Source organism: Intestinimonas butyriciproducens (assembly GCF_016901775.1).
In the GTDB taxonomy this organism is placed as follows: domain Bacteria; phylum Bacillota; class Clostridia; order Oscillospirales; family Butyricicoccaceae; genus Pseudobutyricicoccus.
Map to the genome: position 1 here is coordinate 1 of NZ_JACJKW010000021.1, position 46213 is coordinate 46213.

Here is a 46213-nt window from a genome sequence, read left to right on the forward strand (position 1 = left end):
GGTTTCTGATTTTAATCTTAATCAATCTGCAAAAAGCTGCGACCTGTGCGTGGCTTTTTGCACCTCTCAAGGGGCCAGTGTGCGCCAAAGGCGTGCACGCAGCCCCTTGAGAAAACTCGCAAAAGTGGACTTGTCACTTTTGCGAAGAGAGCGCGGGCTTTTTTGTTGTCTGTACGAAAAAATGCTTGCTCGTGACCCAGCGTCATAATTTATAATGCATGCAGGAGGTGGAAGAATGGAAATGGAAAAAGCCATTCCCACAGGGTATATGACAGTGGGACAGGTGGCAAGAAAAATGGATGTGACCGTGCGCACCTTGCAGCATTATGACCGGGAGGGGCTTTTGTCGCCTACCGCCATCAGCGCTGGAGGCCGCCGGCTTTATACAGACAAAGACATTGTGCTGCTGCATCAGATCCTGGCCATGCGGCATTTGGGGTTTTCCTTAAAAGATATCAAAGATCGATTGCCGAAATTGGAAACACCGGAGCAGGTGGCCTGTGCGTTGGAGGAGCAAGCGGGAGAGATTGAGCAAAAGATCCGCAGCCTCAGCCAGGCGCTTCAGGAAATCCAGGCCCTGCGCCAGGAAGTGCTGCAAATGGGCAAAGTGGATTTTGAAAAATACGCCGATATTGTAGTCAACCTTCAAATGGGAAATGAGTTTTACTGGCTCATCAAGCATTTTGATCAGGATACATTGGGACATATCCGCAATCGTTTTGATCAAAAAAGCGGTCTGGAATTTATCCAAACCTTCCTTACCCTCCAGGAACGGGCGGTGAAGCTGGGAAAACAAGGGGTCGCGCCTCAAAGCCCGGAAGGTCAGGCTTTTGCCAGAGAATATTGGGACATGATCACCCGTTTTACCGGTGGGGACTGGAGCCTTTTGCCCAAGCTGGAACAGATGGGGCACCTGGAAGGGGCCGACCCGGCCTGGAAGGAACGGCAGGAACAGGCCAATAAATTTGTGGAGCCGGCACTGGAGGCCTATTTTTCTGCCTTGGGTGTGGACCCCTTTGCACACACAGGAGAAAAAGCATGAAGGCCATCCAAGTGGAAAAGTTGCGGAAAAGCTATGGGGCCCATGAAGTGCTTCGAGGGCTGGATCTGGCGGTGGAGCAGGGGGAAGTTTTTGCTCTGCTGGGGGTGAACGGAGCCGGAAAAACCACGGCTTTGGAGTGCATCCAAGGTCTGCGTTCCTATGAGAAAGGGCAGGTTTCAGTGAATGGGCGGATGGGTGTTCAGCTGCAATCGGCCAGCCTGCCGTTTTCCATCCGGGCCATGGAGGCACTTTCATTGTTTGCCCGGTGGAATGGAACAAGAGCGGAGCCGGGACTGCTGGAAACGCTGGGCATCCATGAGCTGGGAAAGCAGCTCTATGGCAAACTGTCTCCAGGACAAAAACAACGACTGCATCTGGCCTTGGCGCTGGTGGGAGACCCGGACATCCTTTTTCTGGATGAACCCACAGCAGGGCTGGATGTGCAGGGACGCATGGCACTGCGCAACCTGCTGGCACAGCTCAAACGGCAGGGCAAAACGGTGGTGCTGACCAGCCACGACATGGGAGAAGTGGAAAATTTGTGTGATACTTTGGCCATCTTGGCAAAGGGGAAGGTGGTGTTTGCCGGTACGCCTCAGCAGCTCCGGCAGCAGGAGGGAAGGGCGAACAAGGTTATCTTGCACACCGAGGGGGAGACGATTTGTTTTTCGGCGGAAGATCTGGGGAGAGATCTGCTTTCTCAGCTGGAACTATGCCGGGCCGCAGGGCAAAAAGTCCTGGACATCCAGGTGGAACGGGACTCTTTGGAACAGTGCTTTCTCCGGCTGACTAAGGAGGAAAACAGATGAAGGGATTGTTTTATGGCGTCCTATTACAGTGGAAGATGGATCTTCGCAGCAAAACCATGCTGATTGCCTGCTATCTGGTGCCGCTGGCCTTTTTCGTTTTGATGGGAGGCATTTTTGTCTCCATTATGCCGGAGAGCCGGCAGACTCTGACCCAGACCATGACAGTGTTCGCCATTTCCATGGGAGCGTTGATTGGTTTGCCACCTACATTGGTGGAGTTTTATGGAAGCGATATCCGCAAAGTGTATCAGGTTAGCGGCATTCCAGGATGGGTGGGGTTCGTTTTGGCCATGCTGTCGGCCTTCTGTCATCTTTTGCTCATGAGTGTGTTGCTATTTGGCCTTTCGTTTGTTTGTTTTGGTGGGGAAATCCCCTCAAATTTGCAGGAGTATGTGCTGGCTCTGATCTTGCTGCTCCTAACCTCCTTATTCATGGCCGGCGTGGTAGGGCTGGGTGTCAAAGATCAGGCCAAAACCTCGTTGTTTTCCATTTTGCTTTTTCTGCCTTCGATTTTGCTGTCGGGGGTCTTTTTCCCGGCTGAGCTGCTGTCTCCTGTTTTGGAAGGCGTGGGAAAATGCTTCCCCGCCTTCTGGGGCAGTCGTTTGCTGATGGGTGGATTTCATTGGACGGATATCTTGCCTCTTGTAGGGCTTCTGTTTTTATATGGCGGAATTTGTATTCTGCTGCTGAAAAAGAACTGAGGTATTGTTCTTTGGGATTTTTTTCAGAGAATTTCATAGAAAAGCAGAAAAACTTCCCATTGTTCAGCCAATCGTCACATTTGCTGCTGGCGTTGGTGTTTGTGCTCCGGTACCGGCGGAAAAAGTGAGTTAAGCCGATTTTGGATGGTCAAATCCACGAAAAAGGCAAAAGGCCCAGTGCAAACTGGGCCTTTTGGGCTGTTTTAAAGGAAAACTTTTTTGGTGGCGATGTTTTCCCGGAACGCCTGGTCATGCTCCACAAAAAGCATGGTGGGAGCAAACTGTTGGATCAGTTCCTCAATCTGAAGGCGGGAATAGATGTCCATGTAATTGAGAGGTTCATCCCACACATACACATGGGCCCGCTGGCAAAGGCTGCGGGCCAGCAGTACCTTTTTCTTTTGTCCCTGGGACAGATCTTCCAGGTTCTTTTCAAACTGGACCCGGGCAAAATCCATTTTACGCAAAATGGCCTTGAACAGGCTTTCGTCCAGGTCTTCCTCCACGATGAGTCGGGAAAGGCTTCCCCGAAGAAAGGAGATGTCCTGGGGCACAAGGGAGATCACAAGGCCGGAAGCCTTGTGCATTTCTCCCACATAAGGGACGGTCCCACCGGTCAGCAGCCGAAGCAGGCTGGTTTTTCCGCTGCCGTTTTTGCCGATGAGGGCCACCCGGTCTCCCTGCTCCAGGGTGAAGGACACAGGCGGGCACACCGGTGTGTGTCCATATTGCACCTGCACTTGAGAAAAGGCAGCCAGCCGCCGGGAATGAAAGGGGAGAGGAGAGAGTTTCAGGCTGGAGACCGTTTCCTGGTTTTTGAGTAGGGCCGATTTGTCCTGGATAGCCTGCTGTTGCCGTTGTTTGATCACCTGGGATCGCTTCATCATCTTGGCCGCTTTATGGCCGATGTATCCCCGGTCCACCGGGCCGTTTTGATATTTGGCTTTTTCCGCCTGCTGGGACCAGGCCGCTGAGCGCTGAGCGGCTTTTTCCAGGCGGCGGATGTCTTTTTTCAGGTTTTCCTGCTGTTTTTCCTCCATCATTTGCTGCCGCTGGAAATTTTCCATCCAGGAAGAAAAGTTCCCTTTCTGCACCTGGATATCAGCCCGATTGAAAGAGAGGAGGTGATCCACGCAGCCGTCTAGGAAGCGGCGGTCATGGGATACCAGAAGAAATCCCTGTTTTCCCCGAAGGTAGGCGGCCACTTTTCGTCGCCCTTCTTCGTCTAAGTGATTGGTGGGTTCGTCGATGAGAAGAAAGTGTCCTTCTTTCAAAAAGAGGGCAGAAAGGAGCAATTTGGCCTGTTCTCCTTGGGAAAGGGAGGAAAAAGGACGCTCCAAAGCCGCTTCCTCCACTTCCAGCAGAGAGATCTCCCGGGCGATCTGCCAGGGCTGGGCCTGGGGGCACAGTGCGGCCAGAACTTCTCCGGCCCGATGCTGCGGATGGGGGACAGGATAGGGGAAATAATCAAACTCCACCGAAGAATGGATGGAGCCGCCATAGGGATATTCCCCCATCAACAGGCGGAGAAGGGTGGTTTTGCCTCGGCCGTTGCGGCCAATGAGCCCCAGCTTCCACCGGGTGTCGATTTGAAAGCTGGCATGAGAGAAGACCTCGTCATAGCTGGAAGGGTAGGAAAAGGTCAGATCGGTGACTTGGATGAGAGACATGGAAAAACCTCCTTGGCTGCGTTTGAAACAGTAAAAAATGCAGGCCGAGGGAAGTCCTTTCCCCCGGCCTGCACAGCCAAAAGAGCCGTCTGCACCAGACGGCAAAAGGAAGGAAAGGGCGCACTTCTCCTGCGGCAGCGCGGCACAAGGCCGCCAAAAGACACGTTACCGGCAGGAAGAGTTGCGCATCTTTCCACTCCTTTCTCATCCATATTTCTTTTCACATGATACACCGGAAAGAGGTCAAATGCAAGGGCTAGGGCAGATTCACATGCTTCACATGGAGAAAGCGCATCCGGGGGGCAGCGTATGTATGGAGCGGGCGGAGATAGGCGTCATAGGTATGGGTGGCGATGAGGATGCTGTCCCGGGTGGGAATGGGGCCGGTGCGGATGACCAGCAGGGAATGATAGAACTGGCCCTCCTGGGTGCCCAGCTGGATCACATCTCCGGGAAGCAGGCGGAAAATGGGCACTTCCTCCATCACCGGGCCGGGGCCTTTGTTTCCGGTCATGAAGTTGTAGAAAAAATCCACTCCGGTCCAGGCGGGGGCCCGGGAAGAGGGAGAGCGGTAGTACCAGCCGAAAGTGGGGGTGAAGTTCATCACGCCGGACCCGGCATAAACGCATTGGGAGATAAAGTTGGTGCAGTCGCCCCCCAGATTTTCAAAATCCAGAAAGGCAGGATTGCGACCCAGGGCCCATTTGCGGGCATAGGCCAGGGCGGCCCGGCGGTCATAGCTTTTTTGCGGCATAGTGAAGAAGCCTCCTTTGGACTTGCGATCTTTTATTATTCTATGCTGCGCTTCATCCATGGGAGAAAGTCCACAAATTAAAGGGAGAAACTTTGGCAGGGGCCTTCGTTGACTTTGCTTTTTTCCACCGATATAATAAAACCAGTGCTGTAAAGCTGTAAAATTAAATGAAAAGGGAGTTGTGATCGTTATGTCCGGCAAGATCGCCTATGAGGCCATCGACAAAAACCGTTCTCAACTGGAAAAGCTGAGCCTGGATATCTGGGCTTGCCCGGAGGGCGGATACCATGAATATAACGCCCAGAAATGGACGGCAGAGCTTTTGGAGAAAAACGGCTTCACCGTGGAGCTGGGGGCCGGGGAAGTGCCCACCGCCATCAAAGCCACCTGGGGAAGCGGCAAGCCGGTCATCGGCTTTTTGGGAGAATATGACGCTCTGCCCGGTCTGAGCCAGGAAGTGGGCACAGAGCAGAAGGCTGTGGAAGGCCAGGCTTATGGCCAGGGCTGCGGCCACAACCTGTTGGGCGTTGGCCATGTGGGCGCTGTTTTGGGCCTCAAGGCCGAAATGGAGGAAAAGGGCCTGAATGGCACTATCATTTATTTCGGATGCCCGGCGGAAGAGCTGCTTACCGGCAAATCCTTTATGGCCCGGGGCCATGCCTTTGATGGGCTGGACTGCGCCATCGCTTTCCATCCCGGCACCGCCAATGAGGTGACCATGGGCAATTCCCTGGCTCTCAACAGTGTGAAATTCCATTTCCATGGCGTCACCGCCCATGCCGGCGGCGATCCTCACAACGGCCGTTCGGCCCTGGATGCCGTGGAGCTGACCAATGTGGGCGCCAACTATCTGCGGGAGCATGTGACCACCGATGTGCGTATCCATTACACCATCACCGAAGGCGGCACGGCACCCAATATCGTTCCCGACAATGCCACTGTCTGGTACTATGTGCGGGCTCCCAAACGGGAGACTGTGGATGAGGTCTATGCCCGCCTGGTGAAGGTGGCCGAAGGCGCAGCCCATATGACCGAGACCAAGCTGGAAATCGAGTTTATGGGCGGCTGCTATCAGACCCTGAATAACGGCGTGCTGGTGGATCTGATCCATGACTGCATGGTGGAAACTCCCCAGGAGGCCTGGACAGCCGAAGAGCTGGAGTTTGCCCGGAAGCTGGACGAGGCCCGGCCCGATCAGTATGCCGCTGCCATCGCCGGTTACGGCCTGCCGGAAGGCACCCATCTCCACACCGGTGTCCTGCCTGTGGGTGTGGAAGGCAATTTCGGTTCCACCGATGTGGGCGATGTGTGCTACATCTGCCCCACTGTCACCTTCAATACCGCCTGCGAGAATGTGGGTGCTCCTGGTCATAGCTGGCAGATCACTTCCTGCTCCGGCAGCAGCGTGGGACAGAAGGGCATGATCTATGCCGCCAAGGCCATGGCTCTGTGGGGCCTGAAGATCCTGGAGGATCCTCAGATCCTGGAGAAGGCCCAGGAGGAATTTAAAGAGAAGACCGGCGGAAAGCCCTATCATTGCCCCATTCCCGCCGATGTGAAAGTGCCCCAGTAAAAAATAAATATCCCCCGGCGAAGCCGGGGGATATTTATTTGCAAGGAGGGACTATGGAAAAAACACAAGAAGGGCTTTTGCTTCACCGGGCTTACTCCTTTGCCGCCTTATACCACGAAGGGCAAAAGCGGAAGGGGAGTCAGGTGCCCTACATCGCCCATCCGGCGGAGGTGGCCCAGATCCTGGCTGGGGAGGGGGCGGCGGCGGAAGTGATCTGCGCCGGCCTGCTCCACGACACCTTGGAGGATACCTCTGCCACACCACAGCAGTTGGAGGAGATCTTTGGGCCTGTGGTGCGGCAGCTGGTAGAAGGGTGCAGCGAGGACAAGAATTTGTCCTGGGAAGAGAGAAAAGAACATACTGTCCAGATGTTGAAATCTGAAATTTCAATGGATGTAAAGCTGATTACCTGTGCAGATAAACTTTCCAATCTCCGTAGCATTTGCCTGGATTATCGGGAGTTGGGAGATGCTCTTTGGAGCCGGTTTCGCCGGGGAAAAGAAAAGCAGCGCTGGTACTACCGGGCGTTGGGGGAGGCTATGGCACCTTTGGAGAGCCGCTGGAAACTGGTTGGGGAATACCGGCAGCTTGTCAGGGAAGTCTTTCCGGAGGAAAAATGAAAAAGCAGGGCAACCGGAAGGGTTTGAACCGCCCCAGATTGTGCGGACAGCACAAAAAGGCACCGATGTAGGAAAACATGAAGTTTTAAGCGGAGAGGCGTCGCGCCAGCGGCGCCTCTCCCGTTTTGAGCTGGATGCGCTCATGGTTGTAGAAGTGGATATAGCGGTCAATCATCTCCTTCTCAATTAGTCAAGACGATCACCTGTGACCGCGGAGCAGAGTTTGCCAACTGGCGCAAAATCGAAGAGCGGCTGCATTGTGATGTCTATTTTGCCGATCCCTATTGTGCCTGGCAGAAGGGTACAAATGAAAATCTCAATGGTCTGCTCAGAGAGTTCTATCCCAAGGGAAGAAATCTTTCTCGTGTGGCTCCTGCCACACTAAAACGAAACCTGGCGTTGATTAACGCCAGGCCTCGCAAGGTTCTTAACTTTCATTCTGCTCAGAAACTATGGCAACTCAAGCTTAACTCCTGTTGCACTTAGTTTGACAATTCACTGTCCGATTGCCATCTCTGGCTTTTTTTGCGGTGAAGTTCCCCAGGCCGATGCTGGCGATGAGGGCGATCCCATAGGCGATGATCACAAAGATATCGGACACCGGGCCGATAGGGGCGAAGCGGAACACAAGGCCCAGCACAGCGGAAAACAGCAGAAACCAGGCCAGAATGAACAAGGCGGCAAACAGGGAAGGGGCCTTGCCCGCCCGGGCCTTTTTTGCGGTGAAATCACCCAGGCCTACGCTGATAATGAAGGCCGCCACCCAGGCGATGATCGTGAAGGTGTTGGATACCGGGCCGATGGGGGCCCCCCGAAAAGCCCGGTCGATGATGGAGAGAAAAAGGATAAAATATCCTGCGGTAAACAATGCCATAAACATAATACACCATCCTTTCGTCCCGTGTCGGGACAGGTCCGGTGGCCGGACGGCCGTTCCTGTCTCCGGTGGGGATGCGCTGTTTGCCTGATTGCTCCGGGGCTGGCGAGCCAACCCCGGGAAGGACTATTGTGCAATCTTCGCAGCGTGCCGGTGGCGAGCCGCCACGGCCAGGCGGTGCTACCGCACCCGATCACAGCTCCCAGCTGAATCATTTGCCTAGCTTCGCAATCCCCCTTGCATGGCGTTGCCATGCTGTCCCCCCTTTGCACAAGGGGGGCTTTTCTTTGCCTTTCTGCATCGGGCTAGCCCAGCGCGGGAGCGCAATATGGCTGCCCAGGCACTGGGCCGGCGGCTCGCCGCTAGAGATTTTCCGTCATCATGCGGTAAACCACATTGAAGGCCTGCTGGAAGATATCCAGATGCAGCGTTTCATTGACGCCGTGGACATCCAGCATACCGGTGGAGATGCCGCCGCACTCAAAGCCCTTGCCGGAGAAGATGTTGGAATCTCCGCCGCCGCCGGAAATCACATAGTGAGGCTCGATGCCCTCGGCCTTCAGAGCCTTCAGGTTCAGCTGATAGAGGAAGCTTTCCGGGTTGGGCTTGGCCGCAGGATAATCGTGGCTCAGCTCCACCTCGGCCTTGCCGCCAAACTCCTCTGCCGCCTGCTGGCAGGCCTTCTTTATCAGATCCAGCTGGTGCTGCAGCTTCTCTTCGCTGTGGGAGCGCACTTCGGCTGTGAAGAAGGCAGAATCGGACACCACATTGGTCATGCCGCCGCCTTCGATCCGGCCCACATTGGAGGTGGTCTCCTCATCGATGCGGCCGAACTTCACCAGGGAAATGGCCCGGGCCGCCATGCACACGGCGTTGATGCCGTTCTGGGGCTCGATGCCCGCATGGGCCGCTTTGCCATGGAACACGGCACGGATGCCGTACTTGGAGGGGGAGGAGGTGGAAACGCCGCCCACCTGGCCGGCCCCGTCCAGTGCGTACAGATTGCGGCAGGGCAATTTGGAAATGTCAAAGTTCTTGGCGCCGTGCATTCCCTGTTCCTCGCAGATGGTGAAGAGATAGTACATCTCACGATGGGGAACATTGTTCTCCTTGATCACATCCAGAAGCTCCATGAGCATGGCAATGCCCGACTTGTCGTCGGCGCCCAGCACGGTGTCACCGGCGCTCCGGACCTTGCCGTCCTTATAGACAGGCTCGATGCCCCGGCCCGGCTCTACGGTGTCCTGGTGGGCGTTGAAGCAGATGGCCTCGCCCTCCATGGTGCCGGGGATGTGCACCAGCACATTGCCGCCGTCGGAGCCGAATTTGCTCCCCGCTTCGTCCCGGTATACTTCATAGCCCCGGTCCTTGAAATACTTCTCCAGGTAATCGGTCATGGGTTTTTCATGGAAGGACGGACTGTCGATGCGGATCATCTCCATCAGCCGGTCCAGCATACGCTTTTCGTTGAACTGCATGAATGATACCTTCTCTCATATTTATAATGGGTTTCCCTGGCCCCAGTATAGCAGTTTTCCCCTCCCTTTTCAAGGCGGAGTGCCGGTCCGGTGTCCGGACGGCCAAAACTCGCTGAAGGCTGTATGCGTTGCTATGCTCCTGTGCTCCGGGTGTGATAAACCATCACCCGGTAGGGGCCGGGGTGTAATCCTGGCTCAGTGGCACAGAGGAGGCTGGTTCGGTGCAATCCGGCAAAAACAGTATGGCCGTCCGGCCACCGGACCTCCCTTGTGCAAAGGGAGCTGTCGGCGAACGCCGACTGAGGGATTGAGGGCACCTGGCTGACCATGCCCACACCCGGAACCCGGTATCGTCCAGGCAGCTGAGTGCTGTCAATCCCCCCTGCATGGCTTTGCCATGCTGTCCCCCCTTTGCACAAGGGGGGCTTTTTCTTTGCCGGAGCGGAGACAACCAACCTTCGTTCTGTTGCCCAGCGCGGCAGCGCAGTCTGGCCGTCCCGACACGGGACCCAGTGCCTGGGCAGTCATATTGCGCTTCCGCACCCGATCATACAGCCTGGCTAACCGGTGCGCCCGGCTTCACAATCCCCCCTGCATGGCTTTGCCATGCTGTCCCCCCTTTGCACAAGGGGGGCTTTTTCTTTGCCCTGCGGCATACAACCAACCCTTTCTATGGCAATCGGCCAGGATTGCACCGTGGCCCCTACCGGGTGATGGTTTATCACACCCGGAGCAGGAAGCTGGGCAACGCATGATGCCGGAGACAGGAACGGCAGCGGAGGCACTCCGCCTTGACATGGAGTGGGGTACAGGGTGTATCCTGGGGGAAACAAAGGGGAACACCCCCTGAAAACAGAGGAGGAACTGCCATGAGCAAGAAGATCCTGATCGTCACCGGAAGCCCCCGGACACAGGGCAACACCGACCTTTTGGCCCAGGCCCTTTTGAAGGGCGTGGAGGAAGCGGGCAACACCGGCGTCATCTTTGACGCAGGGAAGAAGAACATCCTGCCTTGCAAGGATTGCGGCGGCTGCTACAAAAAAGGCGTACCCTGCGCCTTTGCAGACGATTTCAATGAGGTGGAGCAGGAGCTTCTGTCCTGCGATGCCATCGTGCTGGCAACGCCTTTGTATTGGTACACCTTCTCCGGGCAGATGAAGATGTTCATCGACAAGCTGAAGGCCTTCGGCGCCGGTGGCAAGAGCATCTCCGGCAAGGACTCCGCCCTCATCAGCTGCGGGGCCGTGAGCGATCCGGGCCGGTTCTCCGGGTTGGTGGAGACCTACCGCCAGATGTGCGCCGGAAGCCTGCAATGGAAGGATAAGGGCGTGCTGATCTGCACCAGCTGCGGCGAGAAAGGTACCGTCAGCCAGGAGTTCCTGGAAAAAGCATACCAGCTGGGCAAATCCCTCTAGGCAGCGTGACGCTGCACCCAAAACTCGCTGAAGGCTGTATGCGTTGCTATGCTCCTGTGCTCCGGGTGTGATAAACCATCACCCGGTAGGGGCCAAGGTGCAGTCCTGGCCGATTGCAGAACTTAGGCCCGCTCTATGCAGTAGGGCAAAGACGCCCCCCTTGTGCAAAGGGGGGTGGCGGCTTGCGCCGCCGGGGGGATTGGCGACACTTGGCTGACGATAACCACACCCGGGCCCAGTGCCTGGGCAGTCATATTGCGCTCCCGCACTCGATCATACAGCCTGGCTAACCGGTGCGCTCGGCTTCACAATCCCCCCTGCATGGCTTTGCCATGCTGTCCCCCCTTTACACAAGGGGGGCTTTTTCTTTGGCCCAGTGCCTGGGCGGTCATACTCTCTTTGCCGGAGCGGAGACAACCAACCTTCGTTCTGTTGCTTAGCGCGGGAGCGCAGTCTGGCCGTCCCGACACGGGACCCAGTGCCTGGGCAGTCATATTGCGCTCCCGCACCCGATCATATAGCCTGGCTAACCGGTGCGCCCGGCTTCACAATCCCCCCTGCATGGCGTTGCCATGCTGTCCCCCCTTTGCACAAGGGGGGCTTTTTCTTTGGCCCAGTGCCTGGGCTCCCGTTCCTCTCTTTGCCGGAGCGGAGACAACCAACCTTCGTTCTGTTGCTTAGCGCGGGAGCGCAGTATGCCGGCGGAGGCACTCCGCGACAAAATATGCGGCGGACAGGGAGTATACTGGGAAGGAAAGGAGGCTGGGGGATATGGTGGTCTATCTGGACATTCTGTTTTTCCTCAATTTCGGCATCAACTATCTTCTGCTGCGATGCGTGGGCCGGCTGGGGGGAAAGGCCTGCTTTGTGCCCCGGCTGCTGCTCAGTGCCGCTTTGGGAGGGCTCCTTGCGGCTGTGATGTTTTTCGCTCCGGCCCAGGGCCTGTGGGGCCTTTTCATCAAGGCCCTTTGCTGTCTTTTGCTCTGCCTTGCCGCCTTCCATATCTCTACCCCCGGGGAAGCCCTGCGGCTGAGCCTGCTGCTTTTGTCCGTCACCATGGCCATGGGCGGCGGCGTCATGGCCCTGACCGCCCTCTCCGGCAGCCAGCGGGTGCGGGTGCAGGGGGGCGTTCCCTATGTGCATCTGCCCATGAGCACCCTGCTGCTTTCCTTCGGGGCGGCCTATGGGCTGCTGTCCCTGGCCTTTTCCGCCAAAAGGGGAGAGGGGAAGGCCGCGCCGGCCCGGGTAAAGATCCGGGTGGGGGACCGGTGGGCCGAGGTGCACGCCCTGCGGGATACCGGCAATCTTCTCCGGGACCCCATGAGCCAGAAACGGGTGATGGTGGTGGAAAAAAGCTGCCTTGTACCGCTGCTTTCCCGGGAAGAGCGGCAGGCGCTGGAAAGCCTGCGGGGGGATAACGGGCCGGAGGTCTTTGAGCGCATCCATTCCCGCCGCTTTCTGCTGCTGCCATACCAGGCGGTGGGCCAGAGCGGCGCACTGCTTCTGGCCATGAAACCGGACAAAATCCTGGTGGACGGCAGAGTGGAAAAAGAAGTGCTCATCGGCATCGCTCCGGGGAGGATTTCCACCCCCCAGGGATGCCAGGCGATTTTGGGATGAAAAGGAGGAAACAAGGGTGAAATATGTTTTGCTGCGGGCCGTGCTTTCCCTGAAGGTGCGGAAGTTTTTGGAAAAGATAGGGCTTTGCCAGCTGCCGTCCATCTATTACATCGCCTCTTCCCAGAGCCTGCCCCCGCCCCTGACCCCGGAAGAGGAGAAGGAATACCTGGCCCGCTACACCGGCAAGGAGCCGGAGATCCGCCAGGCCCTCATCGAGCACAACCTGCGTCTGGTGGTGTATATCGCCCGGAAGTTTGAAAACACCGGCATCGGCATCGAGGACCTGATCTCCATCGGCACCATCGGGCTGATCAAGGGGGTGAACACCTACCGGGGGGACAAGAACACCAAACTGGCCACCTATGCCTCCCGGTGCATCGAAAACGAGATCCTGATGGTGCTGCGCAAGCACTCCGGGGCCCGGTCGGAGGTGTCCATCGACGAGCCGCTGAGCACCGATTGGGACGGAAACGAACTGCTGCTGTCCGACATTCTGGGCACAGAGCCCGATTGCGTCATGCGGCCGGTGGAGGACGACGCCGACCGGGAAATGCTGCGCCACTCCATCGACCGGCTGAATGAGCGGGAAAAGACCATTATTTCCATGCGCTTCGGCCTGGGCGGCCGGGACGAGCTGACCCAGAAGGAGGTGGCCGATCTCCTGGGCATCTCCCAGTCCTATATCTCCCGGCTGGAAAAGAAGATCATCTCCCGACTAAAAAAGGAAATGACAATTTGACGGCTGCGGCGAGCCTCCGGTGGCGAGCCGCTACGGCCATACTGCGCTGCCGCGCTGAATCATACAGCCAAGCAAAATGATGCAATCGGCTTCGCAATCCCCCCCTGCATGGCTTTGCCATGCTGTCCCCCCTTTGCACAAGGGGGGCTTTTCTTTGGCCCAGTGCCTGGGCGGCCAGACTGCGCTCCCGCGCTGGGAAACAGAACTTAGCTGGTTGGATGCTGGGCAGCAAAGACGGCTCCCTTGTGCAAAGGGAGCTGTCGGCGAATGCCGACTGAGGGATTGAGGGCACCTGGCTGACCATGCCCACACCCGGAACCTGGTATCGTCCAGGCAGCTGAGTGCTGACAATCCCCCCTTGCATGGCGTTGCCATGCTGTCCCCCCTTTGCACAAGGGGGGCTTTTCTTTGGCCCAGTGCCTGGGCTGTCAAAACTCTCCCAGGCTGTATGCGCTGCCAGGCTCGGTGCTCCGGGTGTGATAAACCATCACCCGGTGGCGAGCCGCCACGGCCATACTGCGCTGCCGCGCTGGGAAACAGAACTTAGCTGGTTGTATCCGCTTGGCTTCGGCGGGGACCCCGCCGGGAGGCTGGAAAAAGGTCGGGGAAGTCCGGTGTCCGGACAGCCATACTTTCTCTGCCCTGGCAAACACAACCGGCAAAGGCAAAGAAAGTTATGGGTCCAGCGTCACGCTGGCCCGGCGGCTTTCGCCGCTGGGAAGAAACCTGGGGCAACACCCGCCGCAGCGGGTGTTCTGGCCCTTGTATTAGTTATCCCTTTTCAGGCAATACTGTCTGTAACAAAAAAAGGGAGGAACAGGAATGCAGGGAAAAGTGGAGATCTGCGGCGTCAACACATCCAAACTGCCCACTCTGACGGGAAAAGAGACCAGGGAGCTTCTGGAAAAAGCCCGGGAGGGAGACAAGCAGGCCCGGGAAAAACTCATCGCCGGGAATCTGCGGCTGGTGCTTTCGGTGGTGCAGCGTTTCGGCAGCAGAGGGGAAGCGGCAGACGATCTGTTCCAGGTGGGATGCGTGGGGCTGATCAAGTCCATCGACCATTTTGATCTCAGCCTGAACGTGCGCTTTTCCACCTATGCCGTGCCCATGATCATCGGCGAGATCCGCCGGTATCTCCGGGACAACAGCCCGGTGCGGGTGAGCCGTTCCCTGCGGGACAACGCCTATAAGGCCCTCACCGCCCGGGAAGCCTTCACCAAGGAGCATCAGCGGGAGCCTACCGTGGAGGAGATCGCTCGCGCCATCGGCATGAAGCGGGAAGAGGTGGTTTTTGCCCTGGATGCCATCTCCGATCCCATTTCCCTGTATGAGCCGGTGTACCAGGACGGGGGCGACGCCATCTGCGTGATGGATCAGGTGCGGGATACGAAAAACACCGACGACAGCTGGATCGAGCAGATCGCCATGAAGCAGGCCATGAGCGGCCTGAGCGATCGGGAAAAGCGGATATTGGCGCTGCGGTTTTACGACGGCCGTACCCAGATGGAAGTGGCCAGGGAGATCGGCATCTCCCAGGCCCAGGTCTCCCGCCTGGAAAAAGGCGTCATCGAAAAAATCAAAAAACAACTCTAGTCCCGTGGCGGGACGGGTCCGGTGGCCGGACGGCCATACTTTCTTTGCCCTTCTGCGTACAACCGGCCCAGCGCGGGAGCGCAGGAACGGCTGTCCGGCCACCGGACCTTTCGGGGAAAAACTAAGTTTTTCCCCGACCTTTTTCGCGCCCCAGGCGGAGTCCCTGCCGGGGCCAAGCGGATACAACCAGCTAAGTTCTGTGATCTAGCGCGGCAGCGCAGTATGGGTGCAGCGTCACGCTGCAGCCCCCCTTGTGCAAAGGGGGGACAGCATGGCAACGCCATGCAAGGGGGGATTGACAGCACTCAGCTGCCTGGACGATACCAGGTTCCGGGTGTGGGCATGGTCAGCCAGGTGCCCTCAATCCCTCAGTCGGCGTTCGCCGACAGCTCCCTTTGCACAAGGGAGCCGTCTTTGCTGCCCAGGAAACAACCAGCTAAGTTCTGTTTCCCAGCGCGGCAGCGCAGTATGACCGCCCAGGCACTGGACCTGTCCGGCCACCGGGCCTGGCTCAGAAGGGCCATAGGTCCCCGCCGCTCTCATAAAGATCCCGTTTCTCATGGGTCTCCCAGGCCCCCTGCTGCCGTTCCTGCCGCTGCCACCGCTCCCAGCTTTCTGCATTCCGCAGGGCCGCTTTCCAGTCCTGCATAGGGGTGCTGCCCACCATCCAGCCCTTGGCCTGGTAGAAATCCAGAAAACCCTGGGGGTCTACCGGGGAATTTCTCTCATAAACATAATCCCGCACCTGAGAGAGGGTGGGTGGGTGAAAGCGCCGGGGCGCAAACCCTTCTGCTCCGGCTCCTTCCTCTGTTTCTTCTGCTTTTTCTGCTTCTGCTTTTTCTGCTTCTGTTTCTGTTTCTTTTTCTTCTTCTGTATTGGCATACCCTTCCCCGGACCCTTTATGGATGCGTGCAGAGACCGCCTTTTGCAGCAGGGAATAGGGCTTTTCCATCTGACGCAGAAGATCGACCAGAAGGGAAAACAGCGGGCTTTGGGGCAGGTCCTGGAAAATGGTGCAGGCTTTTTTCTGCACATTCACATTGTCCAGCGGGTTTGTCCGGAGAAAATCGGTGAGCAGTACCATTTCTTCCTCCTGGTCATAGGCCAGCAACCCGGCTTCCTCTAGCTCCCGGAACCCTTCCTCTACCCGCTGGGGCTCCATTCCCAGATCGGCGCAGCAGTATGCCTGGGGCAGGGAATACAGGCCCAGCATATTCCGGTGGGGACAGCTGAACAGGTACAGGTACAAAAGACGGCCCGTCTCGCTCAGCCCTTTCTGCTTCATCTGCCGCCATAGACCTTGGTCGATCTTGGTATACATATTCTTTTCCGTCCTTTCCCTCTTTTTTCTGTCCCCATCGTACCACACCTTTCCCGGTCTTTTTCGTGCAGCGTGACGCTGCACCCAAAACTCGCTGAAGGCTTTATGCTTTGCTTGCCTGATTGCTCCGGCGCTGGCGAGCCAACACCGGTAGGGGCCGGGGTGCAGTCCCGGCCAAATATATTCAACCGGCCTTGGTGTGATTGCTTAGCGCGGCAGCGCAGTATGCCTGCAGCGTCACGCTGCCTTGACAAATGGGGGAGGGAGGAGTATACTTCCTATGACAAGTGGGCAGGGGTGCTGGTTCTGATACCGGCTGAGAGACGGGAGCACCGTCAACCCTCAAACCTGATCTGGGTAATGCCAGCGTAGGAAGAGATCATCATGGGCTTTGTTCCGCTGCCGGGTATGGCAGCGGCTGCACGCCGCCTTTCATCGCGGGCATTGTTCCCGCGATTTTTTTTATGCCTTCGGGGAAAGAAAGGATGGGTACGATGCAGAAAAACAACACAAGAAGACTGACCGAAAGCGCCATTATGGTGGCCCTGGCCGCCGTTCTGGCCATGGTGAAGGTGTGGGAGATGCCCCTGGGCGGTTCGGTGACCGCCGCTTGTATGGCTCCCATCATCTTCATCGCCTTGCGCTATGGGGCCAAATGGGGCCTGCTCACCGGATTGGTCTTTGCCGTCATTCAGATGATTGAGGGCTTCTGGGCTCCGCCGGTGCGCACGCTGCTGTGGTTCTTTTTGGTAGTGATGCTGGATTATGTGCTGCCCTTCGGCCTGCTGGGCCTGGCCCCCATTGTGGCCCGCCGGTTCAAAAACGCCGTGGTGGGTGCAGGCGTGGCTACGGTGGCCGTGTGCGTCATCCGGTTTCTGTGCCACTTCCTCTCGGGCATCATCATCTGGCATACCGGCGATCCCGCTGTGCCCGACTGGGTCTGGTCTCTCACCTATAACGGCACCTTTATGATCCCCGAAACCATCATCAACGCCCTGGCCGTGGCCGCGTTGGTGAAGTTTGTGAAACTGCCAAAAGCCAACGGATAAACAGACAAAAAAACCTCCCTGATGGGAGGTTTTTTTGTTATGCACCGGGCTTTACAATCCCCCCTTATGGCAGCGGCGGCTCGCCGCCACAAGGGAGGCTTTTTTGCACTTTGCCAGGATTTCACGGGGCCCCTGCCGGGGGATGGTTTATCACACCCGGAGCAGAAAGGCAAACAACGCATAAAGCCTTCAGCGAGTTTTGGCCGTCCCGACACGGGACCGGCAGCGCAGTATGGGTGCAGCGTCACGCTGGTCCGGTGGCCGGACGGGTCCGGTAGCCGGACGGCCAGGCGGTGCTGCCGCACCCGATCATGCAACGGGCCTTGGTTCTGTTGCTTAGCGCGGGAGCGCAGTATGCCAGCGGAGGCACTCCGTTAGTCGCCGCTTTTGACAGTGAGGGTGGGTTCATCGGAAGCGGGGAGGGGAGAGCGGCCCATGACCAGCTTGAGCAGCACGGGGGTAATCAGGGTGGTGACGATGACCATGGCCACCACCGCCGGGAAGAGGGAGGCGTCCACCAGCCCGGCCTGCTCGCCCTTCTGTGCCACGATCAGGGCCACCTCGCCACGGGAGATCATGCCCACGCCCACCGCCAGAGAATCATGGGCGGAAAACTTGCACAGCTTGGCTCCCAGGCCGCAGCCCACCACCTTGGTGGCAATGGCCGTGAGGGTCAGGGCCACAGCAAAGGCGAAAAGGGAAAAAGTGAAGCCATGGAGATCGGTTTCGATGCCCACGCTGGCGAAAAACACCGGGGAAAAGAGCATATAGGAAGCAATATTGATCTTCCGGGCGATGTAGGGCTGGGCCTCGGCGATGTTGCACAGGATCAGTCCGGCAAAATAAGCGCCGGTGATGTCGGCGATGCCGAAGAAGTGCTCGGCCGCATAGGACAGAAGCAGGCAGAACACCAGGCCGTAAATGGCGATGCGCCGGTGGTTGTAATAGGCCTTGCCCAGCTTCTGGAACAGCCGGTAGACCACAAAGCCCACCAGAGCCAGCAGCACGAAAAAGCCCACGATCCGGCCCACCACCATCAGGGGCTTTACCGAGGGGTCGGTGAAGCTGGTGAGAATGGTGAGCACCACAATGCCCAGAATGTCGTCGATGACGGCAGCGCCCAGGATGGCGGTGCCCACTTTGCCCCGGAGACGGCCCAGCTCCCGCAGGGTCTCCACGGTGATGGACACCGAAGTGGCCGCCAGCACAACGCCCACGAACACCGCCCGGAGCATGGCGTCAACCGTGGCCTGGGGGAAGAACAGCTTATAGCACAGCGAGCCGCCGATGAGGGGCACGATGACGCCGCAGGCGGCGATGAACAGGGAGGTAAGCCCGGTTTTTTTCAGCTCCTTCAGGTCGGTATCCAGACCGGCCAGGAACATGAGGAAGATGACGCCCAGCTCGGAGGTCTTGAGCAAAAAGTCGGTTTCCACCACCATGTTCAGGCAGGTGGGCCCCAGCAGAAGCCCGGCCAAGAGTGCGCCCACCACCGAGGGCAGCTGCACCCGCTGGGAGATCAGGCCGAACACCTTGGTGGACAGCAGAATGATGGCCAGTGAAAGCAAAAAACGATAATCCATGGGAACCATCCCTTCATCAATGTATGAAAAAAGCATGCAAAAGTATCGCATATTTTTTCTTCCGGCGCAAGCGCAGATTGCACAAAATTCCGGCGATGAGGGGAAAAATATTAGGATGGAGGGCAAAAAGGGGTCGATGCAGGGCAAAACCGGGCCGAGGACTGTCAAAAAGATAACAAATCGGCAGGATTTTTCTCATCATCGCCCAAAAACAAAGCAAAGGGGCGAGGAAAGAGCACAAGGGATGCAAAAGGCCGAACAAAGGGTGCATCCCCATGGACGAAAGGCCCCTTTGACAAGGAAAGGAGGAGGGATTACAATTAAATCGTAGCGGCGGCCCAGTGCCTGGGCAGTCATACTGCGCTCCCGCGCTGGGCAGGCGGCGTGTCGCCGCTGCCGTACTCTCCCCGGCCGTATGGTTTACGGCCCTCGGTGCTCCGGCTCCGCCGGCAGGGGCCAGCGTGACGCTGGACCCGTTCCTGTCTCCGGCATCATGCGTTGCCCGGCTTTCTGCTCCGGGTGTGATAAACCATCACCCGGTAGGGGCTTTGATCCAGTCCTGGCCCAGTGCAGAACCAAGGCCGGCCCAGTGCCTGGGCAGTCATACTGCGCTCCCGCGCTGGGCAGGTTGGTTGAAGAAAGGCAAAGAGGGCGCCCTTGTGTAAAGGGAGCTGTCGGCGAACGCCGACTGAGGGATTGTGAAGCCGACTGCGCCAGTTAGTCCGGGGTGCGTTGCTTGGTGCGGCAGCACCGTTTGGGTGCCCAGGAACTGGGCTTGTCCGGCCACCAGACCTCTCAATCCCCCCTGACCACCTGCGGCGGTCTGTCCCCCCTTTACACAAAGGGGGCTTCTTTGCCCAGGCAAATACAACCGGCAAAGAAAGTATGCGAGGGAGGTATTTTGCCTGCAAATTACGATTTAATCGTTATCTTCCTGCAAAAACAGAGCCGCAGGAAAACCTGCGGCTCTGGGGGTTCTATGATCGGGTGCGGGAGCGCCGTTTGGCCGTCCGGCCACCGGACTCAGGATTGCACCCTGGCCCCTTCCAAGGCTGGCGGGCCAGCCTTGGAGCACCGAGGCACAGCAGCCCATACAGCCTTCAGCGAGTTTTGGCCGTCCCGACACGGGACCGTTAGCCGGGGGGTTGATCCACTGCCGACTGGGTCACCACCTGATGAATGGAGGGGGACAGCCGGGTGAGGATGCCGGGTGCAAAATAGCCCGGATGATGGTCTGAGCTGAAAACATCGGGGAAATCCCGATGGATGGCGCTGTTCATACTTCTTCACCTCACAGCTATTCTGTGCCGAAAGAAGGGGAAAAACCCTGGAAAACCAGCCCAACACACCGTCTGCATACGAAGGAATGGAGGGGAAAGGAAAAATATGAAAAACATCACAATGAATCAAAAACAAATGGATCATCTCCGGCACATCAACCGGGAGATTTTGCAGCAGAAAAACCGGCTGCAAAAGCTGCGGGCCCTCCAGCAGGGGAGGGTGCGGCAGGCGCCGGGGCTGCCGTCCCTGTCGCCCCAGGATGCCCAGGAACGCTATGCCGCCCAGCTCCGGGAGCTGGAGGAAAGCACCGCCCGGCATCTGGAAAAATGCCTGGAGGAAGCCCGGGCCTTGCAGGATTTCATCCAGGGGGTGGAGGACAGCCAGACCCGGCAGCTGCTCTCCCTGCGCTATCTGGAATGCCTGACCTGGCAGCAGGTGGCCTTCCGCATGGGCTATTGCGACGAGCAGACCCCCCGCAAGCAGAGCCAAGCCTTTTTCAAAAGGCAGCAGAAGGAGGTGAAGGCCGGTGTCGCCCAGAAGTAAGCAGCCGCCGGAGGAGCAGGCCCGGAAAATTCTGGTGGAGGCCAGCCCTCTGGCGGCAAAGCTCCTGCTGGAGGCTTTGCAGGAGGAGGACACCCCTCGCTCGGCCCGGCTGGACTGCGCCAAGGAGGTGCTCAACCGGGTCTATGGCCGCTCCCAGCAGCTGCTCCCGCCCCGGGAGGAACACCGGCTGGAAGTGGTGCTGGAAGAAGAAGCGGAAAAAGATGCAAAATGAGCGGCGGCGGAGTGCCTCCGCTCCCATACTGCGCTGCCGCGCCCGGCAACAGAACCAGGGCTGGCGGCTCGCCGCAGCCGTTCCTGTCTTTGCCTTGGTTCGTTGTATGCCGCAGGGCAAAGAAAAGCCCCCCTTGTGCAAAGGGGGGACAGCATGGCAGGGCCATGCAGGGGGGATTGACGGCACGCAGCCGCCTGGATAATACCAGGTGCCGGGTGTAGGCATGGTCAGCCAGGTACCCTCAATCCCTCAGTCGGCGTTCGCCGACAGCTCCCTTTGCACAAGGGAGCCGTCTTTGCGGCCCAGCATCCAACCAGCCATAGTGTTATTGCCGGGTGCGGCAGCACCGCCTGGGTCCAGCGGCACGCTGGTCCCGACACCGGACCGCAAAAGGAGAGTGAGAAATGAAATTGATTTTAAAACAGCCATCCCCCAGGCAGAGGGAATTTTTGCGGGCCGATACCCGCTTCATCGCCTATGGCGGCGCACGGGGCGGCGGGAAAAGCTGGGCCGTGCGGCAGAAAGCCCTGCTCATGGCCCTCCGCTATGACGGCATCCGTCTGCTGCTGCTCCGCCGCAGCTATCCCGAACTGCGGGAAAACCACATCCTGCCCCTGCGCCATATGGCCGAGCCGGTGGCCGACTACAAGGAGCTGGAAAAAACCCTGGTGTTCCATAACGGCAGCCGTCTCAAATTCGGCTACTGCGCCAGCGAAGGGGACACCCTTCAGTACCAGGGCCAGGAATACGATGTGATCTTCCTGGACGAGGCCACCCAGTTCACCGAGTACCAGTTTTCCACCCTCACCGCCTGCCTGCGAGGGGCCAACCCCTTTCCCAAGCGGATGTATTTTACCTGCAACCCCGGCGGCGTGGGCCATAGCTGGGTCAAGCGCCTGTTCGTGGACAAGGAATACCGGGGCGTCGAAAACCCTGCCGACTACACCTTCATCCCCGCCCGGGTCTATGACAACAAAGTGCTGATGGAAAGCGACCCCGGCTATGTGAAGATGCTCCAGAGCCTGCCCAAAGGACTGCGGGAAGCCTGGCTGGAAGGGAAATGGGATCAGTTCGCCGGACAGTTCTTCCCGGAATTTCAGGAGGACACCCATGTGTGTCAGCCTTTTTCCATCCCGGTGTCCTGGCGGCGGTATTTTGCCATGGACTACGGCCTGGATATGCTGGCCGGGTATTTTATCGCCCTCAGCCCGGAGGGGAAGGCCGTGGTCTACCGGGAGATCTACGAAAGCGGTCTCATCGTCTCCCAGGCCGCCCAGCGCATCCTGGACTGCCATGAGCCGGTGGAGTGCTTTCTGGCCCCGCCCGATCTGTGGAACCGGCGGCAGGACACCGGCCGCAGCGTGGCCGAGATCTTTGCCCAGAAGGGCATCTGGCTTGAGAGGGCGGAAAACGCCCGGGAAAGCGGCTGGATGGATCTGAAAGAATGGCTGCGCCCAGGGGAAAACGGCCCGGCCCTCAGGGTGTTTCCCTGCTGCCATAACCTGATCCGCTCTTTGCAGGCCCTCCGTTTTGACCCAAACGGCGGGGGAGACGCCGCCAAAGAGCCCCATGAAGTGACCCATGCCCCCGATGCCCTGCGGTATTTTGCCGCCGGACGGCCCCGGCCCCCCAAGCCCGAGGAACTGCGCCCTCTCCGGGAGGATTTCCACTTCAAGGGGGAGAAGAAGCACGACCGGGTGTGGGCGATTTGACGAAAAAGACGATTTCCAAAGGCTATCATACCCTTAGCGGCAAGGCCGCCAATCGGAAAGGAGGAAAAAAGGGTGAACCAAGAGAACAAAACCAAAAGCCTTCCGCAGAGGGAGGACAAAGCGCCGAAAGAAGCCCAGGGTTCCATGAAAATGGAACAGGAGATTCCCCAGCTGCTGGCTGAGCTTCAGGCCCTGCGCCAGAGGGAGCGGGACTGGGTGTTCCGGGAGGATCTGGAAAAGCTGCGCAAGGCATTCCCGGACATGGCTCTGGAGAGCATCCCCCAGCTGGGAGACGATTTCCTGAAACTGCGCAGCATGGGCATCGACCCCATCATTGCCTTGCTGGCCATCCGCCAGGCGGAAGAGGTCATGCGTCCGCAGACGCCCCCCATGATGGGCCCGGCCGACGGCCAGAGCGAAGGGGAGGAAGGGTTTTTCGCCCCGGAAGAGGTGCGCCGCATGACCCCTGAGCAAGTGGAACAGAACCTGAAAAAAATCGAAAAAAGCCAGCGCCGCTGGTAAACTGCGAGAGGAGGAATGAACTCTTATGAGTTTCCGTAACTTTATCCCCACCGTCTGGAGCGCCCAGATGCTCAAGTCCCTGAAAAATGACAATGTGGCCGTGCGCCTGTCCGACGCCCGCTACCGCTCCGATGCCAAGTACGGCGAGGAGATCAAGATCAATGGTGTGGGCAAGGTGAACATCCGGGATTATGTGAAGGGCGAGCCTTTGAGCCGGGACGGCTGGGAAGACCAGAGCACCCTGATCAAGATCGACCAGCAGAAGTATTTCAACTTCGGCGTGGACGATATCGACAAGCGCCAGGCCCAGGGGGATCTGATGGCAGCCCTCCGGGAGGAAGCCAACCTGGCCCTCAGTGAGGCCGCCGACCGCTATGTGTACAGCTTCTATCCCGAAGCCGGCCAGGTGGTGGAGCAGCAGAGCCTGACTTCCGGCAATGTGCTCAGCACCATCACCGCCGCCATCAAAGCCCTCTATAAGAACAATGTGCCCAAAAACGCCGCCTTCAGTCTGGAAGTTTCCCCCGATTTCCTGGAGAAAATGCTGCTGGCCGATGTGATCTACGGCAATCCCAACGGCGATACCTTCAAGAATGGTTTCGTGGGCAGAGTGGGCAAGTGGCTCAATGTGAGCGTGTACATGACCAACAATCTCTGCAAAGAAGAGGACAAGGACTGCTGCATCCTGCGCACCAAGCGGGCCATCGCCTTTGTGGAGAACATGAGCCAGGTGGAGGCCTACCGCCCCGAGGACAGCTTTGAGGATGCACTCAAGGGCCTGCATGTCTACGGCGCCAAGGTGGTGCGCCCCGATGAGATGTGCGTCATCAAGTGCGGCTACGGCGCAGAGGACAAGATCTGAAACAATACCTTATAAAATAAAGGAGGAATTTCCATGACAAAGATCACAGCCACCGATTGCGTGCGGGACGGTTTTTCTCCCGCCATCCAGTATACCCCCGGGGAAAATGAGCTGTGGGCCCCGGCGGGGAAGGACGAGCGCACGGTGATTCTGGTGCGCAACGACAGCGGCACAGACTGCGGCGTTACGGTGGAAGCCGGAGACGGCCTGCGCAAAAGCATCGGCCCCTTCCACGGCAAGGTGGCAAACGGCCAGGAAGTGGCCATGGTGCTGGACAGCATGCGCTTTAAGAAGCTGGAAGGGGAACAGAAAGGCGGCTTTGTGCTCAGGCTCTGCGATGGAGAGAATCCGGAGTCTCCCTTCTCCGGCACCGCCGCCGGCGTCAAGTTCGCTGTGGTACGCACATAAAAAAACGGCCTTCGGGCCGTTTTTTTATGTTATTTTTCCGGGCAATGCTCCGCCTTCATTTGCTCAATAAATGCATACTGGCCGGATTCAAACAATTTATCCCCGTATTTTGATTTTACTTCCTCAACAAAATTCCCGATTGCATCCGGATGATGGTGTAAAAACCATTTGATATGATTTTGAATGTACTCCAACCGTATAGCGGAGTCATTCAGATCATTGGGTACCCGTTTCATTCGTTCATCAATACTGTCGAACCCAGTAAATGGCGCTGCCAATCGTTCATGGACCATTTGGATGTATTCCGGGTTGATGTCGATGCCGATGCCGCTGCGGTTGGTCTGCTGGCATACCCGAAGCATGGTGCCGCTTCCCACAAATGGATCGAGGACGGTGTCGCCCTCGTTGGAGGAAGAGAGAATCATGCGTTCATACAGCCCTTCCGGCTTCTGGGTGGGGTGCTTCTGCCTGTTTTTGTTGCAGTAGTGCATATGGGAAAATTCCCAAACATTCCCGGGATTGGCCCCTCGCATATTGTTTACCGAGCGATAGAATTTCTGTGGGATGCGAACATCATCCAGATTAAAAACAAATTTTTTGGGATGCTTTGTAAACATCAGGATATCATCGTGCCGGGGGGAAAAACCTTTTGTTTTTCCAATACCCTGGGTGTAATACCAGGTGATCCATGAGTTGAAATACATCCCCAGCTCCTGCTCCAGAATCGTATAAATATAGGAAATGTATTTCACGCCCATAAAAACATAAATGGTTCCGTCATCGGTCAGAACACGATATGCTTCTCTCAGCCATTTTCTTGAAAAATCCAGATATTCGGTAAATTCCAGACGATCCAGGTTGTTGCCATAATCCTTATTCAAATTATAGGGAGGATCGGTGACCACCAGACGAACGCTTTTGTCAGGGATCTTTGGCAGCTCTTCAAGGGCATCACCGCAGAGGGCGACTAATTTTTGATCCATTGGTTCTTTCGTGCCTCTCTATAAAAATCATCCATACTTCGACGGGAACTGTGCAGGTATTTTTGGTCGAGAAGCTGGCACATTTCCCAGGTGGTTCGGTATTGGTAGGTCACATAGTGAATATCCTTGATCTGGATTTGACCAGTGCCCAGGGCAGGGTTATAGTGGATATCCTCATCGCTGATGAATTTCAAATCGTAGGCGTTATAATCGGCCACTTCCATGATGCCGTCCATCAAGCCGGTTTCCTTGTTGCGCTGGGAGTAAACTTTATGCTTGATAGACAAGATGATAAACATATAATCCGGATCCACAACATATGCCGTCCTGATTCTGGAAAAAGAGGTAATGTTGGGACCTTTTCCGCTGTTGGGAATGTCCTTGGCGGTTGCTTTCACATCAATGTTTCCTGTGAGCACACGCCCGGACTTCCGAAATTGAAGAATGATATCGGCCATGCCTAAACGCTCCTGCGTTTCCACATTGATAAGCTGATATTCATGATCGCTGTTGTCGCGGATACCGGCAAATACTTCTCCTGCCCATGCCTCGATCATGGGACCTGCAATTTTGTTGATGTTTTCCAGCGGCAAGCCCATTCTGAGATTGGTGTTGAGAATGATTTTGTTATCGCCTGCCGTTTTGCGAGCGTCCAGAATGGCAACGATCTGCCGGATGATAAATGCAGAGTCCTCTTGATATGTGGGAGATTCCTGGGGAATCTTAAAAATCAAATCTTCATATTTCATACAGCAGCCCCTTTCATTTTGCATTTGTAAGCAAAATAACCCAAATAAAGCATAGCACAAATTCATGGATAAGACAAGCAATGGCGGAAGCAGCGTGATGCTGGCGGAGTGCCTCCGCAGGCATACTTTCTTTGCCCATTGCATTCAACCAGCCTTCGTTCTATTGCTTAGCGCGGCAGCGCAGTATGGCTGTCCGGACACCGGACCCCTGCCGGGTGATGGTTTATCACACCCGGGCAGCGTGACGCTGCACCCGTTCTTTTCTTTGCCCCATTGCATTCAACCAGCCTTCGTTCTATTGCTTAGCGCGGCAGCGCAGTTTGGCCGTCCCGACACGGGACCTTGACTTTTGGGGAGCGGGGATATTATAATAACCCACGGAAAAAAACAGGGGAGGGGAGCAAAATGCTGTTAGTCATCGCCATCGGCAGCAGCAACATCCGCATCGGCCTTTACGAGGGAGACAAGCTGCGGATGCAGACCAGTATGCGGGTGGACACCCAGATCCTCCCCGACGAATACGCCGTCAAAATCCAATCGGCCCTGGGTCTCTTCGGCTGCCGGGCGGATGAAGTGGAGGGGGCCATCCTCTCTTCGGTGATGCCGCCTTTGACCTTCGGCATCCGCCAGGCGGTGGAGCGGCTTTGCCATGTGCGCCCGCTGGTGGTGGGGCCAGGGCTCCGAACCGGCCTTCCCATCCGCATCAACGACCCCGCCCAGCTGGGCAGCGACCTGGTCACCCAGGCCGTGGCCGCCCGGGAAATGAAGCTGGGCCCCACTGTGGTGTGCTGCCTGGGCACCGCCACCACCTTCGTGCTCATGGACGGGCAGGGGGCCGTGCGGGGGGCTTCCATCGCCCCGGGGATGAAAATCTCCCTGGAGGCTCTGGCCCGGCATACCGCTCAGCTGCCCTGGATCGACCTGGAAACACCGCCCCCTGGCGCCGTGGGAAAAACCACGGTGGACAGCATGAAAAGCGGCCTGCTTCTGGGCACGGCCTGCCTGGTGGAGGGCATGACAAAGCGTATGGAAGAAGAATTGGGGGAAAAAGTGTCCCTGATCCTCACCGGCACCTTTGCCCCCCTCATCGCCCCCCTTTGCCGCCGGGAGTGCCGCGCAGAACCGGATCTGGCCCTCTGGGGCCTGCGCCTGATCTATGAGCGCCATCGGGAAAAACGAGGGGAAAGGGGCGCAAAATAACTGGCAAGCCATCCAGCTTTTCACCCGTTGATATCAGGGGCTTTTCACAGAACGCTGCGCCTTTTAGGGCGTTGCGAATACATGACTGCGCCGCATCCGGCAAAAGGACGGAGCGGCAGCAAGGAGGAAAAATTTATGAGAAACACAAGCAAACAGACCCTGCGGCTGGCCCAGCTGGCCATCCTGATCGCCCTGGAAGCGGTGATGACCTTCACCCCCCTGGGCTTCATCATGGTGCCGCCCATCTCCATCACATTGCTGCATATCCCGGTGATCGTGGGCGCTGTGCTCATGGGCCCGGTGGACGGAGGGATCCTGGGGCTGGGCTTCGGCCTTCTCAGCATGACAAGGGCTTCTTTCATGGCGTCCAGCCCTGCGGATATGGCTTTTTCCCCCTTTCTCAGCGGTGAGCCCCTCAGCTCCATCGTGATGTGCATCATCCCCCGTATTCTGCTGGGTGTCATCGCCGGCGGGCTCTATCTGCTGCTTTCCAAAAAGATCAAAAGCGGCGTTCTGGCCATGGGCATCAGCGCCGTGGCGGCTACTTTCTGCCACTCCATGATGGTGCTGGGGCTTCTGTCCCTGCTCTTCCAGTCCCTGCCCCTGAGGGAGGTGCTGGCCGCTCTGGTGGGGGTCAACTGCCTGCTGGAAATGCTGGCCGCCGCCGTGGTGGCCGTGGCCGTGTGCAAGCCCTTGCAGCGTGTGGCGAGCCGGGCGAAGTGATCCAGGGGGCTTACATTGCTATCATCGGGTCCAGCGTCACGCTGGACCCATATTTTTCTTTATTGCATTGGTTCAGGCCGAGAGAGGAGAGATGTGAACCATGGAGCTGCCGGTAGGATTCAAAGAACGGATGGAAGGTTTTCTGGGAAAAGAAGAGGCAAAACAGCTGTTTGCCCAATATGAGCAGGAGGGGCGGCATCTGGCCCTGCGGGCCAACACCCTGAAAATCACGCCCCAGGAGCTGGGGGAGGTTTTGCCCTTTCCCCTGACGCCGGTGGAATGGTGCCCGGAAGGGTTTTATTATGAAGAGCCTGCCCGGCCGGGGCTGCATCCCTTCCACGAAGGGGGCCTTTACTACATCCAGGAGCCTTCCGCCATGGGAGTAGGGGTGCTGGCCGGGGCCAGACCGGGAGAGCGGGTGCTGGATCTGTGCGCCGCCCCGGGGGGCAAGGCCACCTATCTGGCCGCCGCTATGGAAAACCAGGGGCTTCTGGTGGCAAATGAGATCCATCCTGCCCGGGCCAGGGTGCTCAGCCAGAACATGGAGCGCATGGGGGTGACAAACGCCCTGGTGTGCAATATGTCCCCTCGGGATCTCCGGCGGCGCCTGCCCGGCTTTTTCCACCGGGTGGTGGTGGACGCCCCTTGCAGCGGCGAGGGGATGTTCCGCAAAAGCCCTGCCGCTCTGGAGCAGTGGAGCATGGACAACATCCGTCTGTGCCACAGCCGGCAGATGGAGATTCTGGAGCAGGCCGATGCCCTTCTGGCCCCCGGCGGGGTGCTGGTCTATTCCACCTGCACCTTCGCCCCGGAGGAAAACGAGGGCACGGTGGCGGCATTCCTGGAAAGCCATGATTACATTCTGGAAGACGCCTGCTTTTTCCCCGGTTTTGACCGGGGCAGGCCGGATTTTCTGGGGGGCGGGGAAGAACTTCGGAAAACCGCCCGGCTCTGGCCCCACAAAATCCGGGGCGAAGGGCATTTCATGGCAAAGCTGCGGAAAGCGGGGGAAGGAGAACCGGCCCTTCTGCCGGAAGAGCCGGGGGTGAAAGCACCCCGGGAATGGCTGGAGTTCTGCCAGAGCGCCCTGCCGGACTTCCCCCGGAAGGAAGAGCGGCTTTGCCTGTTTGGCAGCGAGCTTTACCAGATGCCCGAGGGCACGCCCCAGCTCCCAGGGCTGCGGGTGCTGCGGCCCGGGCTGCATCTGGGCACTTTGCGGAAGGGACGGCTGGAGCCGGCCCACGCCCTGGCACTAGCTCTGCCCCGGAGGGAAAACGGGGTGGCCCTCTCTTTGGAGGACAGCCGTGCAGAGGCATTTCTCCGGGGCGAGGCCATTGCCTGGCAGGGAGAAACCGGCTGGCAGCCGGTGCGCCTTTTGGGCTTCCCCCTGGGCTGGAGCAAGGTCTCCGGCGGCCAGGCCAAAAACCATTATCCAAAGGCATTAAGACGGTAGGCGCGGCGAGCCGGTCCCGTGTCGGGACGGCCGTTCCTGTCTCCGGTGGGGATGCGCTGGGGGCCCCCGTGCTCCGGGTGTGATAAACCATCACCCGGAAGGGGCTATTGTGCAATCCTGGCAGCGTGCAAAGAAAAAAAGCTCTCCTTCTCAGGAGGGCTTTTTCTTTGTCTCTGTCCGAGATAAGTATTGGTATGCATAACTGACCTTTTTATTCATTTTTTATGAATGCCCAATGAAAAGGAGCAAGGTGTATCGACCTTGCTCCTCCTATGGGATATACTATTCAGTTCAACTAATTGGAATTGGCTTACTTCTTCTTTCCAAAGAACAAGGGAATTGCACCAAATATAATTGCAACGACAAGAGATATCATCGTTTTGAAAAACACCATATGGGTGATACTCTTAAAGAATATTTCTATCGGTTCTGCTTCTAACTTAATTCTCATGCCAGGGATTGCAAAGCAAATAATCAAATAAGTTGCAATAAAGGCAATCAAAAACAACACTATGGATACAGTTTTCTTTTTCATACAAACACATTCCTTTGTCAAATACAAGTTTGTCTAACTGTTCCTTGTCTATATAGACGAAAAGAACAGCAAAAAGTTCCGAACTATGGCTATATTATAGCATACTCGGTCTATTTTTGCTTTTGAATATCATTATAAGTTGAATTAAAATCAGACATAAAGTACCCCCACAAAATTGTTTTTGTAAGGGAATATAGTTTTTTATGTCAGCAACAATTCTGTTTATGCATAATTATCTGTGAAAATGTATATTTTTGTTCACCAATACTTATCTCGGACAGAGACTTTTCTTTTGGGCCGGTCCCGTGTCGGGACAGCCAAACTGCGCTTCCGCGCTGGGCAATAGAACCAAGTGAAAAGCAAAAAAACTCCCCCATCGGGGGAGTTTTTTTGTTATCCACCGGGGGTGGCCGGTTGTATGCCGAGCAGCAAAGACGGCTCCCTTGTGCAAAGGGAGCTGTCGGCGAACGCCGGTCCGGTGGGCCGGACGGCCAAACTGCGCTGCCGCGCTGGATTATAGAACCAAGTTGAGTGGGTCTGCCCAGCTTTACAATCCCCCCTGACCGTCTGCGACGGTCCCGTGTCGGGACAGCCAAACTGCGCTCCCGCGCTGGATGATAGAACCAAGTTGAGTGGGTTTGTCCAGCTTTACAATCCCCCCTGACCGTCTGCGACGGTCCCGTGTCGGGACGGCCAAACTGCGCTGCCGCGCTGGATGATAGAACCAAGTTGAGTGGGTCTGCCCAGCTTTACAATCCCCCCCTGACCGTCTGCGACGGTCTGTCCCCCCTTTGCACAAGGGGGGCTTTTTTTGCACTCTGCCAGGAATTCACCGCAGCCCCTTCCGGGTGATGGCTCGCCAGCACCGGAGCACCGAGCCTGACAACGCATAGAGCCTTCAGCGAGTTTTGGCCGTCCCGACACGGGACACGCTGCACGAAAAATACCGTTTGGAAGTGATAAGGTGAAGGGGAAAGGAGATGAGAAAAATGAACTGGGGAGAAATCAAACAGGCCGTGCTCCACAAGCTGGACGGGCCTGACCAGGACCTGGCGGAGGAATACCGCAGCCGGATGATCCCCGCGGCCAACGAGGGCCTTTACCTGCTGGCCACCGGAGGAAAACCCATCTACCGCCAGGAGGAAGTGGAGGTGACCGGGGAAAAGCCGCTGCTGCATCTTTCCTCCCTGCCTTGCTACTGGGAGCTGGACCGGCTCTGGCAGTACCAGGGAGAGGAACTCCGGCCCATCGGCTCCTATGTGCGCCAGGGCGATACCCTGATGCTGGCCCCCGGCCGCTACCAGGCGGCTTATTGGGCCCTGGAAGAGCCGGTGACCGGGGACACCCCCGACGACCACACCTTCACCCTTTGTCCGGAAGCCCTGTCCCTTTTGCCCCTGTACATCGCCTCCCAGCTGTATAAACACGACAACGCCCAGCTGGCGGTGATCTGGCGCAATGAGTTCGAAAGCGGCCGGGATCTTTTGCAGCTGAACCATCGGGAGCGGCGGCGTCAGCCGGGAACGGCGGAATTTGAAAGCCTGCCTTGGGCAGGGTGGGGAAGGGGGCAATAACAAATGGCCCAATTCAAAGTGCCCTCCCAACCCAAAGTGTACCAGACCCGCTATGCCCGGTTCCGGGGGGTGGACTTTTCCACCGACCCGGCCCTGGTGGACCAGAGCCGCTCTCCCTTTGCCCCCAACCTGGTTTCCGACGCCGGCGGCATGCCGGAAAAACGCCCCGGCTGGCGTACCCTGTTCCAGCTGCGTCAGCCCATCAACGGCATCTTCGAATGGGAGATGGCCGGAGAGCCTTACCTTGTCATCCATGGCGGCGACACCATCTACACCTGGAAACAGGCCGAGGGGGAAACCCCGGAGATCCTGTGGCAGGGGCTGAACAGCGGCCGCTCCCAGGGCTTTGCCATGGACGGCGCCTTTTACCTGCTCACCGGCAAGGAGCTGATGCGCCTGCGGGAAAACAAGGAGGAAGGCCCCCATCCCTGGTGCGAACGGGTGAAGAATGAGGCCTATGTGCCCCTCACCTCCATCGGCCGCAGCCCCCAAGGGGCCGGTACCGATTACGAAGCCTGCAATATGCTCACTCCCCGACGCCGCAACAGCTTCTGCTGTGACGGGACGGCCCGGGACTATTACCTGGACGGGGTCATCAGCAATCTGGATACCATCGTCTGCACCCTGGACGGGGAGAAGATCACCGATTTTATGGTGGATGTGAACCGGAAATTCATCCGTTTCGACACAGCGCCCCCCAAGCCCCAGGTGGCCGGACGGGATAACCTGGAGATCGCCTTTGATGTGACCGACCAGGCCAGCATCATCGAAGAATGCACCATCTGCTCGGTGTTTGCAGGCTGCGCCTTCCTCAGCGGCAACCCCCAGAAGCGGGCCTTCGATTACCGCTCGGGCTACGGCGACCCCACCTATTTCCCCGACCTGGGCTATACCCGGGTGGGCAGCGATACCCCCATTATGGGTTATTGCTCCATCGGCTCCTTCCAGGCCATCGTCAAGGCCCCCTCCCAGCAGGAGGCCACCGTCTATCTCCGCCAGGAGAGTCTGCTGGAGGGCAAGACCATCTACCCGGTGCGCCAGGGGGTCAGCGGCGTGGGAGCGGTGTCCCCCTATGCCTTTGCCACCTTGCTGGACGAGCCGCTCTTCCTTTCCCCCCAGGGGGTCTTTGCCCTGTGCACCAGCAGCGTCAGCGAGGAAAAGGCGGTGCAGAACCGGAGCTATTTCATCGACAGCGCCCTGAAAGGGGAGCAGAACCTGGAAAATGCTTCGGCGGCGGTATGGCGGGGGCTTTATGTGCTGGCCCTGGGCAGCAAATGCTATCTGCTGGACGGCGGCCAGGAAAAATCCTGGCGCAGCCAGAGCATGGGGGACTATGTGTACGAATGCTATCACTGGGAGAACATCCCGGCCCGGTGCATCGCCGCCCGGGGGGAGGATCTGTTCTTCGGCACCGAGGACGGCCGCCTTTGCCGGTTCAGCACCGATGTGGCGGGCATGGAGCGGTACAGCGACGATGGAGCCGCCATCCCCTGCGCCTGGAGCACCAAGGCCGACGACGACGGCAGCTTCACCCAGTACAAAACCATGATGCGCCGGGGAAGCGGAATCATGATAAAGCCTTATCTGCGAAGTAGTGTAAAGGTGAATGTCCGTACAGAAAAAGACCTGGGACGGGATCTTTCTTACAGCACCATGGACATCTGGAGCTGGGAGGAGCTGGATTTCAGCCGCATGGATTTCACCGAAAACGACGCCCCCCGGGTCATTCCCTTCGGCTCCCGGGTGGGCCGGTACCTCACCTTGCAGATCACCGTGAAAAACGACGGGCTCAACGAGGGGTTCGGGGTATATGGCATCGTCAAGCGCTTTACCAAGGAAGGAAATGTGAAATGAAAGGAGCGAGAATATGTTGGAAGAACTGAAAATCCAGGAAAAGGACTACGAAGGCAAGGATGTGGCCTCGGCTCCCGACCGGCTCACCGGCGAGCCCCAGGAAAACAAGCAGGTCTTCGACCGGCTGGTGAAGGAAGTGGTGGCCCAGCGGTTCAACGCCCTGCTGGACGCCCTGATGGCCGAAACCGGCGCCGGGGAGATCGGCGCCGCCCTGGGTATGACTCTGGACAGCGCCCCACTTTCGGAAAACATCCGGGCTCTGCGTCTCAACGGAGACGGGCAGATGGAAGTGAGCAAGGACGGTTCCTACTGGGTCTCCGCCGCCTCCGGCGGACATCTGGTGCTGGATGCAGAGGGGAACGTTCTGCCCCAGCGGGGCCGGCTGCGCTTCACCCAGAGCCGGGTCGCCGACGAAAACGGGGAGACGGTGGTCTACGGCATCCAGGGCGTACAGGGGGAGCAGGGCGTTCCCGGCCCCCAAGGCCCCACAGGCGCACAAGGCCCCCATGGGCCGGTGTTTGTGCCTGCGGTGAGCAGCGGCGGCATTCTGTCCTGGAAGCTGGAAAACAGCCCCCAGACCCCGTCCTCCCAAAGCATCCGGGGCCCTCAGGGTCCCCAAGGGGAAAAGGGCGAAACCGGTCCCCGGGGTCCGGAAGGTCCTATGGGTCTCACCGGTCCCCAGGGCCCCCAGGGTCCGGAAGGGCTGCGGGGCCCTCAGGGTCCCCAGGGCGAAAGAGGGGTGCAGGGGCTCCAGGGCGAACGGGGCATCCAGGGGGAAACCGGCCCCCAAGGCCCCGCCGGTGAAAAGGGGGAGCGGGGGCTGCAAGGCCCTCAGGGCGAAAAGGGTGAGCAGGGGCCCCAGGGCCCAGCCGGAGCCGATGGCCGCAGCTTTACGGTGCTGGCCCGGTATGACACCCTGGAAAATCTGCAAAGCGCCCATCCCGCAGGCCTGCCGGGGGATGCCTATGCCGTGGGAAGTGCTCAGGAGAACACCATCTACATCTGGCAGGAAGATGGGGCACTGTGGCAGGAGATCGGCCCGCTGCAAGGTCCCCAGGGCGTCCCCGGCCCTCAGGGCCCCCAGGGGGTGCAAGGGGAGCAGGGCCCCCAGGGGGAACAGGGCCCCAGAGGTCTCCAGGGCCCGGCAGGCATCCAGGGGGAAACCGGCCCCCAAGGCCCTCAGGGGGAGAAGGGGGCCGACGGCGCAGACGGCGCCCAGGGCCCCCAGGGTCTGCAAGGCCCGGAGGGTCCCCAGGGCGAACGGGGTCCTCAGGGCGAGACCGGGCCGCAAGGCGTCCGGGGTACCTCGGCCTATGAAAGCGCCCAGGCGGGAGGATTTGAGGGCAGCGAAATAGAGTTCAACCAGAGCCTGGCTGCCGTCCAGCAAAAGGCCAACCGGGCTTCTTCCCCCACAGCAGGACATCTGGCCGCTTTGGACAGCGCCGGAAACCCCACGGACAGCGGTTACAGCCCGGCGGACTGGAAGAGCATCACCTTGAATGCGACGCTGACCACAAGCTGGCAAGGGGAAGGACCTTACACCCAGCAGGTGGCGGTGTCCGGCCTGAGCGCCAGCCACGAGCCCCTGGCCGATGTGGTGCTCACCGGCACGGCCAGCACAGACCGGGCCCGGCTGCAAGCCTGGGGACTGGTGAGCAGGCTCTGGACGGAAGAGGGGGTGCTCCAGGCGGTGTGCTATGACAAAAAGCCCACGGTGGAGCTGCCTTTGAAATTGCGGATCGTGAGGTGAGAGTATGGGAGAATGTATGATCTTGCGGCGGAATGGCGCCTATACCGGCACCATGGCCGGCCAGCCCCTGGGCTTCAAAGCGGTATCGAGCCGCATCGGCTCCATCGACTTAAGCTGGACCACCGTGCCCGAGGACACCGCCTATGCCGCTTTGCGTGTGCTGCGGCGTAGCGACCGGTTCCCCAAGGACGAACAGGACGGGGAAGTGATCTACGAAGGGCCGGGCAGCAGCTGCACTGACGAGGGCCTGACCCCGGGGGCCACCTATTATTACCGGGCCTTTGCCCGCAGCAAGGACGGGGTTTATCAGAACTCCTATTGCCAGACCACCGGCACCGTGCGGACGACCCAGCCTTTGATCCTGAAAAAGGTGGGAGATATCGTGCGCATCAAGGAGAATGACGCATGGCAGGAATATGTGGTGGCCCAGCAGGGCTATCCCCAGCAGGTGGGAGGCCATACCCTGCTGCTGCGCCGGGACATTGCCGGCCGGCGCACCATGTCCTCCGTCATGCAGAACGAATACGACGGCTCCATGGCCGATACCTGGCTGACGGGGGCCTTCCTTCCCACTCTGGACAGCGTTGTTTCCGCCAAAATCCCCACCTGTCAGATCCCCTATACCAGCGGGGGGGAACACACCCCGGGATACCTGCAGCGCCAGGTTTTCCTGCTCTCGGCCAGCGAGATCGGGGGCGGGGAAGAGGGCATGGCAGCGGAAGGCGCCCGCCTGGACCTGTTCCAGACCGATGCATGGCGCATTTCCAGTTTCCAGGACGCCCCCTATCTGTGGGCCACCCGTTCCCCCGATACCAAGGGTGCAAACCAGTTCTGGATGGTGGACGACACCGGCGCCTTTGCATCCAAAGCGGTGTATACCACCTGCGGGATGCGTCCGGCCTTCACCCTGCCGGGGGATGGGTTTGTGGTGGACATGGAGGGGAATCTGCTGGAAGCACCTCTATAAAGCAAAGACTCTTTACACCCATTGAAAACAAAGGAGGAAACCCATGGCATATCAGAAATTAGGCAGTTTTAACGACGCCTATATCAAGCAAAGCAGCCCCGGCTCCTATCAGCAGATCCAGGCGGCCAAAAGCGCCTGGGAGGCGGCCAACGCCGCCGGAGACCGGGCCGGGATGGATGCGGCCCACCAGGCGGCGGAGAGCATCCGGGCGGCCTATGGTTACAGCGGCGGCGTGGACGGCAGCCAGTACCTGCCCAACAGCTACGCCCCGGTGCGCAACCAGTACATGGACGCAGCCAATGCCGCCGCCCAGGCCTACCGCCTGGCAGCCCAGGCCGGGGCCAGCCAGCTGGAAGCCCAGCGCCCCCAGATCCAGGCCGACTATGACGCACTGGCCAAGCAGACCTATATCAACTACATGAAGGAAAAGCAGGCCCTGCCCGAGACCATGGCCAAGCTGGGAATCACCGGCCAGGGGGCCGCCGAGTCTACTGCCGCCAGCCAGAGCAACCAGTATCAGCAGAATGTGCTGGAAGGGGAGCTGGCAAGGCAAGAAGCCTTACAGGGCCTGAACAACCGGATCGATGAGCTGTATCAGCAGGGAGAAGCCCAGGCGGCCCAGGCCCAGGCGGACATTCTTCTGAGCCTGGCCCAGGGGTATCCGGACTTCCTTCAGAGCCAGCAGGAGTGGGAGTATAAACTCTCCCAGCAGCAGGCCGAAAAGAACCAGCAGGCCTGGGAACAAAGCCAGCAGGAATGGAAAAACCAGCAGCAGCTTGCGCAGCAGCAGCTGGCCGCCCAGAAGGAAGCCGCTGCCCAGCAGCAGGACACCTTCAACCGCCAGCTGGCGGTGGCCAAAATCCTGGCCCAGTACGGGGACTTTTCCGGCTACATTTCCCTGGGCTTCAATGAGGATCAGATCGCCCAGATGCGCAGGGCCTGGCAGCTCCAGCAGCTGCAAAAATAAGGAGGTGAGCCGAAATGACCATCTGTTTGCTTTTGGGCGTCCTGCTGGGCGCCCTGGGGGCCCTGTGCTGCTACCGGCTGGGGCTCAGTGAGGGAAGCCGCCTTGCAAGGGAGGGGAAGCTGGAAAAAGCTCCCTCCTCGGAGGAAAAAGAAAAAGGACGCCTGGGCCGCATTCTGCGGAATATCGACCGGTATGACGGCACCAGCCGGCGTCAGGAAAGGGTGGAATAAATGGGAAAGAGTGAAAAGATCACCGCCGCTCTTTTGTGGCGGTGGTACACCCGGGGGGATGAGCACCACCGGATGACAGATCTTTATGAAAAGACCAAAAAGGCCCACCGGTTTTTCCGGGGGGAACAGTGGTATGGTGTGGAAAGCGGCGGGGAGGCCCTGCCTTTCTATAATTTCATTCAGCCGGTGGTGGAGCACAAGGTGGCAAGCGTCTGCATGAACACCATGAGCATCCAGTATGCTCCCCTGGAGCATGCCGGGGCTCTGGGGCCCCAGGCCGGGGAAATCTGCCAGAAGCTCACCGCCTATGCCGCCCGTCAGTGGGAAAGGCTCAAAATGGACAAGCTGTGCTGGGAAGTGGTGAAAAACGCCTGTATCGCCGGGGACAGCTACATCTATTTCCACGACGGGGACTGCCAGGCCCAGGTGGTGGACACCTGCGACCTTTATCTGGGGGACGAGACCTGTCCCGATGTGCAGAAGCAGCCCTATTTGCTCATCGCCCGCCGCCAGACGGTGGGGCAGGTACGGAAGGCGGCCCGGCGGTATGGCCTGGGGGAGGAAGAGGTGCAGGGCATCGTCCCCGACGACGGCCCCCTGGACCGGCAGGAGCGGGAAGAGGAATGGGAGCACAGTGACACCCGGGAGGAAGAACAGCTGTGCACCACTCTTCTGGCCTTCTGGCGGGATGAGGACGGGGTGGTATGCTGCGCCCGGGGCACCCGGGATGTGCTCTACCAGAAGCCGGTGCGCCTCTATGGGGGCGGCCGGGGGCTGAGTCTCTATCCCATTGCCGCTTTCCGCTGGATGGGCCGCCGTGGTTCGGCCCGGGGGGACGGGGAGGTCACTCCCCTCATCCCCAACCAGATCGAAACCAACAAAATGCTGGCCCGCCGCCTGATGAACGCCAAAATGACCGCCTTTTCCCGGCTGGTCTATAACGCCGACAAGGTGCTGAACAAGGAGGCGCTGGAAGAGGTGGGAGCGGCCATCCGGGTGCGGGATATGCAGGCAAACGCCGTCACCGACATTGTCAGCTATCTGGGAGCGGCGCCCATGTCCCCCGATGCCCAGGCCCTGGCCCAGGAGCTGGTGCAGCAGACAAGAGATCTGGCCGGTGCGGGAGACGCCGCTCTGGGCCAGGTCAACCCGGAAAAGGCCAGCGGCGCCGCCATCATCGCCGCCCGGGATCAGGCGGCTCTGCCCCTCAACGAGCAGATCGCCGATTTCCGCCAGTTTGTGGAGGATGTGGCATCCATCTGGTTTGAGCTGTGGGCGGCCTATTATCCCGCAGAGCTGAGCCGGGGGGTCTATGCTCTCTCCGGGGAGCAGCTGCGGCGGCTGCGGGTGGAGATCCGCATCGATGTGTCCCCCAACAGCCCCTATTCCCGCTATGCTCAGGAGCAGGCCCTGGAGAATCTGTTCCAGCAGGGGGTCATCACCTTTGAGGAGTATGTGACCGCCCTGGATGAAAACGCCGCCGCTCCCAAGCAGAAGCTGGAGGATATTCTGAAGAACCGCCAGCGCCAGCGTGTCGGTGGCGAGCCGCCACAGCCGTTCCTGCGCTCCCGCGCTGAGTGATCAAACCAGGCTGGTTGGGTTGAACATGGCAAAGAGAGGAACGGCAGCGGGGACACCCCGCCGCTCCCGTGCTGAGTGATCCAACGAAGGTTGGGTTCTGTGATCGGGTGCGGCAGCACCGACTTGGCCGTCCCGACACGGGACCGGTAGCGCAATATGACAGCGGAGGCACTCCGCCCGTCCCGACACGGGACAAAGGCTCCCCATCGGGGAGCCTTTTTGCTGGCCCTGATTTTATTGCCTGGCGCGGCAGCGCAATATGGGTGCAGCGTCACGCTGCGTTGACAAAAAGCAGACTTTGTTATATGATAATTCAATAAAATACCCCTCCTGCTTGGGGAGGGGAAACGGTTTTCCGGTTTTGCTGGAAGGGGGGAACTCTCCATGAAAAAGAAGAGCCTTTGGATCCTGGCCGCATTGGTGTTGGTGGCGGCCGCCGGCGTGGGCTTTTATTTTCTTCGCCCCGGAGGGGGGAATCAGGTGAGCACCGGCCCCAGAAAGGTGATCCAGGCCATGATGACCTGCCCCAATGACGACCTGTTCACCGAGGATATGATGTCGGTGATCGGCGTGGGCGTGACCCCCGACCCGGAAAAGCTCCAGGAAGCCATGGAGGACTGGGACGACGCCAGAGAAGAGTGGGAAGAGGAAGTGGGGAAGTATTTTGCTCCTAACTGCCTGGATTCCTTCCTCAATGATTCGGTGGCTTCCTCCTATCTGGTGAAGGGCGTGCCGGTCAAAGTGGAAAAGATGGAACTGCTGGAACGGAAGAAGGAAGATTCCTTCGGCAGCGAAAAGGTACAGGTCACCGTCAATGTGGACGGCGTCCAGGAAACCGTCACCCTGGATTTCTCCCTGGATGGCGACGGCAAAATCACTTTTGTAAAACTGGCAGCAGCGTGAGTCCCGTGTCGGGACAGCCATACTGTGCTCCCGCGCTGGGCAGCAGAGCGAAGGCCGGGTGCAGTCCTGGTAAAATGCATAGACAAAAGCCTCCCGTCAGGGAGGCTTTTTCTTGTTTTCTTATGGGGAGTAGGGCTTTCGGCAGGAGGTAATGCCCAAAAGATAATCCACACTGGTGCCATAGAAGGCGGCCAGAGCAATGAGTACCCGGGTAGGGATATCATTTTCCCCGGTTTCATATTTGGAATAGCCTGTCTGGGACATATTCAGATATTGCGCCACCTGATTCTGGGTCAGGTCGGCATCTTCCCGCAGATCACGCAGCCGGTTTGCCATAGACTTCACCTCAAGGGAAGTATGTCATAATTTGTTAAGTTACAGTCTGCCAGCAGAGGCGCTTTGCTTCTGGGCGGTTTCCTCGATTCGGGCCACCAGCTCACTGGGGCGCATCTCCAGCGCCAGGGCAATGCGCCAGATGGTTTGAAAGTTGGCCTGTTTTGTGCCGGTTTCGATCATGGAAAGGTGGCTGCGGGCGATGCCAGCCAGGCCGCTGAGTACATCCTGGGATAGATTTTTGCTTTCCCGCAAATTGCGGATGGTCTGGCCCACAGCCTTGTTGTCAAATTCCATGGTGGCACCCCTTTTTCTCATAGTATTCTATGATTCTATGAGAAAAAGTCCCCGTCCATGTCTATCATCATAGACAAGAGAAAAAAGTTATGTTATACTCTTTGCAGAAAGAGGTGATATGGCATGCCGGATTATCAGAAGATGTATCACACCATGGTTTGGGCTGCGGAACAGTGCATTCCGTTGCTGGCCGATGCAGAGCGGGCTTGCGAAGAACCAGCGTGACGCTGGAGGCACTGGGGTTGCAATTTGAGGGGGAATGGGGTATACTACTCCTATACAGGCCATGAGGAAAGAAGCGGCGGCAGCGCCTTTTTAGAGAGCCGGCGGCTGGTGGAAGCCGGCAGGGCAAAACCGCTTTTCCGCTTTCGGAGCCTGCGGCGAAGAGCCGGGGGGCGCGCCCCGTACAGCGCACAAGAGGGGCCGGTGTATGCCGGCAACATGGGTGGCACCGCGGAAGTCTTCCGTCCCATAGGAAATGGGATCGGGGGCTTTTTCTTTTTCTCAGGAAAAGCACTCCGGCCCCCGGAACATTGTAACAGGAGGAAACCAAAATGCTGGACATGAAATTTCTGCGGATGAACCCGGAAGCAGTCAAAGAGAACATCCGCAAAAAGTTCCAGGAAAACAAACTGGAGCTGGTGGATCAGGTGCTTCAGATGGACGAGGAGTGCCGGGCGGCCAAAACCCGGTGCGACTATCTCCGCTCCCAGCGGAATACCATCAGCAAGCAGATCGGCAAGCTGATGGCCCAGGGCAAGCGGGAAGAAGCCGAAGAGACCAAGAGCCAGGTCACTGCCATGGCGCAGGAATTGCAGGAGCTGGAAGAAAAAATAAACCAGCTGAACGAAGAAATCCGCCGCCGGATGCTGGTCATTCCCAATATCATCGACCCTTCGGTGCCCATCGGCCGTGATGACAGCGAAAATGTGGAGCTGGAGCGCTTCGGCGAGCCCAAGGTTCCCGATTTCCCCGTGCCCTATCATGTGGACATTATGGAGAGCCTTTTGGGCATCGACCTGGACAGCGCCCGGAAAACCAGCGGCAACGGCTTTTATTACCTCAAGGGGGATGTGGCCCGGCTCCATTCCGCCATTTTGTCCTATGCCCGGGATTTCATGATCGACAAGGGCTTTGAATATTATGTGCCCCCCTTCATGATCCGCAGCAGCGTGGTGGACGGCGTGATGAGTTTTGCCGAGATGGAGAACATGATGTACAAGATCGAAGGGGAGGACCTGTACCTCATCGGCACCAGCGAGCACGCCATGATCGGCAAGTTCATCGACACCATCCTGGATGAGAGCGAGCTGCCCCAGGCCCTCACCAGTTATTCCCCTTGCTTCCGCAAGGAAGTGGGCGCCCACGGCATCGAAGAGCGGGGCGTCTACCGCATCCACCAGTTCGAAAAGCAGGAAATGGTGGTGGTCTGCAAGCCGGAAGAGAGCATGGAATGGTTCCAGAAGCTGTGGCAGTATTCGGTGGAGTTTTTCCGCTCCCTGGACATTCCTGTGCGCACCATTGAATGCTGCTCCGGCGACCTGGCCGACCTGAAGGTGAAGAGCGTGGATGTGGAGGCCTGGTCTCCCCGTCAGCAGAAATACTTCGAGGTGGGCAGCTGCACCAACATGGGCGATGCCCAGGCCCGCCGCCTGAGCCTGCGGGTGCGGCGGAAGGAGGGGGCCAACTACATCCCCCATACCCTGAACAACACCGTGGTGGCGCCGCCCCGGATGCTCATCGCCTTCCTGGAGAACAATCTGCAGGAAGATGGCTCGGTGCGTGTGCCCGAGGCCCTGCGCCCCTATATGGGCGGCAAGGAAGTGCTTTGCCCCAAAACTGGGAAATAAACAAGAAAAAAGCCGCCCTTCGGGGCGGCTTTTTTCTTTCGCCTGAGATATATTTCTGGGTGTGATGAGAAAATAACTGCGGGATCAAGCTCAACGAGGCTTACAGATTCATACCGGTTTCAAAGGAAGAAATGAATCGGTTCATGGATTTTCGGGCGATTTTCATAGCTTCTACAGTTTCTTCCGCTTTTTTGATCTGGGCTTTCAGTTTCTGTTTTTCCTTGCCCTTTGCCACATCTTCCCGTAGTTTCAATTCCACCAGGCCTTTTTCGATTTCAGCGATATTTTCCACATATTTCTCGTAAATGGTATTGGAGTAGGCTAAATCATGCTGATCGTTAAGGAAAACCTCCCGGACCGCTACAAGGAGCTTTGCAGATTGGAGAATGGTATTCTTTTTGCCGGACAATCCAGCTACGCCTGCAGCACCGCCTACACCGGCTCCTACACCCAGGCCGAGCACGGCGCCGCCGCCCACAATGGCAATGGTGCCGCCAGCCATTCCTGCACCGCCAACAGCCACAGCGCCGCCGCCCAGATAGGCCAGGCAGGTGCTGGTCAGAGCGGCGCCACTTAATCCGGTGAAGTTGGAGCCTACCAATAGGACAGCGATAGAAGGCGCAAAGGCACCGGAGAGGGCAATGGCCACAATGGCGATCACTGCTGTGATGGAGAGGGAGGTGATGGCTGTTTTTAGCACTTCCTTCAATTCCCACAGCACCTTTTTATAGCAGGTACGGAGTCGGTTGATATATCCTTCCGGATAATAACTTTCGGGAAAAAGAGAATCCAGATAACGGTCTCCTTTCTCTTTGCTATATCCCCAGACCACATTGTGAAGGCTTTTATATTTTTTGCTGGGTATCACATTGCCTTTCTTATCTTTTTCCAGACTCAGGGGATAATAGGGCTCGAAAAGCATCGCTTCCAGCAGAACCAACCGGAACCATGCCCCCGAAGGTTCATTTTCCCGGATCTTCTCCAGCAGTTCCCCGAGGGAATACCAGTGGATCTGAGAGTTTTCCACCTGAGTGAAACGGGAGAAGCCTTGGGTGATATAGGTTTTCCATTCTTTCAGCCATTCTGCCTTTAGCTGCTGGATGTTTTCACCCCGGACCGGCAGTTTGGTCTGGCGGATGTCGTGGAGGATTTTGTAATATTCCAGGTTATAGAGAATTTCTGTCTGGGAAAGGGTCAGCCCCAGTTTGTCCATATCAGCCATGTCAGCACCGATCCTTTCATAGACCCGGTCTTTTTCACGGGTATATACAGAGCGCTTGATTTCTTCGTACATTTGCCGGATTTTTTTTACATTCCGGGCTTTGAGACACCAGGCCACATCCTGGCCGATGGCGACAGCCAGACGCCCCACCCCCACATAGTTGACAGCAACCCAATATTTTTGTGAGATGACGGCGGCGCTCACATCCACTGTGGTGAAAACACTCGCCGCCACTACAAGCATTCTGGTGATGGTGGGGTTGTTTGCCGGTCTGACCTTTTCCCAGGAGATCTGCTTGATATCTTGGATGGAATGGAGAGAATGCTCCTGTATTTCCATGGCGAAGCGGCGGATAAAATAGAAAGCCCGGACCATACATTCGTTGGCGATCACCGGGATGGCCTGGCGGCCCAGTTCCACAGCTGCGCCAAGTTCTCCCCGCAGATCCCATTTCAAAAGACTCTCTCGGATGATCTGGCCGGTTTCATCCCGTTGGGCCAAAAAGGTGCCGTTGAAGAGGCTTGACAGCAAAGAGGGAAGGGAGCTATTGCGAAACAAAGGAAGAACAGAGATCTCTTTGGCTAGGGAAAGAAGAGGGCCGGGAATTCCGGTGCCGCCGCTCAGCCCCGCAGAACTGTGGCTGCCTGCCATGTCGCTGACAAGATGAAAGAACCAAAGGATGGTTCCATAAAAGATTTTTTGCGGCAGATCTTCTCCGATGAATACCTGACTTTTTTTCGGTACATCCACGATCAGAAATTTGCCATGGGAATCGGTACCGTATGCTTTACAGGTGAATTGGGTCAGCAAGGAGAAAATCAGCCCAGCTGGGGTGGGGTGGTGGGCAAAATCCCGCAGATGATGCTGTAGGCCGCCGCCAAAATCAGGTGTGTTCCCATCACTGGGTATGGGGAATTTATCCTCCAAGTATTTGACGCAGGAAGAAAGCTCCTCTTTCTTGCATCCCAGCATTTTTGCAGTTCTTTTCACCAGTTCATCGATTTTGTCACGGGCTACCCTGCGCCCACGGGCCAAATCAAAATCTCCTGCCCACAAAATATCCAGGGTACCACAGAGAAGACCGGATGCAATGGAAATGAAATAATCGGTCTGATCCGCTTGGCTGGTTAGTAGCTCGATCTGGCTATCCAAATCAAAAAGGATTTGGTCCAGATTGTACGCAGCTCCGGGGTTTTCTCTTTCATAGGGGATAAGGGTCACTTGAATGGAACTATTGTCCATGGCAGGTCGCTCCTTTTTGTGATACCGTTTTTATGCTGCCAGATGCTTCAGGCAGATGCGGGAGACGGCGGCGTTTAAGCAGCCGGTGAACAGGCCCAGGATCAAAAGCAGGGGCAGGTAATAGATGACCCCCAGGCTTTTCATCAGGATGCAGGCCCCCAGGATCTGGCCCACATTGTGGCAGGCGGCGCCGATGACGCTGACGCCATAGAGGGAAAACACCTTGCCCAGGCCTTTTTTGGCCAGGGCCATGGCAAGCAGGGAGAAAAGGGCCCCCAGCAAAGAGAGAAACAGGCTGGTGAAGTTTCCCGATGCCAGATACAAAACCCCCACCCGGCAGAGGGACACCCCCAGGGTGAAGGAGGGGCCCAGGGTGCAGAGGGCCACCAGGGTGACGATATTGGAAAGGCCCAGGCGGAAGCCGGGGAGGGGAAGCAGCAGGCTGAGGGGCAGCATTCCTTCCACCAGGGAGAGGCACAGGGCCAGGGCGGCCAGGATGCCGCTGAGGGCGATTTTCCGGGAGAGGGTCATGGGCAAGGCTCCTTTGGCAGGGGATTTCATCGGACGATGGCATCGGGGGCGTCATTTTCTCCCTGGGAGACCACCGTGACGCTCACCCGGTTTTCCAGGCACACGGCGCTCTGGCCCGCCCGGGTCAGCCAGCCGGTGTGGACGCAGTCCTGGTGAGGACAGGTGGCGGACCGGATGCACGCCCGTCCATTTTCCGCCAGGATGGTGTTTTCGTATGAACCGGTGAGGGTAAAGGTCACCGGCTCACTGAGGCCGCTGAGGGCGATGCGCCGCACCAGGACCCCGTTCTGCCGCACTTCGGCGGTAAGCTGGCCGCTGCTATGGCCCAGACCGGCGCCCCAGATGCCCCCGGCCAGCAGCAGAATCAGGGCAAAGGCCAGAAAGTCCCCTTTTTTCAGCTGTTTCAGCTGCTTCACCGCCGCTCCCTCCTTTTTCTTCGGATAAAAGACAGTATACCAAAAGAACGCCCCCCGTACAACCCCAGGTCCCGTGTCGGGACGGCCATACTCTCCCCGGCGGAGTGCCAGCGTGACGCTGGACCCATACTCTCCCCGGTTGAGTGCCAGCGTGACGCTGGACCCATGCTCTCCCCGGTTGAGTGCCAGCGTGACGCTGGACCCATACTCTCCCCGGTTGAGTGCGGTGGGTGGCTGAGTGCTCCGGCTCTGCCGGGAAGGGCTTGGGTACAGTCTTGGCAGAGTACAGAAAAAAGGCTCCCCATGGGGGAGCCTTTGTCCGGTGTCGGGATTGCATCCCTTCGCCAGGATTGCAGCCCATACAGCCTGAGAGAGTTTTGGGCGGCGTGGCGCCGCAGCCATACTTTCTTTGCCGGGATGCACACAACTGGCCTTCTGCGGCACTTGGC

The 46213-nt window shown here is 58.1% G+C and carries 44 protein-coding genes, 1 pseudogene and 1 riboswitch; of the genes and pseudogenes, 30 read left to right on the plus strand and 15 right to left on the minus strand.

Annotated elements, in window-relative coordinates:
- From H6A25_RS10665 to H6A25_RS10680, 4 genes are all read left to right on the plus strand, one after another.
- On the plus strand, positions 1-208 hold a 208-nt coding region (locus H6A25_RS10665), incomplete at its 5' end, for a hypothetical protein (RefSeq protein WP_204752109.1).
- A gap of 27 nt (positions 209-235) precedes the next feature.
- A complete protein-coding gene (locus H6A25_RS10670) occupies positions 236-1042 on the plus strand; it encodes a MerR family transcriptional regulator (protein ID WP_204752110.1) in 807 nt (268 codons plus the stop codon).
- The gene (locus H6A25_RS10675) at positions 1039-1851 is read left to right on the plus strand and encodes an ABC transporter ATP-binding protein (protein ID WP_204752111.1); all 813 of its coding nucleotides are present in this window, start codon (positions 1039-1041) and stop codon (positions 1849-1851) included. Before H6A25_RS10670 ends, H6A25_RS10675 begins: the two co-directional genes overlap by 4 nt.
- Complete coding sequence (locus H6A25_RS10680) at positions 1848-2552, plus strand: ABC transporter permease (protein WP_204752112.1); 705 nt, start codon at positions 1848-1850, stop codon at positions 2550-2552. The genes H6A25_RS10675 and H6A25_RS10680 overlap by 4 nt, the downstream gene beginning before the upstream one ends.
- A gap of 203 nt (positions 2553-2755) precedes the next feature.
- Here H6A25_RS10680 and abc-f read toward each other — a convergent pair whose 3' ends face one another.
- Together abc-f and H6A25_RS10690 are read right to left on the minus strand one after the other, a co-directional pair.
- Positions 2756-4222 (minus strand): ribosomal protection-like ABC-F family protein, encoded by a 1467-nt coding sequence (gene abc-f / locus H6A25_RS10685; protein ID WP_204752113.1) that lies wholly within the window; start codon positions 4220-4222, stop codon positions 2756-2758.
- A gap of 256 nt (positions 4223-4478) precedes the next feature.
- Positions 4479-4976: an amidase domain-containing protein gene (locus H6A25_RS10690; protein WP_204752114.1), complete on the minus strand. Its 498-nt coding sequence runs from the start codon at positions 4974-4976 to the stop codon at positions 4479-4481.
- 190 nt (positions 4977-5166) lie between these two features.
- Here H6A25_RS10690 and H6A25_RS10695 point away from each other — a divergent pair, with 190 nt between their 5' ends.
- The 3 genes and pseudogenes from H6A25_RS10695 to H6A25_RS10705 all read left to right on the plus strand — a co-directional run.
- Complete coding sequence (locus tag H6A25_RS10695) at positions 5167-6549, plus strand: amidohydrolase (protein ID WP_204752115.1); 1383 nt, start codon at positions 5167-5169, stop codon at positions 6547-6549.
- Between the two features lie 53 nt (positions 6550-6602).
- Complete coding sequence (locus H6A25_RS10700) at positions 6603-7169, plus strand: HD domain-containing protein (protein WP_204752116.1); 567 nt, start codon at positions 6603-6605, stop codon at positions 7167-7169.
- 183 nt (positions 7170-7352) lie between these two features.
- Positions 7353-7655 (plus strand): annotated as a pseudogene (locus tag H6A25_RS10705) (IS30 family transposase); the annotation flags it as partial.
- Here the strand turns inward: H6A25_RS10705 and H6A25_RS10710 are convergent.
- Both H6A25_RS10710 and H6A25_RS10715 read right to left on the minus strand, forming a co-directional pair.
- Positions 7636-8049, minus strand: a complete 414-nt coding sequence (locus H6A25_RS10710; protein WP_204752117.1) for a hypothetical protein — start codon at positions 8047-8049, stop codon at positions 7636-7638. The pseudogene H6A25_RS10705 and the gene H6A25_RS10710 overlap by 20 nt on opposite strands.
- Before the next feature lie 359 nt (positions 8050-8408).
- Positions 8409-9524 carry a M20/M25/M40 family metallo-hydrolase gene (locus H6A25_RS10715; RefSeq protein WP_204752118.1) on the minus strand — a complete coding sequence of 372 codons (1116 nt, stop codon included), beginning with the start codon at positions 9522-9524 and terminating at the stop codon, positions 8409-8411.
- A gap of 869 nt (positions 9525-10393) precedes the next feature.
- Here H6A25_RS10715 and H6A25_RS10720 point away from each other — a divergent pair.
- From H6A25_RS10720 to sigG, 4 genes are all read left to right on the plus strand, one after another.
- Complete coding sequence (locus tag H6A25_RS10720) at positions 10394-10939, plus strand: flavodoxin family protein (protein ID WP_204752119.1); 546 nt, start codon at positions 10394-10396, stop codon at positions 10937-10939.
- 771 nt (positions 10940-11710) lie between these two features.
- Entirely contained in the window at positions 11711-12559 is an 849-nt protein-coding gene (locus tag H6A25_RS10725; protein ID WP_204752120.1) for a sigma-E processing peptidase SpoIIGA, read from the plus strand.
- A 16-nt stretch (positions 12560-12575) separates the two neighbouring features.
- Entirely contained in the window at positions 12576-13298 is a 723-nt protein-coding gene (gene sigE, locus H6A25_RS10730) for an RNA polymerase sporulation sigma factor SigE (protein WP_430651174.1), read from the plus strand.
- Positions 13299-14120: 822 nt separating this feature from the next.
- Positions 14121-14891: an RNA polymerase sporulation sigma factor SigG gene (gene sigG / locus H6A25_RS10735; protein ID WP_204752121.1), complete on the plus strand. Its 771-nt coding sequence runs from the start codon at positions 14121-14123 to the stop codon at positions 14889-14891.
- A 511-nt stretch (positions 14892-15402) separates the two neighbouring features.
- On the opposite strand, the gene H6A25_RS10740 is transcribed toward sigG, so the two are convergent.
- Positions 15403-16212 carry a hypothetical protein gene (locus tag H6A25_RS10740; RefSeq protein ID WP_204752122.1) on the minus strand — a complete coding sequence of 270 codons (810 nt, stop codon included), beginning with the start codon at positions 16210-16212 and terminating at the stop codon, positions 15403-15405.
- Between the two features lie 283 nt (positions 16213-16495).
- A riboswitch (TPP riboswitch) is annotated at positions 16496-16606 on the plus strand.
- Between the two features lie 100 nt (positions 16607-16706).
- On the opposite strand from H6A25_RS10740, the gene H6A25_RS10745 reads away from it, so the two are divergent.
- Positions 16707-17261, plus strand: coding sequence for an energy-coupled thiamine transporter ThiT (locus H6A25_RS10745; RefSeq protein ID WP_204752123.1), 555 nt, complete (start codon positions 16707-16709; stop codon positions 17259-17261).
- Positions 17262-17635: 374 nt separating this feature from the next.
- Here the strand turns inward: H6A25_RS10745 and H6A25_RS10750 are convergent, their stop codons facing one another.
- The gene (locus H6A25_RS10750; RefSeq protein ID WP_204752124.1) at positions 17636-18844 is read right to left on the minus strand and encodes a cation:proton antiporter; all 1209 of its coding nucleotides are present in this window, start codon (positions 18842-18844) and stop codon (positions 17636-17638) included.
- A 1133-nt stretch (positions 18845-19977) separates the two neighbouring features.
- Complete coding sequence (locus H6A25_RS10755; protein WP_204752125.1) at positions 19978-20124, minus strand: hypothetical protein; 147 nt, start codon at positions 20122-20124, stop codon at positions 19978-19980.
- A 106-nt stretch (positions 20125-20230) separates the two neighbouring features.
- On the opposite strand from H6A25_RS10755, the gene H6A25_RS10760 reads away from it, so the two are divergent.
- The 6 genes from H6A25_RS10760 (at position 20231) to H6A25_RS10785 (ending at position 24404) form a co-directional block, all read left to right on the plus strand.
- Entirely contained in the window at positions 20231-20668 is a 438-nt protein-coding gene (locus tag H6A25_RS10760; protein ID WP_204752126.1) for a hypothetical protein, read from the plus strand.
- Positions 20652-20900 carry a hypothetical protein gene (locus tag H6A25_RS10765; RefSeq protein ID WP_204752127.1) on the plus strand — a complete coding sequence of 83 codons (249 nt, stop codon included), beginning with the start codon at positions 20652-20654 and terminating at the stop codon, positions 20898-20900. The genes H6A25_RS10760 and H6A25_RS10765 overlap by 17 nt, the downstream gene beginning before the upstream one ends.
- A gap of 404 nt (positions 20901-21304) precedes the next feature.
- Positions 21305-22612 (plus strand): phage terminase large subunit, encoded by a 1308-nt coding sequence (locus H6A25_RS10770; protein ID WP_204752128.1) that lies wholly within the window; start codon positions 21305-21307, stop codon positions 22610-22612.
- A 72-nt stretch (positions 22613-22684) separates the two neighbouring features.
- A complete protein-coding gene (locus H6A25_RS10775; protein WP_204752129.1) occupies positions 22685-23134 on the plus strand; it encodes a hypothetical protein in 450 nt (149 codons plus the stop codon).
- A 25-nt stretch (positions 23135-23159) separates the two neighbouring features.
- Entirely contained in the window at positions 23160-23996 is an 837-nt protein-coding gene (locus H6A25_RS10780; RefSeq protein ID WP_204752130.1) for a hypothetical protein, read from the plus strand.
- Positions 23997-24029: 33 nt separating this feature from the next.
- Entirely contained in the window at positions 24030-24404 is a 375-nt protein-coding gene (locus tag H6A25_RS10785; RefSeq protein WP_204752131.1) for a hypothetical protein, read from the plus strand.
- A gap of 29 nt (positions 24405-24433) precedes the next feature.
- Here H6A25_RS10785 and H6A25_RS10790 read toward each other — a convergent pair whose 3' ends face one another.
- Positions 24434-25387 carry a DNA-methyltransferase gene (locus H6A25_RS10790; RefSeq protein WP_204752132.1) on the minus strand — a complete coding sequence of 318 codons (954 nt, stop codon included), beginning with the start codon at positions 25385-25387 and terminating at the stop codon, positions 24434-24436.
- Positions 25372-26136, minus strand: a complete 765-nt coding sequence (locus H6A25_RS10795; protein WP_204752133.1) for a hypothetical protein — start codon at positions 26134-26136, stop codon at positions 25372-25374. The genes H6A25_RS10790 and H6A25_RS10795 overlap by 16 nt, the downstream gene beginning before the upstream one ends.
- Before the next feature lie 405 nt (positions 26137-26541).
- On the opposite strand from H6A25_RS10795, the gene H6A25_RS10800 reads away from it, so the two are divergent.
- The 3 genes from H6A25_RS10800 (at position 26542) to H6A25_RS10810 (ending at position 29512) form a co-directional block, all read left to right on the plus strand.
- Entirely contained in the window at positions 26542-27336 is a 795-nt protein-coding gene (locus H6A25_RS10800; RefSeq protein WP_204752134.1) for a type III pantothenate kinase, read from the plus strand.
- Between the two features lie 135 nt (positions 27337-27471).
- Entirely contained in the window at positions 27472-28059 is a 588-nt protein-coding gene (locus H6A25_RS10805) for an ECF transporter S component (protein WP_204752135.1), read from the plus strand.
- A gap of 100 nt (positions 28060-28159) precedes the next feature.
- The gene (locus H6A25_RS10810) at positions 28160-29512 is read left to right on the plus strand and encodes an RsmB/NOP family class I SAM-dependent RNA methyltransferase (RefSeq protein WP_204752136.1); all 1353 of its coding nucleotides are present in this window, start codon (positions 28160-28162) and stop codon (positions 29510-29512) included.
- A 310-nt stretch (positions 29513-29822) separates the two neighbouring features.
- On the opposite strand, the gene H6A25_RS10815 is transcribed toward H6A25_RS10810, so the two are convergent.
- Positions 29823-30047, minus strand: coding sequence for a hypothetical protein (locus tag H6A25_RS10815; RefSeq protein WP_187013516.1), 225 nt, complete (start codon positions 30045-30047; stop codon positions 29823-29825).
- A gap of 989 nt (positions 30048-31036) precedes the next feature.
- On the opposite strand from H6A25_RS10815, the gene H6A25_RS10820 reads away from it, so the two are divergent.
- The 8 genes from H6A25_RS10820 (at position 31037) to H6A25_RS10855 (ending at position 39873) form a co-directional block, all read left to right on the plus strand.
- The gene (locus H6A25_RS10820; protein ID WP_204752137.1) at positions 31037-31621 is read left to right on the plus strand and encodes a hypothetical protein; all 585 of its coding nucleotides are present in this window, start codon (positions 31037-31039) and stop codon (positions 31619-31621) included.
- A 3-nt stretch (positions 31622-31624) separates the two neighbouring features.
- The gene (locus H6A25_RS10825) at positions 31625-33475 is read left to right on the plus strand and encodes a hypothetical protein (RefSeq protein WP_204752138.1); all 1851 of its coding nucleotides are present in this window, start codon (positions 31625-31627) and stop codon (positions 33473-33475) included.
- 13 nt (positions 33476-33488) lie between these two features.
- A complete protein-coding gene (locus H6A25_RS10830) occupies positions 33489-35225 on the plus strand; it encodes a collagen-like protein (RefSeq protein WP_204752139.1) in 1737 nt (578 codons plus the stop codon).
- A 16-nt stretch (positions 35226-35241) separates the two neighbouring features.
- Positions 35242-36192, plus strand: a complete 951-nt coding sequence (locus H6A25_RS10835; protein ID WP_204752140.1) for a DUF6273 domain-containing protein — start codon at positions 35242-35244, stop codon at positions 36190-36192.
- A 43-nt stretch (positions 36193-36235) separates the two neighbouring features.
- The gene (locus H6A25_RS12980) at positions 36236-37159 is read left to right on the plus strand and encodes a hypothetical protein (RefSeq protein ID WP_204752141.1); all 924 of its coding nucleotides are present in this window, start codon (positions 36236-36238) and stop codon (positions 37157-37159) included.
- A gap of 14 nt (positions 37160-37173) precedes the next feature.
- Positions 37174-37389 (plus strand): hypothetical protein, encoded by a 216-nt coding sequence (locus H6A25_RS10845; RefSeq protein ID WP_204752142.1) that lies wholly within the window; start codon positions 37174-37176, stop codon positions 37387-37389.
- Positions 37390-38970 carry a hypothetical protein gene (locus H6A25_RS10850; protein ID WP_204752143.1) on the plus strand — a complete coding sequence of 527 codons (1581 nt, stop codon included), beginning with the start codon at positions 37390-37392 and terminating at the stop codon, positions 38968-38970.
- Positions 38971-39354: 384 nt separating this feature from the next.
- Positions 39355-39873 (plus strand): hypothetical protein, encoded by a 519-nt coding sequence (locus H6A25_RS10855; RefSeq protein WP_204752144.1) that lies wholly within the window; start codon positions 39355-39357, stop codon positions 39871-39873.
- 120 nt (positions 39874-39993) lie between these two features.
- Here the strand turns inward: H6A25_RS10855 and H6A25_RS10860 are convergent, their stop codons facing one another.
- Both H6A25_RS10860 and H6A25_RS10865 read right to left on the minus strand, forming a co-directional pair.
- A complete protein-coding gene (locus H6A25_RS10860; RefSeq protein WP_204752145.1) occupies positions 39994-40209 on the minus strand; it encodes a helix-turn-helix domain-containing protein in 216 nt (71 codons plus the stop codon).
- A 39-nt stretch (positions 40210-40248) separates the two neighbouring features.
- Positions 40249-40503 (minus strand): helix-turn-helix domain-containing protein, encoded by a 255-nt coding sequence (locus tag H6A25_RS10865; protein WP_204752146.1) that lies wholly within the window; start codon positions 40501-40503, stop codon positions 40249-40251.
- Positions 40504-41057: 554 nt separating this feature from the next.
- Here H6A25_RS10865 and serS point away from each other — a divergent pair.
- Positions 41058-42353: a serine--tRNA ligase gene (gene serS / locus H6A25_RS10870; RefSeq protein WP_204752147.1), complete on the plus strand. Its 1296-nt coding sequence runs from the start codon at positions 41058-41060 to the stop codon at positions 42351-42353.
- A 100-nt stretch (positions 42354-42453) separates the two neighbouring features.
- Here the strand turns inward: serS and H6A25_RS10875 are convergent, their stop codons facing one another.
- The 3 genes from H6A25_RS10875 to H6A25_RS10885 are packed head-to-tail and all read right to left on the minus strand — an operon-like array spanning position 42454 to position 45764.
- Positions 42454-44817 carry a hypothetical protein gene (locus H6A25_RS10875; protein WP_204752148.1) on the minus strand — a complete coding sequence of 788 codons (2364 nt, stop codon included), beginning with the start codon at positions 44815-44817 and terminating at the stop codon, positions 42454-42456.
- A gap of 30 nt (positions 44818-44847) precedes the next feature.
- Positions 44848-45348, minus strand: a complete 501-nt coding sequence (locus H6A25_RS10880; RefSeq protein ID WP_204752149.1) for a Gx transporter family protein — start codon at positions 45346-45348, stop codon at positions 44848-44850.
- Positions 45349-45374: 26 nt separating this feature from the next.
- Positions 45375-45764 (minus strand): NusG domain II-containing protein, encoded by a 390-nt coding sequence (locus H6A25_RS10885; RefSeq protein WP_204752150.1) that lies wholly within the window; start codon positions 45762-45764, stop codon positions 45375-45377.
- Between the last annotated feature and the right edge of the window lie 449 nt (positions 45765-46213).

What these genes read in the sequence shown, in the direction of transcription:
- H6A25_RS10805 (WP_204752135.1), top strand. Translation starts at nt 27,472, where the DNA reads ATGAGAAACACAAGCAAACAGACCCTGCGGCTGGCCCAGCTGGCCATC.
- H6A25_RS10715 (WP_204752118.1), bottom strand. Translation starts at nt 9,524, where the DNA reads ATGCAGTTCAACGAAAAGCGTATGCTGGACCGGCTGATGGAGATGATC.
- H6A25_RS10740 (WP_204752122.1), bottom strand. Translation starts at nt 16,212, where the DNA reads ATGTATACCAAGATCGACCAAGGTCTATGGCGGCAGATGAAGCAGAAA.
- H6A25_RS10710 (WP_204752117.1), bottom strand. Translation starts at nt 8,049, where the DNA reads ATGTTTATGGCATTGTTTACCGCAGGATATTTTATCCTTTTTCTCTCC.
- H6A25_RS10670 (WP_204752110.1), top strand. Translation starts at nt 236, where the DNA reads ATGGAAATGGAAAAAGCCATTCCCACAGGGTATATGACAGTGGGACAG.
- H6A25_RS10700 (WP_204752116.1), top strand. Translation starts at nt 6,603, where the DNA reads ATGGAAAAAACACAAGAAGGGCTTTTGCTTCACCGGGCTTACTCCTTT.
- H6A25_RS10845 (WP_204752142.1), top strand. Translation starts at nt 37,174, where the DNA reads ATGACCATCTGTTTGCTTTTGGGCGTCCTGCTGGGCGCCCTGGGGGCC.
- H6A25_RS10880 (WP_204752149.1), bottom strand. Translation starts at nt 45,348, where the DNA reads ATGACCCTCTCCCGGAAAATCGCCCTCAGCGGCATCCTGGCCGCCCTG.
- serS (WP_204752147.1), top strand. Translation starts at nt 41,058, where the DNA reads ATGCTGGACATGAAATTTCTGCGGATGAACCCGGAAGCAGTCAAAGAG.
- H6A25_RS10865 (WP_204752146.1), bottom strand. Translation starts at nt 40,503, where the DNA reads ATGGAATTTGACAACAAGGCTGTGGGCCAGACCATCCGCAATTTGCGG.
- H6A25_RS10825 (WP_204752138.1), top strand. Translation starts at nt 31,625, where the DNA reads ATGGCCCAATTCAAAGTGCCCTCCCAACCCAAAGTGTACCAGACCCGC.
- H6A25_RS10755 (WP_204752125.1), bottom strand. Translation starts at nt 20,124, where the DNA reads ATGAACAGCGCCATCCATCGGGATTTCCCCGATGTTTTCAGCTCAGAC.
- H6A25_RS10800 (WP_204752134.1), top strand. Translation starts at nt 26,542, where the DNA reads ATGCTGTTAGTCATCGCCATCGGCAGCAGCAACATCCGCATCGGCCTT.
- H6A25_RS10780 (WP_204752130.1), top strand. Translation starts at nt 23,160, where the DNA reads ATGAGTTTCCGTAACTTTATCCCCACCGTCTGGAGCGCCCAGATGCTC.
- H6A25_RS10690 (WP_204752114.1), bottom strand. Translation starts at nt 4,976, where the DNA reads ATGCCGCAAAAAAGCTATGACCGCCGGGCCGCCCTGGCCTATGCCCGC.
- H6A25_RS10745 (WP_204752123.1), top strand. Translation starts at nt 16,707, where the DNA reads ATGCAGAAAAACAACACAAGAAGACTGACCGAAAGCGCCATTATGGTG.
- H6A25_RS10860 (WP_204752145.1), bottom strand. Translation starts at nt 40,209, where the DNA reads ATGGCAAACCGGCTGCGTGATCTGCGGGAAGATGCCGACCTGACCCAG.
- H6A25_RS10770 (WP_204752128.1), top strand. Translation starts at nt 21,305, where the DNA reads ATGAAATTGATTTTAAAACAGCCATCCCCCAGGCAGAGGGAATTTTTG.
- H6A25_RS10820 (WP_204752137.1), top strand. Translation starts at nt 31,037, where the DNA reads ATGAACTGGGGAGAAATCAAACAGGCCGTGCTCCACAAGCTGGACGGG.
- abc-f (WP_204752113.1), bottom strand. Translation starts at nt 4,222, where the DNA reads ATGTCTCTCATCCAAGTCACCGATCTGACCTTTTCCTACCCTTCCAGC.
- H6A25_RS10815 (WP_187013516.1), bottom strand. Translation starts at nt 30,047, where the DNA reads ATGAAAAAGAAAACTGTATCCATAGTGTTGTTTTTGATTGCCTTTATT.
- H6A25_RS10790 (WP_204752132.1), bottom strand. Translation starts at nt 25,387, where the DNA reads ATGGATCAAAAATTAGTCGCCCTCTGCGGTGATGCCCTTGAAGAGCTG.
- H6A25_RS10875 (WP_204752148.1), bottom strand. Translation starts at nt 44,817, where the DNA reads ATGGACAATAGTTCCATTCAAGTGACCCTTATCCCCTATGAAAGAGAA.
- H6A25_RS10850 (WP_204752143.1), top strand. Translation starts at nt 37,390, where the DNA reads ATGGGAAAGAGTGAAAAGATCACCGCCGCTCTTTTGTGGCGGTGGTAC.
- H6A25_RS10835 (WP_204752140.1), top strand. Translation starts at nt 35,242, where the DNA reads ATGATCTTGCGGCGGAATGGCGCCTATACCGGCACCATGGCCGGCCAG.
- sigG (WP_204752121.1), top strand. Translation starts at nt 14,121, where the DNA reads ATGCAGGGAAAAGTGGAGATCTGCGGCGTCAACACATCCAAACTGCCC.
- H6A25_RS10795 (WP_204752133.1), bottom strand. Translation starts at nt 26,136, where the DNA reads ATGAAATATGAAGATTTGATTTTTAAGATTCCCCAGGAATCTCCCACA.
- H6A25_RS10855 (WP_204752144.1), top strand. Translation starts at nt 39,355, where the DNA reads ATGAAAAAGAAGAGCCTTTGGATCCTGGCCGCATTGGTGTTGGTGGCG.
- H6A25_RS10695 (WP_204752115.1), top strand. Translation starts at nt 5,167, where the DNA reads ATGTCCGGCAAGATCGCCTATGAGGCCATCGACAAAAACCGTTCTCAA.
- H6A25_RS10720 (WP_204752119.1), top strand. Translation starts at nt 10,394, where the DNA reads ATGAGCAAGAAGATCCTGATCGTCACCGGAAGCCCCCGGACACAGGGC.
- H6A25_RS10810 (WP_204752136.1), top strand. Translation starts at nt 28,160, where the DNA reads ATGGAGCTGCCGGTAGGATTCAAAGAACGGATGGAAGGTTTTCTGGGA.
- H6A25_RS10785 (WP_204752131.1), top strand. Translation starts at nt 24,030, where the DNA reads ATGACAAAGATCACAGCCACCGATTGCGTGCGGGACGGTTTTTCTCCC.
- H6A25_RS10830 (WP_204752139.1), top strand. Translation starts at nt 33,489, where the DNA reads ATGTTGGAAGAACTGAAAATCCAGGAAAAGGACTACGAAGGCAAGGAT.
- H6A25_RS10750 (WP_204752124.1), bottom strand. Translation starts at nt 18,844, where the DNA reads ATGGATTATCGTTTTTTGCTTTCACTGGCCATCATTCTGCTGTCCACC.
- H6A25_RS12980 (WP_204752141.1), top strand. Translation starts at nt 36,236, where the DNA reads ATGGCATATCAGAAATTAGGCAGTTTTAACGACGCCTATATCAAGCAA.
- H6A25_RS10680 (WP_204752112.1), top strand. Translation starts at nt 1,848, where the DNA reads ATGAAGGGATTGTTTTATGGCGTCCTATTACAGTGGAAGATGGATCTT.
- H6A25_RS10675 (WP_204752111.1), top strand. Translation starts at nt 1,039, where the DNA reads ATGAAGGCCATCCAAGTGGAAAAGTTGCGGAAAAGCTATGGGGCCCAT.
- H6A25_RS10760 (WP_204752126.1), top strand. Translation starts at nt 20,231, where the DNA reads ATGAAAAACATCACAATGAATCAAAAACAAATGGATCATCTCCGGCAC.
- H6A25_RS10725 (WP_204752120.1), top strand. Translation starts at nt 11,711, where the DNA reads ATGGTGGTCTATCTGGACATTCTGTTTTTCCTCAATTTCGGCATCAAC.